Source organism: Actinacidiphila sp. bgisy145 (assembly GCF_057708125.1).
Genome location: NZ_JBYIRL010000045.1, coordinates 1 through 54803, shown reverse-complemented (window position 1 = coordinate 54803; position 54803 = coordinate 1). Strand labels below are relative to the sequence as shown.

Here is a 54803-nt window from a genome sequence, read left to right as displayed (position 1 = left end):
GGTCTTCGCCAGGAGGATCGCACCGGCCCGCTTCAGGCGGGCCACGCTGGTGGCGTCCCGGTCCGGGACGCGGCCCGCGAAGATCGGGGAACCGCGCTGGGTCAGCACTCCGGCGGTGTCGAACGAGTCCTTGGCCGTGAACGGCACACCGTGCAGCGGCCCGACCGCCACGCCGGCCGCCACCGCCGCGTCCGCGGCCTTCGCCGCCTCCAGAGCCCCGTCGGCGAGCGTGACGATGGCGTTGACCTTGGGATCGGCCGCCTCGATGCGGTCGAGGTGCGCCCGCACCACCTCGACGGAGGAGACCTTCCGGTCGCGGATCAGCTCGGCGAGTCCGCTCGCGTCGCGGTGGATGAGCTCGGTGGTCATGGTGACCTCGTTTCTACTAGACCGGTCTACTAGTCCGGCGTACGGGGGGCGGGGAAGGCCCGTCGAAGGGCTCGTCAGATGTGGAGGACTTGGCGGGTGACGGCCATGGCACGGTCCAGCGGGCGCGCACTGCGGTGGATCTTCGCCATCATGCTCGCTCCGATCCACAGGTCGTAGAGCGCCTCGGCCGCCATGCGGGGGCTCTCCTCGACGGACACGGAGCCGTCCGCGACGCCGTCGGCGATCATCCGCTCCAGGCGGTCGACGATCGCGGTGGTCCCGGTCTTCGTCGCCGCCCTCATCGCCTCGGAGAGGTCGGCGACCTCCGCGCCGAGCTTGACGACCAGGCATCCGCCCTGGCAGTCGTCCGCCGCCTGCGTGTCGTGGAACCTCTGCCAGTAGGCCATCAGGCGCTCGGCGGGGCTCCTGCGGCGGTCGGCGGCGATGCCGTCCATGACGGCCAGGTAGTCGTCGAAGTAGCTCTTCATCATCGCCTCGCCGAAGGCGTCCTTCGAAGCGAAGTAGTGGTAGAAGGACCCCTTCGGGACGCCGGCCGCGGCCAGGACCTCATTGATGCCGACCGCGGCGTAGCCCTTCGTGGCCACGATCCGCCGCGCGGTCTCCAGAAGGCTCTGCCCCGTGTCCACCTTGGTACCTGCCATACGGGCACGCTAGCAGCAGATTAGACCAGTCGTCTAGAAATCCGCTCCGCGCAAGGGCAGCGGGCGTGCAGGCATGCAGAAAATCTATCGCAGCGCCTCCTTCTATCGATGGACGGACGGGAAGCACGGCCCCCGCCCCGCCTGTTGGACACCCACGAGGAGCGGCGCGCCGGGCCTGATCCGGCGGAGCCGGACCTGTCGAGGACCACCCGACGCAGAGCCCAGCGCAAGAGCCCGACGCAAGAGCCCGACGCAAGAGCCCGACGCAGAGAAGGAGCGCTCACCATGAGCAGCATCAGCATCATCGGCCTGGGGCAGATGGCCCGGGTGCTCGCCAACCGGGCGCTCGACGGCGCCCACGCCGTCGAGGTCGTCGGCCGGGACGCCGCCAAGGCCGCGGACGTGGCCGCCGCACTGGGCCGCGGCGCCACCGCGGGCACCATGGACGCGGCCCCGGCCGGGGACATCGTCATCCTCGCCGTGCCCGCCGGCAGCGCCGTGCCGGTCGTCAGCCGGTACGGGGACGCGCTGGCCGGCAAGGTCGTCGTCGACATCTCGAACCCCTTCAACTCCGCCGCCACCGGGGTCGTCACGCCCGAGGGCACCTCCGTCGCACAGGAGATCGCGAAGGCCGCTCCGGCGAGCACTCACGTCGTCAAGGCGTTCAACACCGTCTTCGGCGGCGTCCTCGCCCAGGGGCGCCCGGTGGACGTGTTCCTCGCCGGCGACGACGCGCGGGCCAAGGCGCGCACGTCGGCGTTCGTCGAGAGCATCGGGCTGCGCCCGTGGGACACCGGCGACCTGGCGATGGCGCGGTGGCTGGAGGGCGCCGGGGTGCTGATGATGGGCCTGGGGCGCCATGGCGTGGGGGCGTACGACTTCTCCCTGGGCGTCACCACCGCCGGCTGAGCGCGTGGGCGGGCGCGGGCGTCAGCGCGGGTCGGGGGCCGTGGGCGGCAGGGAGGGCTGCGCCAGGCCGGCGAGCAGCAGGTCGATCATGCGGCGGGCCTGGTAGTCGGGGAAGGTGTCGACCCCGATGCACAGGTTGCCGACGGCGAGCATCAGGTCGAAGGCGCGGACGTCCGCGCGGGTGGCGCCGGCGGCGGCGGACGCTCGCAGCAGCTGGTCGAGCACGGGCAGCAGGCGTTCGACGAACTCGTTGTGCAGGTAGTCGAACCCGGTCGGGTCCGAGCGCATGGCCTCGGCCAGGCCGTGTTTGGTGACGAGGAAGTCGGCGAACCGGTGAACCCACAGCCGCAGGGCCTCGTACGGCCCGACCTCCGCGGACGGCGCGTGCGCGTCGGTGGCGAGCGCGTCGACCTGGTGCTTGAAGACCGCGACCACCAGCTCCGAGCGGGTCGGGAAGTGGCGGTAGATCGTGCCCATGCCGAGCCCCGACTCCGCGGCGATCTCCCGCACGGGAGCGTGGACGCCCGCCCGGGCGAACACGGCCGCCGCGGCGTCCAGCAGGGTCTGCTCGTTCCGGCGGACGTCGGACCGCTTGCGGCCGCCCGGGGGCGAGGTGCTGGGCGTGGGCATCGGAGGCATCCTTTCACTTCACTTGCAAAGCGGAGCGACGTTCCATATCGTGATTCGGAGCGGGGCTCCGCATTTCCATCCTGCCAGACGCCTCGCCGCACGGGCACCGCCGTGCCTGCCGAACCTCCGAAAGGCGTCCGCCCCGTGATCGACACCGCGTCCTCCCGCGACACCGGGTTCCCTCTCGCGCCGCCCCGCCGGACCAGCTTCGGCATCATGACCGCTCCCACCCACGTCGCCTACGACGACATCCTGCGGGTGTGGCAGGAAGCGGACGGCATCCCGCAGATCGAGCACGCCTGGCTCTTCGACCACCTCATGCCGATCGGCGGCGACCCGGACGGCCCGGCCCTCGAGGGCTGGACGCTGCTGTCGGCCCTCGCGGCCCGCACCGAGCGGCTGCGGCTCGGGGTGATGGTCACCAGCAACAGGTTCCGGCCGCCGGCCGTGCTGGCCAAGATCGCCGCCACCGTCGACATCGTCTCCGGCGGCCGGCTCGAGTTCGGCATCGGCGCCGGCTCCCGGCCCGACGTGCCCACCGCCCGGCGGGAGTACGCGGCGCACGGCCTCCCCTTCCACGACGCCGCGCACGCCGTCGAAAGCCTCGCCGAGGCGTGCACGGTCATCCGCAGGCTCTGGACCGCGACCGAACCGTTCGACTTCCAGGGCCGCCACCACCGGCTGACCGGCGCGTTCGCCAGTCCCAAACCCGTCCAGCGCCCCCACCCGCCGATCCTGATCGGCGGGAAGGCGACTCGCACCCTGCGCGTGGTGGCCGAGCACGCCGACCTGTGGAACGCGCCCGCCGACAGCATCGAGCAGGCGATCGCCCGCAGCGCCGTACTCGACCGGCTGTGCGCCGAGATCGGCCGCGACCCGGCCGAGATCACCCGGTCCATCGTGCTGCCGGTCTCCTACGACCGGCCCCAGGACACCCGCGCCACCATCCGCGCGGCGGTCGACGGCGGGTTCGGCCACATCGTGCTCGCGCTGTCCGCGCCCTACCCGGCCGGGGTCGCGCGCTGGATCGCCGACACCGTCATCGACCCGCTCGAAGCCGCCTACGCCGTAAGCCCTCCCGGCCGCACGCGCTGACGGCCCGTTGACGCACCCCGCCCCGATCCCCGACACCACCCCCGCAACCGAGGAACCGCCGATGACGACGAACCACCCGCCCCTCGACCCGGAACTCGGCGCCGTCCTGGCGCTGGTCCACCAGCAGCTCTCCCCGACCGTCACCGCCCAGGACATCGGCGCCCTGCGGGCCGGGCTCTTCGCCGCCCCGGGCGAGGACCTGACCCGCGGCGGCACCGTCGAGGTGCGAGACCTCGCCGTCCCCGGCCCCGACGGCGCCCCCGAGGTCCCGCTGCTCGTCCTGCGGCCCGCCGGTCTGGCGGCGGGAGCACCCGTCATCTACTACCTGCACGGCGGCGGCATGATCATCGGCGACCAGCGCACCGGGGTCGGCACCGTCCTCGACTGGGCCGTCGCCAACGGCGCCGTGGTGGTGTCCGCCGGCTACCGCCTCGCACCGGAACACCCGGACCCCGCACCCGTCGAGGACTGCTACGCGGGGCTGCTGTGGGTGCACGAACACGCCGGGCGGATAGGCGGCGACCGGGACCGTGTCGTGCTCGCCGGAACGAGCGCCGGCGGCGGACTCGCGGCCGGCGTCGCACTCCTGGCCCGCGACCGGGGCGGCCCCCGGCCGCTCGCCCAGGTGCTGATGTGCCCGATGCTCGACGACCGCTTCGTCACACCGAGCAGCCGGGAACTCGACGGCGAGGGCATCTGGGACCGCACCAGCAACACGACCGGGTGGCACGCCCTGCTCGGCGAACGCCGGGGCACCGACGACGTCAGCATCTACGCGGCACCGGCCCGGGCCACCGACCTTGCCGGCCTGCCCACCGCCTTCATCGACGTCGGCTCGGTGGAGACCTTCCGCGACGAGGCCATCGACTACGCCGCCCGGCTGCTCCAGGCCGGCGTCCAGTGCGAACTGCACGTCTGGCCGGGCGGCTTCCACGGCTTCGACGCCATGGCCCCGCACGCCGCGCTCTCGCGCACCGCTTCGACGACCCGGGCCGCCTGGGTCCAGCGGCTGCTGGCCGCGGGCTGACACCAGAAGTTTCCGGCCCGGCGGTCCGCTTGACCTCGATCCTTTCGCCGGCGCCCGGCCCTGACAAAAAAGTAAGCTCTTACGTCCGATCGGGAAAAGGCATAGCTTTGCGGAAGTCGGCGATTCCGCCGCACCGATGTGCACCTTTACGCGAATACCCGCGTCCGTGCACGTCCCCACCCGCGCCTTTCCCGAATGATCGGAATTCCGTGATGCCGAGCCCCGAATCCGACGCCCTCCGCGCCGCACTCCAGTCGATGGCCGACCGTATGCGCGACCGGCCCGACATGGATCTGCCGACGCTGCGCGACATGATGGACGAACTACAGGCGCAGTCCGCGGAGCCCACCGGCGTGACGTACGAGGAGGTCGAGGCCGGGGGGCGGCCGGCGCTGTGGTGCACACCGCTCGGCTCGGCGACCGACCGCGTCATCCTCTTCCTCCACGGCGGCGCTTTCGTCGCGAACTCGAAAGACACCCATCGCAAATTCGCCGCCCATCTCGCGAAAGCGACCGGTTGCCGTGCCCTGGTGATCGATTACCGGCTGGCGCCGGAGCATCCCTTTCCGGCCCAACTCGAGGACGCGGTGGCGGTCTACCGCGATCTCCTGCGCACCGGCGTCGAACCCGGCCGTATCGCCGTCGCGGGCGATTCCGGCGGCGGCGGGCTAGCGACCTCGACCGTCCTGAAACTGCGCGACGACCACGACCCGCTGCCCGCGGGGATCGTGGCGGTCTCCCCCTGGTACGACATGGAAGCCACCGGTGAGACCTTCGACACCAACGCCGCGCACGACGTCTTCGCCAGCCGGCCGACCACGCTCGCGCTCGCCGCGATGTTCCTCGGCGAGCACGGCTCCCCCACCGACCCGCTGGCCAATCCCCTGTACGCGGACGCCACCGGACTGCCACCCGTCTATCTGACCTGCGGCGGGTACGAGACGATGCGGGCCGACGCCGAACGCTTCGCGCGCCTGGCCACGCACGCGGGCGTCGACGTCACCCTCGAAGTGGGCGAAGGGATGCAGCACATCTACCCGTTGATGGCGGGCCGGGCCCCCGAGGCCGACCGGACCGTCGCGAACATCGCGCGCTGGCTGCGTCCCAAGCTGGGGCTTTCCCGTCAGGGCGCTTCCGCGTCGTAACGCTCCCGCGCCTGCACCATGGGGCCGATGTGGTCGTCGACCCAGCGCACCAGGGTGTGCAGCCGCACAGTCAGGTCCGCGCCGAGCGCGGTCAGGCTGTATGTGACCTGGGGCGGCACGGTCGGCGCCACGGAGCGTTCGACCAGTCCGGCGCGCACCAGGACCTTGAGGTTCTGCGACAGCATCTTCTCGCTGATACCGGCGACCTCGGCGGTCAGTTCGGAGAACCGGCGCGGCCCGTCGAACAGGGCGTCGAAGATCAGCACCGCCCACCGGTTGGTGACCCGGTCGAACACCGCTCGCGGACACTGCTGGTCCAGCACGCCGACCGCGAGCGGCGTCCCCGCGGCTCGCACCTGGGACACACCTTCCACCGGTTCCATACCCGCACAACCCGCGGTCGGCCCCGGCCTATTCCGGACGGACGGCGGAGGCGAGCCGGGTCTCGGCGATCCGCCGGGCGGCCTGCTGCGGGGTCACGCCGGTCGAACGGGCCAGGTCCAGCACGTGGCTGACGGTGTCGCCGATGCGCTCCACCCGCTGCTGGGCGGCTTCGTGGCCGTAGTGCTCCGATTCCCGGCTCAGCGCGTAGACGATGCCCCCGGCGCCGGCCACGTAGTCCGGGACCCAGACCACGCCGTGCGCGGCGAGGGCGTCGGCGACGGACTCCTCGGTGAGCTGGTTGTTGGCCGGGCCGACGACCAGGGGTGCGGTCAGCCTGGGCACGGTCGCCGCACTGAGGACGCCGCCGACGGCCGCGGGGACGAAGATGTCGGCGGGCGCGGACAGCGCCTCATCGGGCTCGACCCATCCGTACCCGTACGCCAGGGCGGTGTCCTTGCGGGACCGGTCCACGTCCGACACCAGGACGCGGGCGCCCTCGGCGGCCAGGCCCGCCGCGATGCCGCCGCCGACCGACCCGAACCCGCTGATGACCACCGTCCGGCCGGCGCTGGAGGCGCTGCCGAACACGTGCCGGGCGCCCGCGCGGAGGGCGGCCAGGACGCCGGTGGCGGTGGGACCGCCGGAATCGCCGGTGCCGCCGTGTTCGCCTGGCGCGCAGTAGGCGTACGGCGAGAAGCGCTTCAGGACCACCATGTCGTCCGGGCCGGTGCCGATGTCGGGGCCGGTCCGGTACGACCCCTCCATGGCGGCGATCAGCTCGCCCAGGTCCTCGAGCGCGGCCTCGCGCAGCCGCTCGGTGAGTTCGGTGTCCCGGCCGAGGGCGATCACGCTCTTGCCGCCGCCGAAGTCCAGACCGGCCACCGCGGCCTTGTACGTCATGGCCTCCGACAGGCGCAGCGCGTCGGCCAGCCCGTCCTGCCACGTGTCGTAGCGGCGCAGCCGGCACCCGCCGACCGCCGGGCCCAGCGCCCGGGAGTGGACAGCGACGACCAGCGGCAGCCCCGAGCGGCTGCCACGACGGACAAGGACCTCTTCATGTGCGAACGCGTGGCTCATGCGCCTGAAGCTAGAGTGACGCTCGGACGAACTGGCGCTATGCCGAACGAAATTCGGACGGCGGCCGTGGAGGGTGGTCATGGACGACATTGATTCGGCGATCGTGCGCCATCTACAGGTGGACGGTCGGCTCTCCAACCGCGCGCTCGCGGAGAAGCTCGGCATCGCACCGTCCACCTGCCTGGAGCGCACCCGGCTGCTGCACAAGCGCGGCGTCATCGAGGGGTACCGGGCCCAGGTCTCCCTGCGCGCGCTCAACCGCCCGGTCCAGGCCATGGTGTCCACGCAGGTCCGGCCGCTGCGCCGGGACGTGGTCGCCGCCTTCGAGCAGTCGGTGACCCGGTTGCCGGAGGTCGTCTCGGTCTACACGATGGCCGGCAGCGACGACTTCCTCGTCCATGTCACGGCCCAGGACATCGACCACCTGCACGCCTTCCTGCTGGACCAGTTCACCAACCGCCGCGAGATCGTCGGCTTCCGCACCTCGATCATCTACCAGCACCTCACCAACCCGGTGCTCGAGCCGCTGCCCCCCGCACCGGAACAACGCGCCTGAACATCCCGCCTGACACATCCCGCCTGAACATCGGGCACGCAGGTCAGTAGCCGAGACGTTTCTGCCGCTTCTTCTCCGCCCGGTCCCGGGCCCGCTGCTCCTCCCGGGCCCGCCACTCCGCCTCGACCTCGCGCCGGGTGTCCTCGCTGTCGCGCACCAGCTCCGCGACGCTGAACCGGCACAGGACGTGCCAGTCGGTGGCGTACTCGCTGGGCACGTCGCTGCCGACCAGCAGGAAGCCGTCGGCCGAGCGGAACAGCCGGGTGCGGGGCGGATGCCGCAGCTGGCGCGGCTGGAAGGTGGTGGCGTGGCCCTCCAGCCGGGCGAGGGCCTCCTCGCGGGTGCCGGTGAACACCTCCAGCACGGTGTTGTGCACGAAGCCGTAGCGCCCGCCCTTGGCCTCCTCGACGATCAGACCCCACCGTGTCGCCATCGACGTCGACTCCCCCCCGGAATCCGGAACGCGGCACCCGACGGGTACCGCGTTCCGCTGTCGTCCGCCGCTCCGCTGCCGGAGCCGCTGCCGGTCCGGCCTCAGCCGGTTCCCTCACGACGGTGCTTGCCGTGCGGCGCCGCCGCTTCGCCGTCCTCCGCCGAGGCCTCGCCCCGGTGCCGGCCGGCCACGTCCTCGTCCGCTCCCTGGTGCGCGTGGTCGCGCGCCTGATCGGCCCTGGTCGTGTTCGCCATCTTTCTGCTCTCCCCCTGTACCCACCTGACTACATGCTCACGCGCGGGCGTTCACCCTCGGTGACGCGGGCGAGTCTACCGAGGATCATGCCGCCGCCGGGGCAGGGGGCCTGCTGTGTCAGCGGCGCGTTCTGGAGCGGGAGCACCGCGAGCGTGCGGCGCGCCGGGGGCAGCGCGCGGGCCCGCACCACCCGCGGCGCGGGCAGTGCGCGCGGCGCCGGGGCGACCTGCGGCGGCGGGTCGTACGGGTGCAGGGCGGCGGGCGTCGGCAGGTGCAGCGGGGAGCGCGGCAGCCAGCGGGCGGCCGGGCCGAGCCAGTCCGCGGGCGCACGGCGCCAGTGCAGCCGGCGCTCGCCCGGCCGCCACAGCGCGAGCGAGGACCGCCCGCCGGGCACCGCCGAACGGAAGGCGACCACGCACGCCTCCGGGGCGAGGCTCTGCCCGGGCTGCGCGGCGACGGGCGAGAGCAGCGCACCGGCCACCCGCAGGGTGTCGGGGAAGCGCACCGGGTGGCGGCTGCCGAGCACGCCCCAGCCGAGCCGGGGCTCGCCGGTGGCGTCGCTGCGGACGATCAGCAGCCCGCTGTCCGGCTCGGCGAGCAGCAGCCGGTCGTCGCTGTCCTCGGTGAGCTGGAGCAGCGGGTTGACCTGGCCGGCGAACAGGTCGACCGCCACGGTCTTGGTCCGCCCGTCCAGTTCGCGGTCCAGGGCGAGCAGCCGCCCGGTGCGGTCCAACCAGGCGCCGCCGGTGCAGCGGCCGGGCAGCGTCAGCAGGTGCACCGGGCCGCCCCCGCTGCCGCCGCCCGCGTCGCACAGCTGCCACAGCGAGGTGACGCCGCCGCCGGCGTCGTAGCAGGTGGCGAAGGCGCCGAACGGGGCCGGCGGGAGCAGCCGCACGTCGGTGCCGGTGAGCGCGCCGATCTCCTGGCTGCCGGTGCCGGTGCCGGACGGGTAGAGCAGGGACAGGTCGTGGCGGGTCCCGGTGGGGGCGGCGTCGGCGGCGGTGCCGGCCGCCGTACCGCGCCGTACGAGCACGCGGCCGTCGGGGAGGGGGAGCACCTGTGTGCCTGGCTCCTCCGGGCGCGGACCGGGCAGCGCCACCGCGTAGGGCTCGGGTCCGTCCAGCGACCAGCGCTCGACGTACCAGCCGCCGCCCCCCTCGCCCTCCTCGCTCGGCACGGTCGCCGCCGCGAGGCAGGCCGCGTAGGCCCCGTCGGCGCTGATCGTGAAGCCGCTACGGTGCCGGGCCGCCGGTTCCGCGGCGGGCGCCCGCTCCGGCGGGGTCGGGTCCGAAAGCTGGCGGGTACCGGTCGTGTCGAGGGTCATGTGGGTTCTCCACCTCCAGCTCAGGACGGTAGTTTTCGTACTTCACGACGATCAACGCGAGCCGGGACAGTTCACACGTAAGGGTGTCGCCCCGTGCGAACCGACGCTGTCACCCGAGCCGTTGTGCTGCGTCGGCCGCTCGCATCCCGGCCGGCCGGCGCGGCGGGTAACCTTCGTAACGTGCCCGCACCCTCTCTTGCCGACGTGCTCGCCGCTCTGGACGCCCTCTGGCCGCCGGAGCTGGCCGAGTCCTGGGACGCCGTCGGCCTCGTCTGCGGCGACCCGTCCGCGACGGTCGGCCGGGTGCTGTTCGCCGTCGACCCGGTCCAGGAGGTCGTCGACGAGGCGGTCCGGCTCGGCGCGGACCTGCTCGTCACCCACCACCCGCTCTACCTGCGCGGCACCACCACCGTCGCGCCGGTCGGCCCGGCCGGCTTCAAGGGCCGGGTGGTGCACGACCTGATCCGCGGCGGCGTGGCCCTGCTGGTGGCGCACACCAACGCCGACCGGGCCGACCCCGGGGTCTCCGACGCGCTCGCCGCGGCCGTGGACCTGCGCGTCACCGGCCCGCTCGTGCCCGACCCGGCCGACCCCGCCGGCCGCCGGGGCCTGGGCCGGCTGTGCGCGCTCGACGTGCCGATGCGGCTGGCTGACTTCGCGGCGCGGGCCGCGCGCGGCCTGCCGGACACCGCCACCGGGCTGCGGGTCGCCGGCGACCCGGACACCCTGGTCCGCACGGTCGCGGTCTGCGGCGGCTCCGGCGACAGCCTCTTCGCCGAGGTCCGCGCGGCCGGGGTGGACGCCTTCCTCACCGCCGACCTGCGGCACCACCCCGCCTCCGAGGCCCGGCAGGCCGGGCCGCCCGCCCTGGTGGACGCCGCGCACTGGGCCACCGAGTGGCCGTGGTGCGAGCAGGCCGCCGGCCAGCTCGACGAGATCTCCGACCGGCACGGCTGGAATCTGCGGACCCATGTCTCGCGGGCGGTCACCGACCCCTGGACGCTCCACGCGCCTTCCACCACGCCGGACTCCGCCGCCATGACGGACCCGTCCGCCGCGCCGGACCCCTCGGACGTGACCGGGCCGCCCGGCCCGACCAGCTCGTCGCCGAACCCGAATTCCCCTTCCAGCAGCACAGGAGCCCCCCGCTGAACGCCGCGCCCGCCGACCAGATCCGACTTCTCGAAGTCCAGGCCCTCGATGCGCGTATCGCGCAGCTCGACCACAAGCGCCGCAACCTCCCCGAGCACGCCGAGCTGGAGCGGCTGGGCGCCGACCTCGCCCAGCTGCGCGACCTGCTCGTCGCCGCCCGGACCGAGGAGAGCGACACCGCCCGCGAGCAGACCAAGGCGGAGCAGGACGTCGACCAGGTGCGGCAGCGCGCGGTCCGCGACCAGCAGCGGCTGGACTCCGGGGCGGTCACCTCCCCGAAGGACCTGGAGAACCTCCAGCGCGAGATCGCCTCGCTCGCCAAGCGCCAGTCCGACCTGGAGGACGTCGTCCTGGAGGTGATGGAGCGCCGCGAGAACGCGCAGGAGCGCGGCGCCGAACTCGCCGACCGGGTCGCGGCCTTGGAGGCCAAGGTGGCCGAGGCCGAGCAGCGCAAGAACGCCGAGCTGGAGGGCATCGACGCCGAGGGCTTCACCGTCGCCAAGGAGCGCGAGGTGCTCGCCGACGCCGTCCCCGGCGACCTGCTGGGGCTCTACGACAAGCTGCGCGCCCAGCAGGGCGGCATCGGCGCCGCCCGGCTCTACCAGAAGCGCTGCGAGGGCTGCCGGCTGGAGCTGAACATCACCGAGCTGAACGAAGTGCGGGCCGCTCCGGCCGACACCGTGGTGCGCTGCGAGAACTGCCGCCGGATTCTGGTGCGTACGGCCGACTCCGGGCTGTAGGGCGGTGGCCGCGACGGGGCAGGGGGCGCCCGATCTGGGCACCCCGACCACGTTCGTGCTGCTGCGGCACGGGGAGACACCGCTCACCGGGCAGCAGCGGTTCTCCGGCAGCGGCGGGACCGATCCGGGCCTGTCGGCGCGGGGACGGGCCCAGGCGGAGCTGGCCGCACGGGAGTTGGGCACGCAGGTCCTGGCCGCGAAGGAGCCGGGCGCTCAGGAGCCGGGCGGCCCTGGCGCCGTGCACGCCGTGGTCAGCTCGCCGCTCGCCCGCTGCCGGCAGACCTCCGCCGCGGTCGCGGACCGGCTCGGCCTGGACGTCACCGTCGAGGAGGGCCTGCGCGAGACGGACTTCGGCGCTTGGGACGGCCTGACGTTCGCCGAGGCGCGGCAGCGCGACCCGGAGACGATGACCGCGTGGCTCGGCGATCCGGCCGCCGCCCCGCCCGGCGGGGAGAGCTTCGCCCGGGTCGCGGAGCGGGTGGCGGCCGCCCGGGAGGCGCTGCTCGCCGCGCACCGCGGCCGGACGGTCCTGCTGGTCAGCCATGTCACGCCGATCAAGACGCTGATCCGGCTGGCCCTCGGCGCCCCGCCCGAGGCGCTCTTCCGGATGCGGCTGGACCCGGCCGCCCTGAGCGCGGTGGACCACTACGCCGACGGCAACACGTCCGTGCGGTACGTCAACGCGACCGCGCACCTGCGGGAGCTGCCCGGCCGCGGGTGAGGCGCGGGCGGTTCACCCGGCCAGCGCGGCCGCGGAACGGGCCAGTTGTGTGACGCGGTGCCACGCCTTTGCCCGCAGGGCCTCCTGCGGCAGCATCCATGTGCCGCCCACGCAGGCGACGTTGGGCAACTCCAGGTAGGCGGCGGCGCGTTCGGCGTCGATGCCGCCGGTCGGGCAGAAGCGGGCGCGCGGCAGCGGAGAGTGCAGCGACTTCAGGTACGGGGCGCCCCCGGCCGCTTCCGCGGGGAAGAACTTCATGTCGGTCACGCCGAGTTCCAGCAGCCGCAGGACCTCCGAGGCCGTCGAGACCCCGGGCAGGCTCGGCAGGCCCGAGGCCCGCATCGCCGCCAGCAGGTCCTCCGTCCAGCCCGGGCTCACCAGGAACCGCGCGCCCGCCGCCTTCGCCGTCTCCACCTCGGCCGGGCCCAGGACCGTACCCGCGCCCACCACGGCGTCCGGGACCTCCGCGGCGATCGCGCGGATCGCCTCCGGCGCGGCCGGGGTGCGCAGCGTCACCTCGATCGCCCGCAGTCCCCCTGCCACCAGCGCGCGCGCCAGCGGTACGGCGTCCTCGACCTGCTCCAACACGACCACGGGGACCACGGGGGCCAGGTCCAGCACACTCTCCATGCGGCTCATCCTCACCCGCCCCCACCACCCCCCGCAACGCCCGTTGCAGAGCGCGCAACGTCCTCGGAGGAGCCGCACCACGAAGGGGCGCGGGGGACTGCGCGACGAGCCACAGCGCACGGTCAGGTGGGCCCGGCCGCCAGGGGCAGGACCTCAGTCGCCGGGCCCCCGCAGGAGCACGTCGAGTTGGGGCGAACCCGGGGGGTGCTCGACCTCGTAGCCGAGGTCGCGCAGCGCGGTGGCGAGGGCGGGAACCGTCTTGGGCGCGGCGCCGGCCGTGAGGAGCGCGCGCAGCAGCTCCCCCTTGGTCGCCTTGTTGAAGTGGCTGACCACGGACCGCTTCTCGACCCCGCCCACGACCCGCACCTGGAGCACCCGGACCGTCGCCGTACGCCCCGCGAGGGCCCCTTGCGGCTTCCACGCGGCCGCGTACGCGGCGGACCGCAGGTCCAGGACGAGCCCGCCGCCGGCGACCTCGGGCAGCACCGCGTCCAGGTGCGGCCGCCAGTAGGAGGCGAGCCCCCCGGTGCCGGGCAGCCGTACGCCCATCGAGCAGCGGTAGGACGGCACCCGGTCGGCGAGCCGCAGCACGCCCCACAGCCCGGAGAAGACGAGGACGGAGCGCCGGGCCCGCCGCAGCGCGGACGCGTCGAGGGTGGCCAGGCCGAGCGCGTCGTAGAGCACACCGGTGTAGAGCTCGGCGGCGGGCAGGGTGGGCGCGGTGCGCAGCGCCGCGTTCTTCGCGAGTTCGCCGCGCAGCCCCGGGGTGAGCCCGAGCACCTCGGCGGCCTTGTCCGCGTCGCCCTCGCACAGCCGCACCAGCTCGTCGAGGACCGCCCCGCGCGCGGCGGTCAGCTCGGGCAGCGACAGGCCGTCCAGCGCGAGCGGCCGCCCCCGTACGGCGGTGGCCTTCCCCTCGGACGGCGGCAGCAGGACGAGCACGGGTTCTCCCTCGGGTTCCGAAGACGGCGTACGGGCCGGCCGCCGTGCCTTCGCACCTCGGCCGGCCCCGTAGCAGCCTACGGCCGTACACACCCGGCTCCCGCCCCGGTCAGGGGGCGGGAGCCGGGTCGGGCCGGGTCCCGAAGAGGCCGGACGGGACCCGGCGGCCTGCGCGCCGCGCGGCGGGGCTCAGCCGCGGGCGAAGGCGAGCAGGTCGGCGTTGATCACGTCGGCCTGGGTGGTGATCATGCCGTGCGGGAACCCTTCGTACGTCTTGAGCGTGCCGTTCGGCAGCAGCTCCGCCGACCGCGGTCCGGCGTTGGCGTACGGCACGACCTGGTCGTCGTCGCCGTGCATGACCAGCACCGGGAGCGTCACCTTCTTCAGGTCCTCGGTGAAGTCGGTCTGGCTGAACGCGACGACGCCGTCGTAGTGCGCCTTCGCGCTGCCGGTCATGCCCTGCCGCCACCAGTTCTGGATCACGGCCTCGTCCGGGGTCGCGCCCTCCCGGTTGAACCCGTAGAACGGGCCGGCGGCGACCTCCCGGAAGAACGACGAGCGGCGGTGCGCGGTCTGCGTCTGGAAGTCGTCGAAGACGCTCTTGGGCACGCCGCCCGGATTGCTGTCGGTGCGCACCATCAGCGGTGGCACCGCGCTGATCAGCACCGCCTTGGCCGCCCGGTCCTGCCCGTGGCGCGCCAGGAAGTGGATGACCTCCCCGCCGCCGGTGGAGTGGCCGACGTGGATCGCGTCGCGCAGGTCGAGGTGGGTGACCACGGAGGCCAGGTCGTCGGCGTAGTGGTCCATGTCATGGCCGTCGGGGACCTGGGCGGAGCGCCCGTGGCCGCGCCGGTCGTGCGCGACCACGCGGAACCCGTGGTCGAGGAAGTACATCAGCTGGGGGTCCCAGTCGTCGGACGACAGCGGCCAGCCGTGGCTGAACACGATGGGCTGGCCGTGCCCCCAGTCCTTGTAGAAGATCTCCGTGCCGTCCCGTGTCGTCACGAAACCCATGGCTCTCCCGGTCGTATATGGGGCGATTCCCCCCAACGGGACTGTATCGCCGGGCCCGGCGCACCGCAGTCCAGCAGCGTTGCCCCTTTTCCGTTCCCGCAAACACGGTTCCGCCGCGGAATTCCCGCTGCCCCGAATTCCCGCCGCCCCCGCGTTTCCTTTTCCGGCCTAGGACCCGATCCCGTCGAACTGGCGGACCCAGTACGGGGCCTGGCCCACGGTGCCGTTCCACTGGGACACGATGAGGGTGAGCGCGTCCGCCGAGGCGCTGCCCGGGTGGATGTAGCCGCCGTAGAGGTTCGGCACGGTCAGCGAGGTGATCCGCGGGATCGGCGTACTCCACACCGCGTCCGGGCGGGACGCGCGGCGGGTGCAGATCGCCCCGAGGACCACGTCGAAGTAGCTCATGCAGTACGTGCCGCCGATCCGCTTCACCGAGAACTCGCCGGTGTTGTTGCCGGACAGGATGACCGACGGCGGCGCTGCCGTGGTCCACTGCCACGCGCCGTTCAGGTACGCCCAGTTCTGCTGCGCGCCGAAGTTGCCGTCGTGGAAGTCGCCGGGCTGGATGCGGAAGAGCTGGATCGCGCCGCCGTCCGCGGTGTTGATGTGGGTGCCGTTCCAGCGCTTGGAGAAGATGTACAGCCAGCCGTCGGGGTCGATGCCCGCGAACGACCACATGCCGTACATCGACTGGTTGACGCCCCGCACGTCGCCGTCCCAGTGGTACGGGAAGTCGGTCCAGGTCGCGCCGTAGTCGTCGGAGTACGCGACGCCGGACATCAGCGAGCCGTCGTACCCGGCGGGCGGCCCCCAGGTCGCCACGGACGTGTACTGGAGGTAGGTGCGGCCGCCGAACTCGATGCAGTCGTTCGGGATGCGGCTGACCTCGGTGCCGAACCCGTTGTTCGCGTTGTGCGTGTAGTTGAGCAACTGGCGGGCCGTGCCGTTGGGTTCGGCCCAGGTGAAGGAGATCGGGGTCGCCCCGGACGCGTCGAAGCCGGCCTGGTTGAGCATGACGGGCGAGCCGATGTACGTACCGTCCGCCTGCTGCATGCCGGCCCAGGAGTCGCCGAAGACGTAGCCCCAGGTGCCGTCGTGCTCGCGGTAGTAGGGGATGCCGAGGTCGCCCGAGCCGAGGCCGACCGCGCTCGCGGAGTCGCCGGCCTGGTCGCACAGCGGGGTGCCGTTCTGGGCGGCGGCGGCCGGGGCGGCGCCGGCGAGCCCGGCGCCCAGGACGCCGGTGGCGGTGGCGGCCAGACCCATTCCGGCCTTGAGAACGGAGCGGCGGTTCGGCCGTCCAGCGTGGGACATGGGGCGGTCCTCCAACGGTGTCGGTTCTTCCGGTGCGTTGCGGTGCCTTGCGGCGCGCTTGCGGCGGCCCCGACCACGCGACGGGCGCGGGCGGGGCCGTGGACGGGGGCGCCTGCGCTGCGAGTCGCGCGGGGGGCGCGGTCCCGGTGCGGCTCCTACCCCCGCCGCACCGGCGACCGTCCCCCGTTCGCCCCCGTTCCGGTGCGCGGCCGGCATCGCGCACCCGGTCGAGCACCGCGGACAGAACGCTAGGAGCGGCCGATGAAATCACGGTGAAACGGCCTGCGGCGCCCGGCCGTTGTTGCCTCGCCGGTGCCGGCCGACCGCCCCGCCGCTGCCGGCCGACCGCCTCGTCCGCCGTGTGTTCGCGCAGGTCAGCGCGGTGTACGCGGATCGGTCGGATATGGCCAGTCCGGTGACCTGTCCTCCCGGGCGCCCCCGTACCCACACTCGGCGGCACCGGCCAGAGATTGGAGTCGCACCGTGCTGTCGACCGTGTCCCCCCTCACCCAGCAGGAGCGCCAGATGCTGCACGCGGTCGGCTGCGGCCTGCGGGACCCCGAGATCGCCGCGTGCCTGGGGCTGCCCGAGCCCGCGGTGCGCGGGATGCTCGGGCACCTGCTGGCGAAGCTGGGGCTGCCGGACCGCTCGGCCGCGATCGTGTACGCGTTCGACAGCGGTGTGGTCGTGCCCGGGCGCGGGCCGCGCCGGCCGGGCGTGCACGCGGGGTGCGTACCCGTAGCCGCTGCCGTGCCCGTACCCGTACCCGTGTCCGCCGTGCCTGCTCCCGTACCCGTATCCACCCCCGTACGCGATCCGCAGGAGGAGGCGCTCCGGATCTGCCTGCTCGGGCCGCTCCAGGCGTGGCGGGACGGCCGGCCGGTGGACCTCGGGCCGGCCCGGCAGCAGTCGGTGCTCGCCGCGCTGGCGCTGAGCCCCGGCCGTGCGCTCGGCCCGCAGGAACTGCTCGACGGCGTCTGGGGCATGGAGGCACCCATGGCCAACGTCGTACCCGTCTACGTCTACCGGCTGCGCAAGATCCTCGCCGCCGCCGCGGCCGGGCAGCCCCCGGTGATCAGCCGCGACCGCTGCGGCTACCGGCTGGCCGGCGCCGTGTCCGTCGACGCCGCCCGCGTGGAACGCCACGCCACCGCCGCCGCGGCCGCCGCCCGCACCGGCGACCTCGCCGAGGCCGTACGCCTCACCGCCCGCGCCCTCGACCTCTTCCGCGGCGAGCCCCTCGCCGGCCTGCCCGGGCCCCTCGCCGAACTGGAGCGGATGCGCCTGACCGAGCGCCGCAACCTCCTGGTCCGGCGCAAGGTCGACGGCCAACTGCGGCTGGGCCGCCACACCGAGGCGATCGACGAGCTGTCCGCGCTGTCCGTCACCCAGCCCCTCGACGAGTCCGTGGCGGCCATGCTCATGTGCGCCCTCCAGAAGGGCGGCCGCCCGGCCGCCGCCCTCGAGGTCTTCGACCGCACCAGCCGCCACCTCGCCGCCGAGCTGGCGACCGCCCCCAGCGACCTGCTGCGCCGCGCCCGCCGCGCCGTCCTGCGCGGCGACACCGTCCTCCTCGACCCCGCCCAGGCGTGGCCCGCGGCCGCCGCGGGCTAGGATGGGGGTACGGCAGACGAGCCGGGCGGACGGTCGCGTCGGATCACCTGTGATCCGCCGAGGAACGTCCGGGCTCCACAGGGCAGGGTGGTGGCTAACGGCCACCCGGGGTGACCCGCGGGACAGTGCCACAGAAAGCAGACCGCCGGGGACCTCGGTCCTCGGTAAGGGTGAAACGGTGGTGTAAGAGACCACCAGTGCCCAGGGTGACCTGGGCAGCTAGGTAAACCCCACCCGGAGCAAGGTCAAAAGGAGCGCCCTCACCGGCGCTCTGCGCGGACGTTCGAGGGCTGCCCGCCCGAGTCCGCGGGTAGACCGCACGAGGTCGGCGGCAACGCCGGCCCTAGATGGATGGCCGTCTCCCCGGCCGCCGCGAGGCGCCCGGGCGACAGAACCCGGCGTACAGCCCGACTCGTCTGCCCCACACCTTCCCCCGGGCCCGTATCGGGCAGCCCCGATAGCCCCCGACGTCCTAGGCTGAGGCTCGGGCGGTGTCGTCGTCTTGGCGGAAGTGCACTACGGGGGGGTTCAGTGCAGATCGCAAGCGGAGTTCTGTCGGTCGTGTTCGTCGTGGGAGGAATTCTCCATCTCCTCGGGAGGACCACGGCGATCAGCCCCGCCGCTCGCGGTCGTCCCGGCGCCTGGGCCCAGATCCTGGTCGGCGTCTCGCTGGCCCTCTTCGCTCTCTCGCGCCTTCCCGCTCGCCACCGTCTCGTCCGGGATGCGCTGCTCCTTCCGCCGAGCCTCCTCTGCCTCGTCGTCTCTGCGTGGCTTCTCTGGCGCGGTTCCCGCCGCCCTGCGTGACCATGCACCCGGCAGTCGGCTGCCTGGTCCGCTTCGGCGCCGCGACTCCGGCGTCGCACCGTCGCAGCGGAGGTGGGCCGCAGGGCGGTTGTTGCGGCCCGCGATCCCGCACGGTGCGTGTTCGCCGCGCGCCGGCGCGCCCTCGGGGGCGTGACTTGGGATGCATTGCGTGTGCAGGGGGCGGCGACGCGCCGCTCGACAGCCCGTGGGCGGGGACGGCCGCCTTCCCCGCCCACGGCGTGGGCGCGTGTCAGCTGGTGCCGTGGTCTGCCTGCTCGACCAGGTCCGCGACCGCCCCGGGGTGGCTGACCATGGCGGCGTGCGAGGAGTTGACCTCGACGGTGTGTGCTCCGATGCGCTGGGCCATCCAGCGTTCGAGGTCCGGGCTGATCGCCTTGTCCTGCTTGGCGACCAGGTACCACGAGGGAATGGTCCGCCACGCGGCCGCTGTGGCGGCCTGGTTGAGGGCCGCCAGGTCGATCGGCTCCTGCGTGTCCGCCATGTCGGTCGCCTCGGCGGGACCGACGTCAGCGGCGAACACCTTACGGAACTGGGCCGGGTCGATGTAGGAGTCAGTGCCCTGGGTTCCGTCCGGCTTGGTGTACTCCTGCTCCTGCAACGGCAGGGCCGTCGCGGGATGGTCGACCGGGTGGGCCGTCAGGTCGGCCAGCGACTCGCCGACGTCCGGCACCGAGGCCGCCACGTAGACGAGGGCCTTGACGTCCGGATCGCCCGCGGCCGCGTTGGTGATGACCTCGCCGCCGTACGAATGACCGACCAGGATGATCGGTCCCTTGATGCCGTTGAGGAAGTCCCGAACGTAGGCGGAGTCCCCGGGCAGGCCGCGCAGCGGGTTGTTCGCGGCCCGGACCGGATAGCCGTCCTTGCGCAGGCGGTCCATCGCGCCGTACCACCCGGAGGAGTCCGCGAAGGCTCCGTGCACGAAGACGACAGTCGGCTTGGGCGTGGACGTGGTCGCGTGGTGGCCGGCGGCGGCGCCGGCGGTCGGGATGGAGATGGCCGCTGCGGCGGCGAGAGCGGCGGCGACGAGCGCGGAGCGCCGGATGACAGGCGTGATCACAGGAACCTCTTGCGAGTAGAAAGAACGGTCTATCTTCTTACTGGATGAGCGTGGCACGCATCCGGCCGGATGGCAAGGGAGAACGTTCCTTCTCCGTAAGAGAACGCCACTTCAGGGTGGGGCGGACCGGGTCGGCCCGCAGCCCGGATCGCGCCGGGCGGCGCTGTTAGCGTGGGCTCGGTGGACATCATCGGCACCGTCGTCAGCAGTCTGCGAGCGGGGCGCGCGTACGGGCGGCGCATCAGCAAGCACGGGGCCTGGAGCATGCACTTCCCACGCTTCGCCGGCACGGGCTTCCACGTGGTGCTCGCGGGTGAGGGCCGGTTGACAGCCGCCGGCATGGAGCCGGTCACCGTTCATCCCGGCGATGTCGTGCTCGTACCCCACGGAGCCGAGCACGCCCTCGGCCATGTGTCCGCGACGACCGGCTTCGAGTTCTTCTGCGGGGTCTACCGGCTCGGTCAGGTTCCGCTGCATCCCTATCTCGGTCAGATGCCGGCCGTCGTGGTGCACCCGCGCGGTGAAGGCGACGTCGACCTGCGGGACCTGGCCGACTTCGTCGACCGTGACGTGACCCGGCCGGCGCCGGGGGAACAGGTGATGCGGGCGGCCCTCGTCGATCTGGTGGTGGTGCATCTTCTGCGCCGGACATCGGAAGAGCGGCGGACGGACGCCTGGCCGGCCGCGGCCGACTCCTCCATCGCCCCGGCGCTGCGCGCCCTGCACGACGCGCCGCACGAGCAGTGGACCCTGGAGCGGCTCAGCACGGCCTGCGCCATGTCACGTGGCGCGTTCAGCCGCCGGTTCGCGTCGGTCGTCGGCACGCCGCCGATGAAGTACCTGGCACAGCTGCGCCTCGCCGGCGGCGCACGGCTGCTGCGGGAGACCGGGGAACCGCTGGACGCGATCGCCCGGAAAGTCGGCTACTCCACCGGTTTCGCCTTCGCGCACGCGTTTCGCCGTGAGTACGGGCTCGCGCCCGGCCGCTACCGGTCCGAGCGCGGTGCGCAGATGTCACACCCGCGCATGGAACCGTCATCTTCGATCATGGTGCCGCCGCCCGCCGAATGATGCGGTGGCCTCATGACGATTGTTGTTTTCGGCGCCACCGAGCTCGGGGACGCGGCGGCCGAGGTGCTGGTGGGTGAGGGCCACGCCGGCGCCGTGTACGAGCTCGGCGGCGCGCGCTCGTACACGATGGACGACGTGGCCTCGGCCATCGCCCGGTGGTCCGGCCGGCACGTCGAGTACCGCGACGTGCCGGCCGGCGACTACCGGGCCATGCTGGTGAAGCAGGGCATGCCCGAGAAGGTGGCCGAGATCTTCGCCGACACCCAACTCGGCATTGCCCGCGACGAGTTCTACGTGAGTTCCGGCGACCTGACGCGGCTCATCGGCCGGCCGTCCCGGACCCTCGAAGAGGCACTGTCGAGGACGGCTACCAGCGGTTCCAGTGGCTGAAGTTCCTGTCATCGGCGCGCGGGGCCGGCTTGAAGTCGGTGCCGATCGTGTAGGCGATCGGGGTCAGCGCGACCTGGACGGTTTTGTCGAACGGGAGGCCGAGCAGGTCGGCCATCTCGCGCTCGAACGTGAGGTGGGCGACGGTCCATGCCGTTCCCAGTCCGCGTTCCCGCGCGGCGAGCATGAAACTCCAGGTCGCCGGAACCACCGAGCCCCAGTTGTGCGCCTGCCCCCGGATCGAGAGGAGTTCCTCGCGACGAGCGACCCGCACCACCGGGATCATCAGCACCGGCACCTCGTGCAGATGCTGGACCAGATGGCCGAGGCTGCCCCGAATCCGTCCCCACTGCGACGAGGCGAAGCTCATCCGGGTCGGGAGCGGGGTGGGGTCGTGCTCGTCGGGAGCACCGGCCATGAGCCCGGCGCGCCAGATGTCGGCCGCTTTCGCCTTCGTCGCCGGATCGTCGATGAAGACGAAGTCCCACTGCTGCTGGTTGCGGCCGGTCGGTGCCTGGGTGGCGACCTTCACCGCCTCCTGGATCAGCTCCCGCGGAACGGGCCGGGTCAGGTCGAGGCGCCTGCGCACCGCGCGCGTGGTGGTGAGGACCTCGTCTGCGGTGAGCCCGAGGGCCTGGTGCGTCGGACCGCTGGTGTTCACTGGGCCGCTCCTGGTTCGTGGCAAAGGACAAACGGACAAACGGGCAAAGGGACAAGGAGACAGGGAGGCGGAGGGAGCAAGGGGTTCCGCGGTGGCTACGGCGCCGTCCGGGTGGCGGGCAGCGCCGCGTCGAGCAGGGCGGCCGCCGCATCGCGCGTGGCGTGCACCACCGCGGGGTCGCGGTCCATCTGAAGGGACTGCGCGGCCCCGTCCCACAGGGCGTGCAGTTGCATCGCCACCGCCGAGGGGTCGGCCGCGCCCGCCTCTGCCGCGAGGTCGGTGAACGTCGTGCGGAGCCACTCGCGGTACTCCGAGGCGACGGTGTCCACGCCGGCGGCGTGCGACTCGGCGGTGGCGCGGGCGAAGGCGCATCCGCGGTAGGTGCTGTCGGCGGCGAATTCCAGCTGGATGTCGAACGGCGCGAGCGCCCTCTCCCGTGGGTCGTGGCGGCTCGCGAGCGCGCGTTGGAAGCGCGCCTTCATGCCGTCGTGCCGGTCGCGGAGGTAGGCGGCGACCAACTCGTCCTTGGACTTGAAGGCGTCGTACAAGCTGGCCTTCGCCACCCCCGCGTGTTCGAGGAGCCGGCCGATGCCGACGCTTCGGATGCCCTCCTGGTAGAACAGCTCCGCGGCGGCCGAGAGGAGCCGTGCGCGAGGTGTACCGCGCGTGTCAGTCTGCATCCGACTCACCTTTTCCTGTGGTGGGAACAACCGTCGTCAACGCGGCGGCGCCGAGGGCCGCCAGTACCAGGGCCAGTCCCGCCGCGATCCGGGTGAGCGGTATCCCCGCACTCGTCAGGGCGCCCGGCACGATCGCGGCGGCGCCGAGACCGAGGTAGGCGACGACGAAGACGGCGGCCATCAACGCCGGTCTGTCGCGGTCCGACACGCCGGCGGTCACCATGCGGATGGGGCCCTGGAAGCCCGGACCGAACCCCGTGCCCGATCGAGCTCGCGAGGACCAGCGCGCCGGGCCCGCCCGGTCCGCCCGGTCCGTCCTGAGCGTCCCGAGCGGACGCGAGGACCTCCAGCGGCGCTGCCCCGTACATACGGCGGGATGCCAACGGTCCCCTCCTCCGGACAGACCGGTCTGTCCGGAGGAACCTAACAACAGACAGGCCGGTCTGTCCACCGCAGTCCCGACGTCGACGTGACCGCCGAACTTGTCGCGGGGGCCGGCCCGTTGGCCGCGCCGACGCCCGTCGGAGTGATCAGCGCAGGTCGAGCACCGCCTTCCCGACGATGCCGGCCTCGACGGCCTCGTGTGCGGCGGCCACGTCGTCGAGGCGGAAGGAGTGCACGGGCAGGGGCGTGAGCGCGTCCTTCCGCAGGGCCGCGGTGATCTCGGCGGCGGAGCGCAGCAGTGCGTCGCGCGGCTCGGTGAGGAACAGAGCGAACCGCAGCACCAGGTTGGACCACATCAGCCGGAAGACCGGCAGGGCCGGGTCGTCGGGGGACGCCGAGTAGGTCACGATGGTGGCCCCCGGACCGGCGACGGCGAGGTCCAGCTCGAGGTTGCCGGTCAGCGAGACCTCGATGACCCGGTCGACCGGCCCGACTCCGTCGAGGATCTGCCGCGCCGCGTCGGCGTCGCGGTAGTTCACCACGAGGTCGGCACCCGCGGCCCGAGCCAGCTCGGCCTTCTCCGGTCCGCTGACCGTCGTCGCGATCCGCGCGCCCGCGAGCCGGCCGAGTTCGATCGCGTAGTGCCCGACGGCGCCGGCACCGGCCGCGACCAGTACCGTGCGGTCGCGGGGCGAGCCGTCCGCGTGCAGGCACCAGTGCGCGGTCATCGCCGGTATGCCGAGGCACGCCCCGAGTTCGTCGGAGGTCCCGTCCGGCAGCACCACGGCCTGCTCGGACGGCACGACCGTCCACTCCGCCGCGGTCCCCCACAGGGCGCCCGACCCGGCCATCCAGATCCACACGTGTTCGCCGATCCGGCTCGCGTCGACTCCCGTGCCGACCGCGTCGATCCAGCCCGTCCCGTCCTGGTGCGGGATACGGCCGGTGCGCTCGCCGATGCGCTGGAAGTCCCGCGCGGTGGAGTTCAGCCGCATGAACATGTCGCCCGGGTTGATCGCGGACAGTGCGATGCGGACGCGGACCTGGCCGGGGCCGGGCTCGGGGCGGTCGACGTCCACCACCCGCAGCACGCTGCTCGCGGGGCCGGACGTGTCGTAGAACGCTGCCCTCATTGCTTCTCGCTTCTCCTCTTGCTCGTGGTGCTCTCGCGCTACGGACGGGCGGCGACGCGTCGCATCAGCGACTCCAGGTCGCGCTCGCCCGCCGGGGTCTGCGCACCCAGCTCCAGAGCGCCGGTCATGAGCCGGGCCGGCAGGTCGCCGCTCACCAGCTCGGCCCAGGCGCTGTTCTCCGCGCGCAGGCCGTCGGACAGGTCCGCCGGCGGGACCAGCTCCTTGGCGGCGGCGATCAGCTCCGGGGAGAGCGCGGCGATCCGCTCCGCCACCTGGTCCACGAACCCGTCCAGTTCGGACGCGGGCACCGCGCGGTTGATCCACCCGTAGGCGGCCGCGGTATCCGCGTCCACCAGGTCACCGGTGAGCAGCAGCTCCAGCGCGCGGTTGCGCCCGACCCGCTCGCGCAGGTACTGCGTTCCCCCGCCGCCGGGCACGATGCCCATCAGCACCTCGCTCTGGCCGATGCCCGCCGTCTCCCGCGCGGCGAAGGCCATGTCGGCGGCCGCGACGAACTCGGCACCTCCGGCCCGGGCCTTGCCCGCCAGTTTGACGATCGTCACCTGGGGCTGGTGGCGCAGCAGTTCGCCGACCCCCTGGAAGAGGTTGGCGTCCGGGTTGCGGTCCGCGATCTCCGCAAGCCCCGCCATCTCGTCGAGAATGTGGATGTCGACGTGGGCGATGAAGAACTCGGGGTTGGCGCTGGAGAACACGATGACGCGGACCGAGCGGTCGTCCCGCAGCACCCCGAGAACGTCGTGCAGTTCGCGGATCAGGGTCCCGCTGAGCACGTTGACCGGCGGAGTGTCCAAGGTGATCCGCGCGACTCCGGCATCGATGCCGACACGGAGCGTTGTGTACTGGTCCGGGTCCATGAATGTCCCTAGGTTTGCGATGGGCTAGTAGGTTTGCAATGCATACCAACCCTGGGCCCGGCCCTGTGAACGGTCAATAACGCACTTGTCGACAACCAAGGATCACGATGGATACCGACCTTTCGCCCCAACCGCCCCGTGGTGCTCCGCGGTTCAGCGCCGAGTGCCCGAGCCGGCCGATCCTCGACCAGATCGCGGACAAGTGGTCGATGATGGCCATGGCGGTCCTGGAGCGACCGACGCGGTTCAACGAGATCAAGCGGCAGTTGGAGGGCGTCACCCAGCGGGTCCTGACGCAGACGCTGCGCCGGCTCGAACGCAACGGCATGGTCCGGCGCCGGGTGCTGGAGACCTCTCCGCTCGGGGTGGAGTACTCCCTCACCCCCCTCGGCGAGTCGTTCCGCGGCCCTTTCACCCGCCTCCACGAATGGACGGTCGAGCACAGCGACCAGGTCCAGTCGGCCCAGCGCGCATACGACGAGCGGTCGTCGGGGCGCTAGCAGGTTCGCGCGTGCGGGGCGGGGACACGTCGCTGTTCGAGCGGGCTGCTGCGCTCAGTCCGTTCTGACGTCGGCGGATCGTGCCGCGGCCTGCGCTCGATACCGCCCCGGTGTGGTGCCGAACTCCCGTTGGAAGGCGTGTGAGAGCGCGTACGGGCTGCCGTAGCCGACTTGGTCGGCGATGGCGGCCAGGGTGTCCGGGGTGTCGCGGAGCAGGGTGGCGGCGCGGATCACGCGCCACCAGGCGAGATACGCCATCGGAGGACGGCCGACCAGGGCGGTGAACCGGCGCGCCAGGGTGGGGCGGGAGACGCCCGCCTCCGCCGCCAGCCGGTCGTTGCTCCATGGCTCGGCCGGGTTCGAATGCAGCGCCCGCAGCGCGGCGGCCGTCACCGGGTCGCCCAGTACGCGGGGCCAGGCTCCGCCGGGGGCCTCGGTCATCCACGCGCGGATCATGTAGATGAGAAGGAGGTCGAGCAGGCTCGGGAGCGCCACGCAGGAGCCGGGCCGCGTCTCGTCCAGTTCACCGGCGAGCAGCTCGATGGCGGCACGCAGTTCGAGGTGGCTGCTGACCCGGCTGGGCAGGTGGACGACCTCAGGCAGCTCTGCCATCAGCGGGTGCATGCGGCTGCAGTCGAGCCAGTACCTGCCGCAGAGCATCTCTGTCTCGTAGCGACCGGGCCGGGTCCGCGGCTGTGCCTCCGCAAGCCCTGGCCCGAACGGGACCGCCTCCTTCTTCGCGACCGCCGTATCGACCGGGGAGTCGGCGAGCACATGGCCGGTGCCATGGGGCAGCAGCACCGCGTCGCCCACGCCGAGGGGTGTGGGGGCACCGCCGTCCGTCAGCAGCCAGCAGTGGCCCTTGAGGACGACGTAGAAGCCCGCACCGTCGTACGGGTCCAGGCGCGCGCTCCAGGTCCCGCTGGTCCGCAGCCGGTGGGACCAGGGGTGCCCGAGGTGCACGGCGGAGATCGCATCGCTCACCACATCCACCGCTCCAGGGTATCTGTCGTATGACGGGTGAGAGGGATGCGTATTTTCCTGAGCACAATGCGCATTGAGACGGTCGTTCGACCTTTCCTAAGGTCGGTCACGTGACGAACGAGAACGAGCGGGCGCAGAGCATGGTGCTGGGAGACGTCGAGGTCATCCGGGTCGTCGAGTGGCACGAACCCTTCCTGCCCGCCTCCGGCATGTTCCCGGGAGCTGCCGCCGAGGTGTGGAAGGAGAACGAGGGCCGGCTGGCACCGGACCACTGGGAGCCGGACAGCGACGTGGTGGTGCTTGCGCTCCAGAGCTGGGTGCTGCGCAGCGCGGGCCGGACCGTCCTGGTCGACACCGGGGCGGGCCACGGGCGCGAGCGACCGGGCATGGGGCCCTTCCACCACGCCCGGAGCGATCTCCTCGGCCTCCTGGCGAGGGCCGGTGTCCGACCGCAGGATGTCGATGTCGTCGTCAACACCCACCTCCACGTCGACCACGTCGGCTGGAACACCGTCGACGTGGACGGGCAGTGGGCACCGGCGTTCCCCAACGCCCAGTACTTCATCCCGGCCGCAGACGACTTCCACTACGGTCCGGGCAACGCGTACGGGAACGGCACGCAGGAGGTCGACCGCCTGGTCTACGAAGACAGCATCGCGCCCATCCACCAAGCCGGACAGGCCGTACTGTGGGACGGCGTCCATCGCGTCGACGAACACCTCACCCTGGAATCCGCGCCCGGTCACACGCCCGGCTCGTCCGTGCTGCGACTCGCGTCCGGCAGCGACCGGGCGGTCTTCGTCGGAGATCTGCTGCACAGCCCGGTGCAGATCCTGCACCCCTGCTGCAACAGCAGCTCCTGCCTGGCCCCGGAACAGGCGGTGGCCAGCCGCCGCCGGATTCTCGGACGGGCGGCCGACGAACGGGAACTGCTCGTTCCCGCGCACTTCGGCGGCGCGGGGGCCCTCGAAGTACGACGGGACGGCGACAGGTTCGCCCTCGGCCCATGGGCGGCGGCGGCCGGCCGGGAGAAGCGCGCGTCCGCCGTCGAGTGAGCCGTGGCCTCGTCCGCGCACCGCCCCGGCACCTGCTTGGGTACGGTGTGGGGCGGTGCTCGTCGGCGGGGCGGCCGTCGGAGCACCGCGCCGCACACGGCCGTCGCGGCGCGGCACCGGACGGGGGACGGGGATGGCGGGGGACGCGGGACAGGCGTCCGGCGCGGCGGACGGCGCCGCACCGGACCGCGCGGGCGGACCGAAGGGGTGCGCCGGACCGCGCAGGAAGCTGTGGTGGTACCGCTCCGAGCCGTTCGAGGAGGAGATCGAGCGGCTCAGGAAACCCGACGGCAACGCCCTGATCCCGTGGCTGCTGATGGTGCTCGGCCCGCTGGTCGACCTGCTCAAGGGCCGGGTGGGCCAGCCGTGGCCGGCCGCCGCGGGCCTGGCGGTCTTCTGCACGCTCTACGTGCTGACCGTGCGCTCCGCCTTCAGCGCCCGCCGGCGCTCCGGGCCGGTGCCGCTGCGGCTGCTGGGCGGCCTGGGCGCGACCGCGCTCGCGCTGGCGATCGGCTACGGCGGCAACTTCCTGCTGCTGTTCGTGCTGGTGTCGCTGTGCGTGGGCAGTGTGGCGGGCAGCCGCCGCTCGCTCGGGCTGCTGCTCATCCCGACCAGCGCGGCGGCCGGGACCGTCTCGGGGCTGCGGCACGAGGGCATCTGGTCCACGATCAGCCTGGCGTACGGCTCGTTCCTGTCCGGGCTGGTGGTCTCGGTGATCATCACGCTCTTCCACGCGGTGGACCAGCTCAGGTCGACCCGGCAGGAGCTGGCCCGCTCCGCGGTCGCGCAGGAGCGGCTGCGGTTCTCCCGGGACCTGCACGACCTGCTCGGGCACACCCTGTCGGTGGTCGTGGTGAAGTCCGAGGCGGCCCGCCGGCTCGCGCCGCGCGACCTGGACGCGGCGCTCGCCCAGGTCGCGGACATCGAGTCGGTGGGCCGGCAGGCGCTCACCGAGATCCGTGAGGCGGTCACCGGCTACCGCGAGGGCAGCCTGGCCACCGAGTTGGAGCGGGCCCGTTCGGCGCTGGCCGCCTCCGACATCGAGGTGGCGGTGCGCGAGTCCGGCCCGCCGCTGCCGCCGCAGACCGAGGCGCTGCTCGGCTGGGTGGTCCGCGAGGGCGTCACCAACGTCGTACGGCACAGCCGCGCCTCGAAGGCCACGATCGAGCTGCGCGCCGACGGGGAACAGGTCCGCCTGACCATCACGGACGACGGGGCCGGGCCGTCGGCCGGGCCCGGCCCGGGCCCCGGGGTCCGCACCGGCACGGGTCTGCGCGGGCTGACCGAGCGGCTCGCCGCGGCGGGCGGCTCGCTGGCGTCCGGTCCGGCCCCGGCGGGCGGTTTCCGCGTCGCCGCGGTCCTGCCGGTCGAGGAGCAGCCGGAAGGGTTCAGGCGCGGTTGACCCGGCGGGCGACCAGATGGGCCACCGCGAGGTAGACCGCGGCGGGCAGGCCGTAGTTGACCACGGTGCGCCACTTCGCGTTGTCGATGGTGAACATGTCCCTCGACCAGGTCGCGAGCCAGTTCGCCGCGTGGTGGACCGCGTCGACGAGGTCGTTGCCGCGGTTCGCGTCGAAGACGAAGAAGAAGATCCAGAGGATCAGGATGAGTGCAGCGATGTCTGCGGCGAGCAGGATGATCGCCGCGGCGGGGTTGCCGCCATACCGTCTGGCCATGGCGGTCGTGTTGCCCGGGCGCGGTGGGCGAAACCTGCCTCGGGGCCGTCTTGTTGAAGTGGACCTGCCACCAACTGCCGGTGCGGGCCGACCCCGGGCCGGGTCCCGGCACGACGACGGCCGGCCGCCTCCCCCGTCATGAGGGAGGCGGCCGGCCGTGGTGCGGCGCCCGGTCGTACGGCCGTGCCCGCCCGGCGAACCGGCCCGACGCGGTCGGGCGCCGCGGATCAGCCGCGCTGGATGCCGCTGCTGTCCTGGAGGACGCCGCGGCGCCCGTCCTGGGTCTGCGCGATGAGTGCCTGGCCGCGCTGGTCCACCGCGAGGTACCAGGTGCCCGGGGCCAGTTCGGCGATCTGCCCGCCGCTGCCGTCCTCGGCGAACAGCGGCCGCGGGACCGGCACCGCGAACCAGAACGCGGTGAAGTCCGCGGACGGCGACGGGGCGGCCGTGGTCGGCTGCGAGTGCACACCGGCCGCGGGCGAACCGCCGTACGGCGGCTGCGGGGCCGGGGCGCCGGCGTAGGCGGGGTCCACCGACTGCGCGCCGCCCGGGTAGCCGTAGCCGGCCTGCTGCGGGGCCGCACCGTAGGGCTGCGGGCCGCCGACACCGTACGGCTGCGGCTGCTGCGGGCGCGGGGCGCCGGCCAGCGGGGCCTTCAGCGCGGGCAGCCGGCTGTTGAGCACCGCGGCCACCGCGATGACGACACCGAAGATCAGGGTCAGCCAGGCGCCGACCTTCTTGTCGACGTTGTCCTGGTTGTTGAAGAGCGTCGACCACACCGCGGTCCAGCCGACGAACAGCGACAGCGCGATCGTCCACTGGTCGAGGGCCAGCCCGAGCACCTGCCGACCCGCGAACTGCCCCGACCGGGAGACCAGCAGCGCCGCGGCGGCGATGATCGCGGCCAGCGTGACCGACGGCAGGATCGGGAACGTGGCCGAGTGCCAGAGGTTCTGCGAGCTGTGCGAGACGCCACCGCTCATGGAATAGCCGCTGGGGTAACTGTAGAACGGCAGGAAGGAGGCGATCAGCAGCAGCGCCGCTGAGCCGATCACCAGGCCGTCTCCTCGGGTCAGGGAGCGGATGTTCACGTCGGGTCCTGTCCTTTGCGATGCGGAATGCTGGATTCGGTTCGTCGGGGCGGGAAGCGGTGCCCCATCGTACGGGTGTGACCTTTGGCCGGGTGTCAGGTATGCGTCTTGGTGCACGATCCATACCGGACTGCTACAGCCCTGTCACCTCTTCCCATCGGCAGGCCCCGCGGGGGAACCCTGCAGAAAGGCGGTGAGGCCGTCGGCGATGCCCTGGGCGGCGCGCTGCCGCCAGCCGGCACTCGTCAACGACGCGGCGTCCTGCGCGTTGCGCATGTTGCCGCACTCGATGAACACCTTCGGAACGGTGGAGAGGTTGAGCCCGCCCAGGTCGTCGCGGACCATCAACCCCTTGCCCCCGCCGAGGTAGTCGGCGAAGGGCTCACCGGTCGCCGCCTTGAAGTGCGCCCGCAGCGTGGTGGCGAGCAGCAGCGACGGAGCGGCGATCTTCCGGGTGTCGGCGCCGCCCGCGTGCAGCGACTTCGGCGCGATCACATGGAAGCCGCGCGCACCGGCGGGCGCGCCGTCGGCGTGGATGGACAGCGCGGCGTCCGCGTGGGCGGCGTTGCCGATCCGGGCCCGCTCGTCGACACAGGGGCCGTACGGGCGGTCGCCGTCCTGGGTCAGCACCACCTTCGCGCCGCGGGCGACCAGGATCGCCCGCGTCCGCCGGGAGACGTCCAGGGTGTAGGTCGCCTCCGGATAGCCGGAGTCGGTCTCGGTCCCCGTGGTGTCGCATTCCTTGCGGTTCGTACCGATATCGACCAGCCGGTTGATCTGCGCGGTGTGCTGGTAGTTGGTCGGATTGTGCCCCGGGTCGAGCACGACGACCTTCCCGGCCAGGGGAAGCGTTTCAGCAGACGGCGTCGCGGACGGGGTAGTGCTGCCGGGCGCGGCGCTGCCGCCGCCGGCGTTCTTCCCGTCGGCGCTCGACGCGCTGCCGGTGCTGCGTGTGCCGCCGGTATCGGAGCCCGAGTCCGCCGCTGTTCCGCAGCCACTCACAAGCACCGCCGCCGCCACCACGGCCGCTGCGGCGAGTCCGCCGCCACGACCGCCCCCGTGTGACCCGTTGCTGAACACGCCCGCGACTCTATCGGCCCGAGCTGTCACCTTGCACCCGGCGTCACTTTCCGCGGTCGGCCGCGTCAGCGCCGGGGGCGCCCGCCCGCCCGGCATCCGGCCGCCCGGTGTCCAGGTGCCCGGCGCCGCGCCGCAGCACCCGCAGCGACCCGGTCGCCGACACCTCGGTGAACGCCCCGGACGCCAGCGCCCGCCGGTAGATCCGGTACGGCGCCCGGCCGCCGTCGGCCGGGTCGGGGAAGACGTCGTGGATCACCAGCAGGCCGCCCTCGGCCAGCAGCGGCGCCCACCCCTCGTAGTCCGCGCCCGCGTGCTCGTCGGTGTGGCCGCCGTCGACGAAGACCAGGCCCAGCGGCTGCCGCCACACCTTCGCGACCTGCGGGGAGCGGCCGACCACCGCGATCACGTGCTCCTCCAGCCCGGCGGCGTACAGGGTGCGGCGGAATTGCGGGAGGGTGTCCATCCGCCCGGTGACCGGGTCCACCAGCTCCGGGTCGTGGTACTCCCAGCCGGGCTGCTGCTCCTCGCTGCCGCGGTGGTGGTCCACCGTCACCACGACGGTGCCGGCCGCCGCGGCGGCCTCGGCGAGCAGCAGCGTGGAGCGCCCGCAGTACGTGCCGACCTCCAGCAGCGGCAGCCCGAGGCCGGCCGCGGCCTCCTTCGCGGCGGCGTGCAGGGCCAGGCCCTCGTCGAGCGGCATGAAGCCCTTGGCGGCCTCGAAGGCGGTACGTACGTCCTTGTCCATGCCGCCAGCGTAGGCGGCCGGTCGCCTCCCGCCCGCCGCGCCGCTCCCGGGTCCCGGCGACAGGCGGCCAACTCGTATGGCCGGAACGCCTGTTCGTGCCTACGCTGGCCGGGTACGTACGTATGCGCAGGTTCCGCCGGTCCTATCCGCCCGAGGAGTCCCATGCCCGTACCCGGTCAGGCCCACGACATCCTGTCGCCGCAGTTCGCCGAGGACCCGTACGCCAGCTACCGGGTGATGCGGCAGGAGACGCCCCTCGTCTGGCACGAGGGCATGCGCAGCTACATCGTCTCGCGCTACGAGGACGTCGAACGCGCCTTCAAGGACAGCACGTTCACCACCGACAACTACGCGTGGCAGCTCGAACCCGTGCACGGCCGGACCATCCTCCAGATGAGCGGCCGCGAGCACGCGGTGCGCCGCGCCCTGGTCGCGCCCGCCTTCCGCGGCCGAGAGCTCCAGGAGAAGTTCCTGCCCGTGATCGAGCGCAACTCCCGCCGGCTGATCGACGCCTTCCGGCGGACCGGCTCGGCCGAGCTCGTCGGGCAGTACGCCACCCGCTTCCCGGTCAACGTGATCGCCGACATGCTCGGCCTGGACCCGGCCGACCACGACCGCTTCCACGGCTGGTACACCTCCGTGATCGCGTTCCTCGGCAACCTCGCCCAGGACCCGGAGGTCACCGCGGCCGGGCAGCGCACCCGGGTGGAGTTCGCCGCGTACATGCTCCCGATCATCCGGGACCGCCGCGCCCACCCCGGCGACGACCTGCTCTCCGCGCTGTGCCGGGCCGAGGTGGACGGCACCGCGATGGACGACGAGGACATCAAGGCGTTCTGCAGCCTGCTGCTGGCCGCGGGCGGCGAGACCACCGACAAGGCGATCGCGAGCGTCTTCGCCAACCTGCTGCGCCACCCCGACCAGCTCGCGGCGGTCCGCGCGGACCGCGCCCTGGTGCCGCGCGCGTTCGCCGAGACGCTGCGCTACACCCCGCCGGTGCACATGATCATGCGGCAGGCCGCCACCGACGTGCCGGTCAGCGGCGGCACCATCCGCAAGGGCAGCACCGTCACCTGCCTGATCGGCGCCGCCAACCGCGACGAGGAGCGGTACGCCGACCCGGACGTGTTCGACATCTTCCGCTCCGACCTGAACAGCACCAACGCGTTCTCCGCGGCCGCCGACCATCTGGCGTTCGCCCTGGGCCGGCACTTCTGTGTCGGAGCGCTGCTGGCGAAGACGGAGGTGGAGGTCGGGGTGAACCAACTGCTCGACGCCCTGCCGGGGGTGCGGCTGGCGGCCGGCGAACTCCCCGTCGAGCGCGGTGTGTTCACCCGCGGCCCGGCCTCGGTACGGGTGGAGTTCGACCCGGTGTGAGCCCGCCGGCCCGCTTCAGCCGACGTACGCGGAGGTGAAGTGGACCGGCAGCCGCTCCAGGCCGCGCATCCAGATCGACGGCCGCCAGGCCAGCTCGTGCGGCTCCACCGACAACTCCACGTCCGGCAGCCGGTCGAGCAGCACCTCGACCGCGGTCCCGGCGATCGCCTCGGCCAACTCCGGCGCCGGGTACGGGCAGCGGTGCTCGCCGTGGCTGAAGGAGACGTGCGCGCTGTTGCCGGCGGCCCCGGCCGGCCCGTCGGGCCGCACCTCCGGGTCGGTGTTGGCCGCGGCCAGGCCGAGCAGCACGCAGTCGCCCTGCCGGATCTGGCGGCCGCCGAGCTGCGTGTCGCGGGTGGCCCACCGGCCGATGAAGTTCTGCGTCGGGGTGTCCTCCCACAGCACCTCGTTGAGCGCCTGGCCCGCGCTGCCCCGGCCGCCGGACAGGGTGACGGCGAACCGGTCGTCGGTGAGCATCAGCCGCAGCGCGTTGCCGATCCAGTTCGCGGTCGGCTGCTGCGCGGCGGCGATCACCGTGACCAGGTCCTGGACGATCTCCATGTCCGCCAGCCCCGCGCGGTGGGCGAGCATCCGGGAGGCGACGTCCGGGCCGGGCAGCATCCGCTTGTGGTCCAGCAGCGCCTGGACCCGCTGCTGGACCCGCAGGTAGGCCGCGACCGGGTCCTCGCCCTCGGCGGCGTCCAGCGACGTGGTCAGGTCGCGGACCATGTCGGCGGTCTGCGCCTCCGGCAGCCCGCACATCCAGACCGCCGCCAGCAGCGGCAGCCGGTGCGCGTAGTCGGCCATCAGGTCCGCGCGGCCGCGCCCGGCGAACGCGTTGATCAGCCGGTCGGCGACCTCCTCGCAGTGCCGTTTCAGCTCGAACTGGTCGACCTCGGCGAGCGCGTCGCTGATCACCCCGGCCCGCCGCTGGTGCTCGGCGCCCTCCGCGAAGAGCACCGACGGCTGATAGCCGACGTACGGCAGCAGCGGCCAGTCCGCGGGGATCGCCTCCCACTGGTTCCAGCGGCGCGAGTCGCGGGCGAACAACTCGTCGTTGGAGGTGACGTAGTGCAGTTCGCGGTAGCCGAGCACCAGCCAGGCGGGCACACCGCCGTCGAGCAGCACCGGCGCCACCGGGCCGTGGGCGCGGCGCAGTTCCTGGTAGAGCCGGGCCGGGGTCTGCTGGAACTCCAGGCCGCCGAGGGCCACGGCGCCGAAGGGGGCCGGGCAGTGCGCGGGCGGTGCGGACAGCGCGGCACCCGCGGGGGCGTGGTCGGTCACTGGGCCATCTCCTGGGCACGGGACAGGGCGTAGAGGTGGTCGACGAGCGTGATCAGGACGGTCTTGCCGGACTCCCGGTCGCGCGCGTCGCAGTCGATGAGCGGAACGGCATCGTCGAGGGTGAGGGCGTCCCGTATCTGCTCCAGGGTGTGCACCGGCGGCCCGAAGCTGTTGCGGGCCACCACGAACGGCAGGCCGTGGTGCTCCAGCCGGTCGATGGCGTACCAGGAGTCGGCGACCCGGCGCGGGTCGACCAGCACCACCGCGCCGAGGGTGCCGGCGAAGAGCCGGTCCCACAGGAACCAGAAGCGCTGCTGGCCGGGTGCCCCGAACAGGTAGAGCACCATGCGCGCGTTGAGGCTGATCCGGCCGAAGTCGAAGGCGACGGTGGTGGTGGCCTTGCCGTCGACGCCGGCGGCCTCGTCGATGCCGACGCCCGCCTGGGTCATCGTCTCCTCGGTGTTCAGCGGGCGGATCTCGCTGACCGAGCGGACCATGGTGGTCTTGCCGACCCCGAACCCGCCGACGATCACGATCTTCAGTCCCTCGTCGGCGGTGTCGGCCAGCGGCCTGCGCGCGGGCGGTTCACAGTTTGCGGAGTCCAACGAGCACCTGCTTCAGAAGGTCGGAGTCGGGCAGCCGGGCGCCCGCACGGGTACGGGGGTGGCGGGCGGTGATCATGCCGGTGTCCAGCAGGTCGGCCAGCAGGATGCGCACCACGCTCACCGGCAGCCGCAGGTCCGCGGACAGCTCCACCACCGCGGTGGGGCGCCGGCAGGTCCGCAGGATCGCGGCGTGCTCGGACTGCATCCCGGCGGTGGGCTGCGACTCGCTGACGATCAGGGCGACCAGGTCCAGCCGGTCGTCGTCGGCGCGGCTGCGGCCGCCGGTGACGGTGTAGAGCCGGTCGGGGTCCTCACCGCCGACGCTCGCGCGGGTCACGCGGGCTCCTCGGCGGGGCTGCGCGGTGGCGCGGTCAGGTAGTCGCTCAACTGCTCCACCAGTTCGCTGGTGTTGTGGCCGATCATGCCGGCGTCGGCGTCCTGCGCGGCCACGACCGCGAGGTGCGCGCCCTCGCCGGCCTCCACGATCACCAGCAGGCCGCCGTGGAACTCGGTCATCGACTGCCGCACCCCGCCGCTGCCGTCCCCGAACTCCACGGACGCGCCGTGCGACAGGCTCTGGATGCCCGACGCGATGGCGGCGAGCTGGTCGGCCTGGTCGACGTTCAAGCTCGTGGACCAGCTCATCTTGAGGCCGTCGCGGGAGAGCACGAGCGCGTGCCGGCTGCCCGGGGTGCGGTCGAGGAGGCTGTCCAGCAGCCAGTCGAGGTTGCGGTCGGTGGTCTGCATCGCGGTCGAGGTCCACCCGGCGGTGCGGGTCGCGGGCCCCTTCCTCCAATCTGTTGTCCTGACGCTGACGGGTGGGGGGGTGCCTGGGGGCGCAGGTCCTACGGCGAGGGGGTGCCGTCCTGCGGGGTGTCGTGGGGCGCGCCGTGCGGCATGTCGTACGGGTCGTCCTGCGGTTTGGCGTGCTGGGGTTCGGCGTGCTGCTGGGGCTCGGCGTGCTGGAGTGCGGCGGGCTGCGGTCCCGCGGGCTGCTGGGGCTCGGCGGCGCGGGTGCGGGCGGTCTGTTCGCGCCGGCGTTTGCCCGCGGCGACGAACGCGCCGAAGCGGGCGCCCATGTTGCCGGTGGCCGGCTGCGGGACGGGCTCGTCGCGGCCGGGCCGGCCCTGGCCGGGCAGGGCGTGCTCGGCGGCGGCGAGGGTGTGGCCGCGGACCCGCTTGGGCAGGGCGAACAGGTCGTCGTCCGCCGCGGGGGGCGCGGCGGGTTCGGGTACGGTCCCGCTCTGCGGTACGGGCTCGGGCGCGTGGGGAAACGTCCCGGCGGTGCTGGTTTCGGTTTCGGTGCCGCTATCGGGTCCGGCCGGCGGATGGCTGGACCAGGCGGTGCCCTCGGCGGGCGCGGCGGGCGCGGGCACCGGCAGGGGCGCGGTGGGGGCGGTGTGACCGGGCTGCCGCATCGGCAGTCCGCTCGGGCCGATCACCGGTTCGCCGGAGGCGGCCGGACCGGTCGCCGCGGGCACCGCCGTACGCGGTGCGCCGCGGTCCCGGTCCCGGTCCCGTTCGCGCTCCGCGGGCTCCTGCGGTGTACCGTGCGCGGGTGTCTCCTCCCGCGGCCGCGTGATCAGGTGCTGCGGGATGAGCAGCAGTACCCCGGTGCCGCCGCGTGAGGAGGGCCGGAAGTTGACGGTCAGCCCGTACTTCCCGGCGACGCCGCCGACGACGGCCAGGCCGAGCCGGGTGCCCGACAAGGTGCCCAGCCGCAGCGGGTCGTGCGAGACCGCGTGCTGGGCGCGGCGCAGCGCCGGGGGGCTCATCACCAGGCCCGCGTCCTCGACGGTGATCACCACGCCGGTGGTCAGCTCCTCGACGTAGAGGTGCACCGTCTCGGTGGGCGGCGAGAACCGGGTGGCGTTGTCGACGAGTTCGGCGAGCGCGTGCATGACGCCCTCTGCGGCGTGGCCGACGACCGCGGCGGTGGACGTGGAGTGCAGCCGGACCCGCTGGTAGGCGCTGATCCGGCCGATCGCGCCGCGCAGGATGCTCTCCATCACGATCGGCTTGGTCCACCGCCGCCCGGACCGGCCGCCGGTGAGCACCGCGATGCTGTCCGCCAGCCGTCCGGCCTGCGCGGTGGCGTGGTCCAGCTTGAGCAGGTCGCCGAGAACGTCCTCGTCGTAACGGTTCTCCATCTCGCGCAGGTCGGCCATCATCGTGGTGGTCAGCGCCTGGACCCGGCCCGCGGCGTTGGCGCACGCGGCGAGGGTGGCCGCGCGCAGCCGGGCGGCGCCGGCGAGTTCGGCGGTGAAGACCTCCAGCACCCGGCGGTGCCGCGGGTCGGCGAGCGCGGGGGCGGCGGCCAGCGCGGTGGCCGCGGAGGCGCCGGAGCCGAGCATCTCGACCGTGCGCGGGATCGCGGTGTCGGCCAGGACACCCGCGTCGGCGGCCGCCGCTTCCAGGCGGACCCGCAACTGCTCGGTCTCGGCGCGCGCGGCGGCCAGTTCGGCGGCGACGGCGTCCGCGTCGGCGGCCATCCGTGCCAGCTGCCGCTGGTGGCCGTCGGCGAACGCCTCGGCCTGGGTGGCCTTGCGGCGCAGGTCGGCGTTCCTGCTGTCGGCGGCGGCGAGCCGGTCGGCCGTGCGGTGCCGGCGGTGCGAGGCGCTGCCGGCCCAGATCACGGCCGCCACCAGCAGCACGCCGTAGCCGATCGAGACCGTCTGCACCCAGCCGCGCGCCTCCCGTGGTGCGCCGAGGGTGAGCACGGCCCAGGCCAGGGCGCAGACCGCCGCCGCCCCGAGGGCGAGGGCCGGGGTGCCGGGGAGCGGGTGCGGTCCGGCCGGGCGGCCGGCGGGTGAACGATCTGGCATCTGGCGGTCCTTCGTCGGTCCTCGTGATCGGTCGGAGGTATGGCGACGAGCCTGCGGGCGGCGGGCGCGTGCGGTTCGGGGACGGTCCGTGCCCGTGCCATGCCCGTGCCATGCCCGTGCCATGCCCGTGCTGATCCGTGGTCGGCGCCGCGCCGGATCGGGCCGAACTGCGGTGCGGGCCAGCGTTCATGATGGTCCGCGGCGGCCGGTCGTCAGGCGTCCCGCTCGGCAAGTCCCCCGTTCGGGCGACGTTTTCGAGGAATGCTCGGCTGCTGTCGTCACCGTGCGATAGGTCCAGCGGGTGGGTTCGCGGCTTCTGGCGCCGGCGCGTGCGCGGGTTGGGGGTGGCGCGGGGCGTAGGTCGGGGGTAGGTCGGGCGTAGGTCGCGGGTAGGTCGAAATCCCGATGCCGTGGGGCGGGGCAGCCGGGAGGATGGTCGTATGAGCGAACTCCTGGGGCGGCGGGCGCCCACCTCCCGTACCGGCGGCCGTGCGGCAGCTCCCGCGTGGGCGGTGCTCGCGATGGTGTGTGCGGGCCAATTCCTGGTCGTACTCGACGTGTCGGTGGTCAACGTGGCGCTGCCGTCGATGCGTTCGGCGCTGTCCCTGGGCGACGGCGGGCAGCAGTGGGTGGTCAACGCCTACGCGCTGACCTTCGCCGGGTTCCTGCTGCTGGGCGGGCGGGCCGCGGACCTCTTCGGCCGCAAGCGCACCTTCCTGGTGGGCCTCGGCCTGTTCACCGCGGCGAGCCTGGCCGGCGGGCTGGCGCAGGACGCCTGGATGCTGGTCGGTGCCCGCGCGGTGCAGGGCCTGGGCGCGGCGGTGCTCGCGCCGACCACGCTGTCCATCCTCACCACGTCCTTCCCCGAGGGCTCCGAGCGCACCCGGGCGATCGGCACGTGGACGGCGGTCGGCGCCGGCGGCGGCGCGGCCGGCGGCCTGGTCGGCGGGCTGCTCACCGACTACCTGTCCTGGCGGTGGGTGCTGCTGGTCAATGTGCCCGTCGGCGCCCTGGTGCTGGTGGGTGCGGCGCTCTGCCTGACCGAGAGCCGCGCGGAGCGGGCCCGCCGGCTGGACGTGCCGGGCGCGGTGCTGGTCACCGCGGGCGTGGCCGGGCTGGCGTACGGCATCGCGCAGAGCGAGTCCTACGGCTGGGCCTCGGTGCGCTCGCTGCTGCCGCTGGCCGCGGGCGCGCTGCTGCTCGCGGCCTTCGCCCTGGTCGAGGCGCGTACGGTGGCGCCGCTGATGCCGCTGCGGCTGCTGCGGGTGCGGTCGGTGTCGGCGGCGAACACGGTGCTGCTCGGGTGCGGCGCGGCGACCTTCTCCACCTGGTACTTCCTCTCCCTCTACATGCAGAACGTGCTCGGTTGGAGCCCGGTGCGCGCCGGGGTGTCGTTCCTGCCGCACACCGTGGCGATCATCGTCGGCTCCAAGCTCGCGCCGCGCCTGATGAGCCGGACGGACGCCCGGCTGGTGGGCGCGGCCGGCGGGGTGCTGTCGGCGGCCGGGCTGGTGTGGCAGAGCACGCTCACCGTGCACGGCAGCTTCACCGGGACGATCCTCGGGCCGGGCATCCTCACGATGTTCGGCGCGGGCCTGCTGATGACGCCGATCGCCGCGGCCGCGACCTCCGGGGTGGCCATGGGCGAGCAGGGCGTCGTCTCAGGACTGCTCAACACCTCACGGCAACTCGGCGGCGCCCTCGGGCTGACCATCCTCGCGACGGCCGCCGCGGACCGCTTCACCACCCGCCGCACCCACGGCGCCGACCCCGCCCACGCCCTCACCTCGGGCTACGGCCTCGCCTTCCTGATCGCCGCGGCCTTCGTCGCCACCGCCACCTGCCTGATCACCCTCCTCCCCAACCCCACCCCGAAACGCGCCTAGCCGCACCAGTCCGGCGCCGCGGTGTCCCTCGCTACTCGGCGGTGCCAGGAGCGTCACCGGGGAGGCGGGCGTACCGGGCGAGGGTGGCCTTGTTCGTCGACGGGTCCTCGAAGGTCAGTTCCCATGGCCCGGTGTTCATGTCCATCTCCTTGCCGAAGCCGACCCATTTGCCCGCCATACGGCGCCCGGTCGGTTCGACCAGCATCTGGATGGCGCCGTGGTAGCGGGCACCGCGGTAGTAGCTGTCACCGGCCGTCTGCTCCACCCACGTTCCGGTGACGACGCTCCCGTCGATGGTGAGGTCCACGGTGAGGGTCGAGTCCGACGAGCCGGGGATGCTGCGGACCGTCAGCCGGTTGCCGTGCTGGAGCACGACGACGTGGTGGAGCCCGGTGAACGTCTTCCCGCGGCTGCTGGAGTAGTACTCGTAGCGGCTCAGCCACACCCCGCTGTAGTTGCCCGTCGGCGCGGGTTGCGGGGCGCGCCCGCGGCCGGGCGTCGTGGCGTGAGCGGTGCCGCCGGGCCGCGCGGGTTCGACGTCGTGGCCGCCGTCGCCGTCCTCCACCACGCGCGCCTGAGGGATCGCCGGCGCGAAGCCGAGAGACTCGATCGGCAGGCCGGTGATGGACTCCAACGCGCGGGCGTAGACAGGACGGGGAGCCGCGGTGGTACCTGCCTCCCAGCGCTGGACCAGCCGCTTGCTCGCGTCGTTGGGCTGCCCGGCGCGCTCCCCCGCTGCCCGCAACGCGCGGGCGAACTCGTCCTGGCTCATGAGCAGTCCCATGCGGACGGCCCGGAGCGTGCTGTTCGGAGTCGCTGTCGTCATGCCGGTCACGGTAGTCCGCCGCGGGTCGGAATGACACCCGAATGACGCCCTTGATGACGCCGGAATGACACCCCAAGTGTCGTCGCTTTGAGCGTGGGATCAACGACATTCTGTGACCTCCCCTTCAACGGCGCACTCGGCGTCCACGAGCAGCAGGAGGTCCGCGATGAGCCGTGCAGGCGGCCACCGCGCTGGACAAGGTGTACGGCACCGGGGACCTGCTGGTGCGGCTGTGGCACCTGGCCAAACGGGAGACGAAGGACCAGCCGTTCATCGGGCTCGGGCCGTTGGAGGCCGGGGCGGCCGGAATCCAGGAGTACGCGCTCAGCGCGGTGCCGGACCTTCTCCAGACCCGCGCGTACGCGGAGGAGCAGGTACGGGCCGCACGCACGGGAAGCCCCCAGCAGGCCGACGCGCGAGTGGCCGGGCGGCTGGCGCGGCAGGAACGGCTGACCGACGAGGACCCGGTCCACTACCGGGCCCTCATCGACGAAGCCGTGCTGCGCCGGAAGGCACGCGACCCGCAGACCTGGACCCGGCAGCTGGAACACCTCATCGAGATGGCCCAACTCCCGGGCGTCTCCCTGCACGTGGTGCCGTTCGACACCGGGCCGCATCCGCTGCACGGCTCCCTGGAGCTGGTCTACCTCCCGCAGGGGCGCACCGTCGCGTACGCGCCGAGCAGCTGCGGCAGCCACGTCCTGGAGGAGCCGGAAGAGGTCGAACCGCTGCGACTGGCCTACGACCTGCTCCGCGACACCGCACTGACCCCGACCGAGTCGCTCACCTTCCTGCGCACCCTCCTGACCGAGCACACCGCAGCCGGAACCACGGAGAACCCCGCGTCATGAGCCCCCGACCCGCCACCGCCGTCGCGGAAGGCGCGGCTAGAGCCAGCCGTGCTGGCGGGCGGAGCGGAGGGCTTCGATGCGGTTGCGGGTGCCGGTCTTGCCGATGGCCGCGGAGAGGTAGTTGCGCACGGTGGACTCGGAGAGGAAGACGCGCCGGGCGATGTCCGCGACGGTCGCCCCGTCGGCCGCGGCGTTGAGGACGTCCCGCTCGCGGGCGGTCAGCGGGCTGGGCCCGGCGCTGAGCGCTGCCGCCGCCAGGGCCGGGTCGATCACCCGTTCCCCGCGCAGCACTTGGCGGATCGCACCGGCCAACTCCTCCACCGGGCCGTCCTTGACGAGGAACCCGGCCGCGCCCGCCTCCATCGCCCGCCGCAGATAGCCGGGGCGGCCGAACGTCGTGAGGATCAGCACCTTGCAGGACGGCAGTTGCCCGCGCAGGTCGGCGGCCGCGTCGAGCCCGCTGCGCCCGGGCAGTTCGATGTCCAGCAGCGCGACGTCCGGCCGCGCCGCCAGCGCCTCGGCCACGATCCGGTCCCCCGCCCCGACCTGCGCGACGACCTCCATGTCGTCCTCCAGGTCCAGCAGCAGCGCCAGCGCCCCCCGCATCATGCCCTGGTCCTCGGCGAGGAGCACCCGGACGGCCCGCGCCCCATTCCCGTCGCTCATCCCCCAAGGGTAGGGCGTGGCGGCGGGCCAGGCCGGGCCGAGGAGCGGTCAGCAGCAGGGGGACGGGAGGGCGGTGGGGAGGGCGTCGGCGGCGAAGACCGCGGTGGTGGCCGGTTCGCCGCCCAGCGCGGCGACCGCGAGGAGGAGGGCGGCCGCGGTCCAGGTGGTGCGTTCGACCGGCCACACCGCGCGGTCGGCGAAGACGTAGCCGGTCCAGTAGAGGCCGTCCTCGGCGCGCAGGTGCTGGATGTCGGCGAGGACCCGGACGGCGTCGTCGGTGCGGCCGACCGCCCAGAGGGCGAGGGCGAGTTCCGCGGACTCGCCGCCGGTGACCCAGGGGTTGGGGTCCACGCAGCGCACCCCGAGCCCGGGGACCACGAAGCGGGACCAGCCGGCGTCGATCCGGGTGAGGGCGGCCGGCCCGCGCAGGGTGCCGGTGAGCACCGGGTAGTACCAGTCCATGGAGTAGCGGGACTTGTCGAGGAACCGCTCGGGGTGGCGGCGCACAGCGTGGCCGAGCAGCCCGGCCGACAACTCCCAGTCCGGCTGCGGCTCCCGGCGGTGCTCGGCGAGGGCCAGCGCGCAGCGCAGCGCCTGGTGGATCGACGAACTGCCGGTGAGCAGCGCGTCGTTGACGGCGGTGCCGTCCGCCTCGCGCTTCCAGCCGATCTGCCCGCCGGGCTGCTGGAGCGCCAGGACGTACTCGACGGCGGCGTGCACGGTCGGCCAGATCCGCTCGGCGAACGCCTCGTCGCCGGTGGCGAGGTAGTGGTGCCAGGCGCCGACGGCGACGTAGGCGCAGAAGTTGGACTCGCGGCCGAGGTCGGTGGGCTGGTCGGCACTGCCGTCGTGGTAGGCGGCGTACCAGGAGCCGTCGGGGTTCTGGTGCCGGGCCAGCCAGTCGTACGCGGCCGCCGCGCGGTCGTGCTCGCCGGCCGCGTCCAGGGCCATCGCGGTCTCGGTGTGGTCCCACGGGTCGAGGTGGTGGCCGCGGAACCACGGGATCGCGCCGTCGCTGCGCTGCGCGGCGGCCATCGCGGCGACCGTCCGCCGGGCCTGCTCCGCGGTGAGGACGCCGGGCAGTTCCAGCCGCTCGGTGCGGCGGCCCTGCCCGCGGCTCGGCGAGGTCACTTCGCGCGGTCCGCGCCGACAGCGGCCCCGGCGCCGGCGGCGGACCCGGCGCCGGCGGCGGACCCGGCGCCGGCAGCGGACCCGGCGCCCGTCGTCGCTTCCGCGGCAGCCGCCCGCTCGGGCAGCCGCGGCTTCGTCGCGTACGCCACGAAGCTCTTGCCGACCACCGGGTTGAGCACCTGCTCGGCGAGCCGCGTGGCCAGCGGTTTCTTCATGATGTCCCAGACCAGCAGCTTGTGGTACAGCTTCACCGGCAGCGCCTGGTCGTTGTCCACGCCGACCGCGCACTTGATCCACCAGTACGGCGCGTGCAGGCCGTGCGCGTGGTGGGTGCCGTACGGCTTCAGGCCCGCCTCGCGCATCCGGTCCAGGAGCTGGTCGCCCTTGTAGATGCGGATGTGGCCGCCCTCGACCTCGTGATAGGCGTCGGACAGCGCCCAGCAGATCTTCTCCGGGCCGTAGCGCGGCACGGTCACCGCGATCCGGCCGCCGGGCCGCAGCACCCGGACCATCTCGGCGAGCACCGCCTTGTCCTCGGGGATGTGCTCCATCACCTCGGAGATGATCACGACGTCGAAGCTCTCGTCGGGGAACGGGAGTTGGAGCGCGTCGCCCTCCATCGCCAGCGCGGACGCGCCCGCCGGGGCCTCCCCCGCCTCGCGCATCGCCGCGAACCACTTGGCGACCTCGCGGATCTCCTCGCCGTTGCGGTCCAGCGCGACGACCTGCGCGCCGCGCCGGTAGCACTCGAAGGCGTGCCGCCCGGCCCCGCACCCGAGGTCCAGGACGCGGTCGCCGGCGGCGAGCGGGAAACGGGTGAAGTCGACGGTCAGCATCAGCGGTTGCTCCCCACGGGGTCTGAGGGATGTGCGGTGTCCCGGTCGTCGCCGTCCCGGCCGTCCGCCGCCGCACCGGGCGGGGCGGCCGTGTCCGGTACGGAAGTTGCGGCCGGGTCGGCGCCGGGCGGGGCGGCCGCACCCGGTACGGGAGTTGCCGCCGGGTCGGCGCCGGCAGGGGTACTCCTGCCCGCGTCCGCGGCGCTATGCGTACGGCCCGCGGCGGGCAGCGGCGCCCGAACCGGCCCCGGGTGCGCGGCGATCGCCGCCCGGTACAGCTCGGCGGTCGCCTCGGCCGCACGCGTCCAGGTGAAGCGCTCCAGCACCCGGGCCCGCCCGGCGGCGCCCAGCCGCGCCCGCAACTCCGGTGCGGCCAGCAGCCGTTCGAGCGCGGTGGCGAGCGCGCCCGCGTCACCGGGCGGCACCGCGAGGCAGGTCTCGTTGTCCGGCCCGGCCACCTCCGGTATGGCGCCCCCGGTGGTGGCCACCAGCGGGGTGCCAGTGGCCATCGCCTCGGCCGCCGGCAGCGAGAACCCCTCGTACAGCGACGGCACGCACGCCACCTCGGCGCTGCGGATCAGGTCGACCAGCTCGGCGTCGCTGATGCCCTTGACGAACTCGACCGCGTCGGCCAGCCCGAAGGCGGCGACGGCGTCGGCCACCGGCCCCCGCTCCGGCCGCTTGCCGACGACCACCAGGTGCGCGTCGGGCCGCTGGGTACGGACCTTCGCCAGCGCCTCGACGAGGAAGACCAGGCCCTTGAGCGGCACGTCCGCGCTGGAGGTGGTGACGATCCGCCCGGGCACCTCGGCCACCGACGGGTCGGGCGCGAACAGCCGGGCGTCCGCGCCGATCGGCACCGTGTGCACCCGCTCGGGCCGCACCCCGAGGTCCGCGACGATCTCCTGCCGCGACGACCCGGAGACGGTCAGCACCGACGGCAGCCGCCGGGCCACCCGCTTCTGCATGCGCGTGAAGCCGTACCAGCGGCGGACCGACATCCGCTTGCGGAGGTCGGGGGCGGCGGCCAGCTCCAGGCGGCGGTCCACGGTGATGGGGTGGTGGATCGTGGTGACCAGCGGCAGGCCGAGGCCGAGCAGGCCGTATCCGAGGGTCTGGTTGTCGTGCACCACGTCGAAGTCCGCGCGGCGGGCGGCGAGGTGGCGGCGCGCGCGCAGGCTGAAGGTCAGCGGCTCGGGGAAGCCGCCGGTCCACATGGTGCCGACCTCCAGCGCGTCGACCCAGTCGCGGTACTCCGCCAGGCGCGGGGTGCGGAACGGGTCGGGCTGCCGGTACAGGTCCAGGCTGGGCAGCTCCGTGAGGGTCACGCCCTCGCCGAGCGCGTCCAGTACGGGATAGGGCTGCGCGCCGATCACCTCGACGCGGTGGCCGAGTGCGGCCAGTTCGCGGGCCAGGTGCCGGACGTACACACCCTGGCCGCCGCAGAACGGATTGCCCTTGTAGCTCAGCAGCGCGATCCGCAGTGGCCCGGACGGAGAGGTCACTCCGGCTCCCTTCTCGCTGCGATTGGGCCGGAGCGTAACCGGTCGCGCTAATCTAGAACAAGTTTCAGATAGATCGTACAGGGGTGGGGCACGCCCTCCCGCACCCGGCTGCCATCATGCACACACCCCCGACCCGGGCGCGCGGCGTCGGCACCGGCCACGGCGCGGCGGGCCCCGGCCCCGACCCCGGCCGGACTCGGCACCGCACGGCTAAGGACAGGACGGATGAGCGCACACCCCAGGCCACCGGCCCCGGCACTGACCGCGCGGCAGGCGGCCCGGCGCGACCGCATCCTGGCCGCCAGCACCGAACTGGCCTGCGGCGGCGGCTTCGACGCCGTGCAGATGCGCGAGGTCGCCGAGCTGTCCGACGTCGCCCTGGGCACCCTCTACCGCTACTTCCCGTCCAAGATCCACCTGCTGGTGGCGGTCATGGAGGACCAGCTCGGGCAGTTGCAGAGCGCGCTGCGCACCCGGCCGCCGACCGCCCCCGACCCGGGTACCCGCGTCGCCGACACCCTGCTGCGCGCCTTCCGTGCGCTCCAGCGCGAACCGCTGCTCGCCGACGCGATGTTCCGGGCGATGATCTTCGCCGACCGCTCGGTCCGCGCCCAGGTGGACACCGCCTCGCGGCTGACCACCTCGATCATCGTGGAGGCGATGGGCCGACCGGGGGCGGCGGAGGCCGAGGCCGCCGGAAGCGTCGCCGCCGCCGAGCCGCCGGAAGCGCTGCTCTCGGCCGTCCGGGTGATCGGGCACACCTGGCACGCGGCGCTGGTCGGCTGGATCTCGGGGCGCACCTCGGTCGCCGAGGTGACGGAGGACATCCGCACGGTCTGCGGCCTGCTCGACACGGCGGCGGCGTAGCGGCACCCTCGCCCGGCCCGGCCGCGCACCTCACGCGCACCCCTATCACACGACCACGTTCGGTATCGGCGCAACTACCGTCGATTACCTCGAAGGGAGGGCGCGCGTCGGCGCAGAGTGCGCTCCTGGCGCCTCCTGCCACTCCTGTTCTGCCCCCGGCTGGGACGGAAGTTCACCCGCACGGGGTGATCCGCCGGGTATGAATGGGTTCGCGTTCGTCCCGGGGGTCGCGGACATCACCCGCAGGGGGATCAGGGCGGCGCACCGATGCGACCACGCGAGGGGGATGACCCGGTGATACGTGTACTGGTGGCCCATGACACCTGCCTGCTGCGCTCCGCGCTGGCGGCGCTGCTGGGCCGGGAGGCGGACTTCGAGGTGACGGACACGGCCTGGCCGTTGCTGGCGGAGGCCGCGCGGGCCTTACGGCCGGACGTCTGCGTGGTGGACGCGGACTGTACGGGCTGGCGGCAGCACGTCGGCGCGGGCGGCGGCCCGCTCGACGGTCCGGCCAGACCGGTGCGGGACCCGGCCGGCGCGGGAGCAGGTACGAGCCCGGGCGCCGCACGGGGCGGGAGCGGGACGCGCGGCCGCGGCGGGTCCCGCACGGTGAGCGGCGGCCGGGCGGCGAACGGGAGCACCGCGTCGCGGGGAGCCGCCGGCACCGGCCCGCTGCACCCCACCACGCACGGGCTCGCCACCGCGGGGGCCCTGGGCGGGCTGACCCGGGCCCGGTGCGCGCTGGTGGTGCTGACCGGCGCGGGCAAGCCCGGCGATCTGCGGCGGGCCCACGAGGCGCACGCGCTGGGGTTCGTGAACAAGGACCGGTCGGCCGACCGGCTCCCGACGGCCGTACGGCAGGCCGCGCAGGGGAAACGGTTCGTCGACGAGTCGCTCGCCGTGGAGTTTCTGCACGCCGCCGAAATGCCGTTGACCAGGCGGGAGTTGAGCGTGCTGTCGCTGAGCGCGGAGGGTGCCCCGGTCACCGAGATCGCGCACCGGCTGCATCTGTCGCACGGCACCGTGCGCAACTACCTCGCCTCGATCACCCGGAAGACCGGGGCCCGCAACCGGGTGGACGCGATCCGGATCTCCCAGGTCGCCGGATGGGTGTGACGGCGGCCGTCGGCGTACGGGCGGGCGGGCGCCGGGCACGGCGGTCGGATACGGCACCGCGCCGTACGCGTCACGCCGTACCCGTAGCCGTAGCCGTACCTGTAGCCGCGCCCGTACCCGCCACTGCCTCGGCGGACCAGCCGCCCACCAGGTCGCGGTAGAGCGCCGAACGGGTCGGCAGGTCCTCGTGCGTGCCGCACACCGCGTGTGTGCCGTCCAGCACGAGGACCCGGCCGGCCCGCCGCGCCGAGCTGATCCGGTGCGCGATCACCACGAGCGTTCCGCCGGGACGCCGGGCGAACGCCTCCTCGGCGACGGCCTCGGCGGCCGGGTCGAGGTGGCAGGTCGCCTCGTCGAGCACGACGAGTCCCGCCGGGGACAGGTAGGTCCGGGCCAGCGCGAGCAGCTGCCGCTCCCCCGCGGACAACCGGGCCGGGTCGACCTCGGCGTCCGGCCCGCCGAGCGCCTCCACCAGGGGGCCGGCGCCCACCGCGCCTGCCGCGGCGAGCAGTTCGGCGTCGGGCACCGGGTCCTCCCGCAGGTAGGCCAGGTTCTCCCGTACGGTGCCGGTCAGCACGTATGCCTCCTGCGGGACGAGCGCGGGGCGGCCCGCGGTCCGTACGTCGCCGCGGTCGGGACGCAGCAGGCCAGCGGTGAGCGCGGCAAGCGTGGACTTGCCGATGCCGCTCGGGCCGACCACGGCCAGGTGTTCACCCGCGTGGAGCGCCAACTCCAGGTCGTGCAGGACCGGTTCGGCTCCGGGACCGTAGGCGAAGGTCACGTGCCGCAGATGCAGGACGCACCCGGGCGGGTCCGGATGCCCCATCTCCGCTTCCCGCGGACCGAGTTGGGCCGGCACACCGTCGCCGGAATCGCTGCCCCCGCCGGCGCCGTCGTCCCCCCCGATCCGCCGCAGCACGACCCCGAGCCGGGTGCCGGCCGCGCCCAGCGTGTGCACCAGGTTCTGTAGCGCCGGTTGCAGGGACTGGGTGAGGTAGGTGAGCGCGCCGAGCAGGTCGCCCGGGGTGAGGCGGTGGGTGCGGATCAGCCAGGGCGCGGCCACCAGCAGGAGCACCACGGGGAGTTGGCCGCCGACGGCGAGGGCGGCGGCACGCAGCACCCCCCAGCGGGCGAGCGCGCGGGCGGTGTCGAGCGCGGCGCCGGTCCGGGCGTCGGCGCGCGCGGCCATCAGGGGTTCCGCGCCGCACGCGGTGATGTCGCGCAGTCCGCCGGCGAGGGCGCCGCACTCCGCGGCGAGCGCCTCGTCGGCGGCGAGGTAGGCGTGCTGGCGGCGGGCGAGCGGGCCGAGCCCGGCCGCGAACAGCGCCACTCCCGCGGCCAGCGGCGGCAGCACGATCAGCAGCAGCACCGGCGCGAGCGCGCACATCCCGGTGAGCGCGCCGATCGCGGTGAACGCGAACGAGCGCACCACCAGCACCAGTCCGCCGAAGGCGTCCCGCGCGATCTCCACCTGGTGGGTCAGCCGCGACACCACGGCGCCCTCGCCGCTGCCCCGCCCGCGCACCGCCGCCCGCAGCCCGTCGCGCACCACCCGCGTCACCAGGCCGTCCCGCAGCGGCTCCACCAGCCCGGCCAGCCCCCGGTAGACCCGCGCGGTCCCGTACGCGCCGACCGGCACCGCCACCGCCGCCAGCGCCAGCCACCACAGGCCGGCCGCGTCGCGCCCGCGCAGGAAGCCCTCGTCCAGTGCCTTCGCGACGGCGTAGCCGACCACGAACGTCTGCGCCGACTCCACCACCGACCACCCGGCCAGCACCGCCAACGCCCCGAGCCTGCCCCGCAGATACCCCCGCATCCCGTTCACTTCTCCCCCTCCCCCGCCACCGCGGCCAGCGGCTCCCCTGGCGCGCTGCCTTCGGCCGCAGCGGTGGCGAACAGCGCGCGGTAGGCGGGCTGTTGCCACAGCTCCCGGTGGGGGGCCAGGGCGCGCAGCCGGCCGGAGTCGAGCCAGGCGACGAGGTCGGCGCGGGCGGCGGTGGCGGCGCGGTGGGTGGTGAGCAGGCGCGTGCGGCCGCGCGGGTCGTGCAGAAGGGCGCGGGCGACGTGCCGTTCGGTGACGGTGTCCAGGCTGGAGGTCGCGTCGTCGAGCACGAGCAACCGGTCGCCGTGCGCGAACGCCCGGGCCAGGCCGATGCGTTGGGCCTCGCCGCCGGACAGGGGGGCGTCGGCGCGCGGGGTGGCGTAGCCGGCGGGCAGGCGCCGTACGAAGCCGTCGGCGCCGGCCGCGCGGGCGGCGCGGGTGACGGCGCCGGGGTCCAACTCGCCCGGTCCGAAGGCGATCGCGTCGCCGAGGGTGTCGCCGAGCAGCACCGGGCGTTCGAAGGCGTAGCCGACGGCGTCGCGCAGTTCGGCGCGGCTGAGCGCGGCCAGCGGGCGGCCGTCGAGCAGCACGGTGCCCTCGTCGGGGTCGGTGAGCCGCCCGGCGAGTTCGGCCAGTACGGACTTGCCGGCGCCGGACGGCCCCACGACGGCCACGCAGCTGCCGCCGGGCACGGTCAGGTCGAGGCGGTCCAGGACGGTCGTGCCGCCGCGGGTGACGGTGACGCCCCGCAGTTCGAGGGTGCCGGGGCCGCAGCGGGGCAGCAGGTCGGTGCCGTGGGCGGGTGCGGGCACGGCGAGCACGCCCGCGATCCGGCGGGCGGCGGCCCGGCCGCGGACGAGGGCGCCCAACTGCCCGACCACGGTGCCGATTCCGGAGGCGAGCAGCGCGTAGCGGGAGGCGGCGAGGAGCCCGCCGACGGTCAGGTCGCCCTGGGCCAGCCGCAGTCCGCCGACGGCGAGGACGAGGATCTGGAGCAGCGGCACCAGGACGGCGGCCTGTGCGGTGGCCCGGCCCTGGACGTGCCACATCCGGTGTCCCTGGGTGCTGAGTTCGGGCAGCGGCGCCAGTACCCGCGCGGCCTCGCGCTCCTCGGTGCGGGCGGCGGCGATGGTGCGGGCGCCGCCGATCGCCTCGACCAGGCGGGCGGCGATCCGGCCCTGGGCGTCCTGGTAGCGGGCGACGCTGTCGGCGGAGGCGCGGGCGAAGCGCCGCACGAGCAGGGCGAGCGGCGGGGCGCCGAGCAGGAAGGCGGCCGCCAGCCAGGGGTCGGTGAGGAAGAGGGCGACGATTCCGCCGAGCGGGGCGCCGACGGCGGCCGGCAGGGTCGCTGCGGCGGCCGGTACGGCGCCCGCGTCGGCGGCGTTGCCGACCAGCCGGGTGACCAGGTCGCCGCCGCCCGCCACCCGCGCGGCGAGCACATGGCGTACGGCCCGGCGCCGTACCGAGGCGGTGACGCGGGCGCCGGAGACGGCCGCGAGCACATCGCTGGTGGTGCCGACCAGCACCTGCCCGGCCACGACCGCCGCGCACGTCCAGACCCAACTCCCGCCGGGCCAGGGCGCGTCGGAGTCTCCGCGCAGCACCTGGTCGACGGCGTGGCCGAGCACCGTGGGCAGCAGCAGGCCCAGGCCCACTGAGAGCCCGGCCAGCACCGCGACGGCGGCGACGGCGGTGCGGCTGCCGCGTACGGCGGGCCGCAGCACGGGGGGCGGCGGGGCGTGGTCGGCCATGCGGTCCTCCTCCGGCGGGGCGGGGGTGTGCGGGGGCGCGGCGGCGGGCATGCCGGGGCCCCGCCCCCGGGTGCTGGGGGCGGGGCTTGGCCCTGTCGGACAGGGCCTCGGGTCACCGGTCGTACCGCCGTGGAGCCACGGGCGGTCGCGTCACAGACAGATCAGGAAGCTCACCGAGCTGACGCAGCTCAGCAGGCTGAGCGAGCTGGCGTTGTCGGCGCCGTGTCCGTGCTCGGCGGGCTCCATGTCCTGAAGGTCGAGAAGGGCCATGTCAGGTGTTCCTTTCCATCGGTGTCGCCGAGGGGTTCGGCGGCTGGTCGCCAGGTTCTGGCGCGGTCCGGGCCGCTGCCCGGACCGGTTCGTGGGGCCCGCGGGTCAACGCGCGGGCGGTGGGGGGAGGAAGGGCAGCCGGGGTGCGGGGTGCCGGCCGGCGTGCGCGGCGCCGAGGGCGAGCAGGCAGCCCGCCGTACCGGTGCCGAGGTCCATGGACAGCCGCATCATCTGGTGCCCGGGGAAGGCGAGCGCGCCGCGGTGCGCCATGCCGTACCAGCCGAGCGCGTCGACCTGTGCGGCCAGAGCGCCGTCGGGGACGCCGGGTGCGGTGGTGCGGGCGAGGTGCAGGATCATCCCGGCCCGGCCGGCCAGCAGTCCGGGCTGGGCGTACAGCCGCGCGGTGGCGGCCCGTACGATCCCGGCCCTGGCCTGCTCGAAGCGTGCGCGGACCGGCTCGTCGAGGCTGTCGGGGCCGGCCAGCGCGAGCAGGTCGTCGAGGACCAGCCCGATCCCGGCGCTGCCGTCGCCGACGTACGGCATGGTGCGCCAGCCCTCGTCCACTTCGAGGCTGCCGCTCGCGGTGGCCACGCAGGAGTCGAGGTCGAGGGTGAGCGCGCGGGCCGCGTGGCCGAGCAGCCCGGGCAGGCCGGTGCGCTCGTACAGCCGCAGGAAGAGCAGGGCGGCGCCGGTGGTGCCGCGCATCAGTCCGGCGCGGCGGGTGGGCCGGGCGTCCGGGTGCTGCCGGCGCCGCTCGGCTTCCGCTTCCGCCTCGGCCGCGACCCGGGCGGCGACGATCCCGGCGGCCTCCAACGCCCGTTCGTGCAGGTCGGCTTCGCCGGTGGTCAGTGCGAGGTGGTCCAGCACCAGGCCGATGCCGGCGAGGCCGCCGTGGAGGTCGGAGGCCAGCCGCTGCCAGTTCTCGGCGAGCAGGGTGCGCACCAGGGTGAGGGCGCGTTCGGTGTGGCCGAGCCGGTCCAGGACGTGGGCGATGCCTGCGACGCCGTCGTACAGGCCGAGCGGGATGCCGTTCGGCAGGTGTGCGGTGCGGGCGAGCAGCCACTGCTCGCCCTCGTCGTGGCGGGGCAGGCCGAGTTGGTCGAAGGCGTAGAGCACACCGGCGGCGCCGTGGGCGACGTTGAGGCCGCCGCCCGGGGTGAACTGGGCGATGTCGCCGGGGTAGAGCCGGTCGTCGCGGTCGGGGGTCGCGGAGCGGAGGATCGCGGCGGCCATGGAGTCGCGGGCGGCGGGCCAGTCGCCCGGCTCGGCGGGCAGGTAGTGGCGGCGCGGCGGTCCGGGGCGGGTGCCGGCGGGCAGGCCGGTGGCGTCGGCGCCGTGGCCGAAGGCGTGGTCCGCGGCGTGCCCGGGGGCCTGGTCGGGGGCGCGTTCCGACCAGCGGTCAGAGGCGCGGTCTTCTGCGGGAGCGGGGTCGCCGGTGTGCACGTGCAGATCGCGGGAGGGTGAACCCGCCCGCAGGTCCGTTCCGTTGACGCCGTACCCGCCGGCCGGGCCGTGGGCGGCGGCTGCGGCAGCGGCCCGTTCGCCACGGGATTCCTCGGCCTCCTCGGCCGTCCGCGTGATCTCGTCCACCGCCTCCGCCAGGTACCACTCCGGCACCGGGAACTCGCGGCCGATCACCTCCGCCAGGTGCGCGGCCTTGCCGCGGTCGATGGCGAAGAGGGTGGTGACGGGCAGGAAGAGGGCCAGCCGCAGGCAGGCCAGCGCGTAGTGGTCCACGGCGGCGCCGCGGCGGTCGGGCGGCGCGACGAACCCCGGGTGGGCGACGGCCTGGCGGCCGTTGTCGGTGGTGCGGGCGGCCGCCTCGAAGTCCAGCAGGGACACCGTCTCGTCGTCGGGCGCGACCATGATGTTGAACATGTGCAGGTCGTTGAAGACCAGTCCGCGCGAGTGGACCTTGGCGACGGCCGCCGCCACCCCGGCGTGGATGCGCAGCGCCCAGGCGGTGAAGTCGGCGACGCCGGCCGGGTCGGGGTCGGGCCGCAGCAGCGGGTGGCGGTGCGCGAAGTAGGAGTTGAGCGGCTTGCCCTCGACGAAGTCCATCACCAGGAAGCGGTGGTCGCCGACGGTGAACCAGTCGCGCAGTTCCGGGGCGACGCCGAGCCCGGACAGCCGCCGCAGCGCGTCGCGTTCGCGGCGCAGCCGGGTGACGGCGTCGGCGCCGTCGGAGGCGAGGCCCGCGTGCGGGCGGCCCTCCTTGAGGACGACCTTGGCGCCGGTGCGGGTGTCGGTGCCGGCGTAGACGCCGCCGCCGTTGGAGAAGTGCAGGGCCTGCTCGATGCGGTAGGGCAGGTCGGCGACGGTGGTGGCGTTGCGCGCGGCCAACTCCGGGGCCAGGAACGGCGGGAGGGTGACCCAGTCGGGCACGTGGAAGGCCGGTGAGCGGTCGTCGGGCACCAACTGCCCGCTGCCGTCCTCGACCGCGGGCACCAGGGTGCCGTGCCCGCCGACGCAGTAGCGCTTGGCGAAGGCGCCGTAGCGCACGTACAGCGGGCCCTGCCGCCAGCGCAGGTCGGTGAGGATGTACGGGCCCGGCTCGCCGTCCAGGAGCGCCCCGAGTTCGTCGAGGACGACCCGCAGGCCCTGCTCGTCGGGCGGGTAGATGGTGACGAACTTCCCCGAGGTGTCGCGCCCGGCGTACTTGGAGTTGCGCAGGTGCAGCAGCCGGGGGCCGGGCACGAACTTGAACGGGATGTTCCGCGGCACGCAGTAGTCCCAGACCTTCGCGGCGACCTTGTCGGCGCTCTCCAGGGTGGCGGAGGCGTGCACCTTCCAGCCCTGCGCGGGGTAGGCGCGCTCGCCGGCCGGCGGGTCCAGGTGCAGCCAGTCGCCCTCGCGCACGGTGCGCCAGCCGGCGGGTACCGGCCGCCGCGCGGTGTCGAAGAGCGGTACGGCGGCGCGGTCCGTGCTCCCGGCGGCCGCGGCCCCGGTCGCCGCCCCGGGGGAGGGGGATGGGGGGGCGGGCGC

Annotated in this window: 55 protein-coding genes, 1 other RNA gene and 1 pseudogene (1 of these 57 running past the window's edge); 20 read left to right on the top strand and 37 right to left on the bottom strand. The window is 73.9% G+C overall.

What is annotated here, in order from left to right:
* Both AC3ERT_RS31035 and AC3ERT_RS31030 read right to left on the bottom strand, forming a co-directional pair.
* Window positions 1-369, bottom strand: the 5' portion of a protein-coding gene (locus AC3ERT_RS31035; RefSeq protein WP_435126319.1) for an amidase. The gene continues 1038 nt to the left of window position 1, outside the view; only the first 369 of its 1407 coding nucleotides appear in the window; it begins with the start codon at window positions 367-369; its stop codon lies off the left edge, out of view.
* A gap of 74 nt (window positions 370-443) precedes the next feature.
* Entirely contained in the window at window positions 444-1031 is a 588-nt protein-coding gene (locus AC3ERT_RS31030; protein WP_335981170.1) for a TetR/AcrR family transcriptional regulator, read from the bottom strand.
* Between the two features lie 108 nt (window positions 1032-1139).
* On the opposite strand from AC3ERT_RS31030, the gene AC3ERT_RS31025 reads away from it, so the two are divergent.
* Window positions 1140-1940 carry an NADPH-dependent F420 reductase gene (locus AC3ERT_RS31025; protein ID WP_435178134.1) on the top strand — a complete coding sequence of 267 codons (801 nt, stop codon included), beginning with the start codon at window positions 1140-1142 and terminating at the stop codon, window positions 1938-1940.
* Window positions 1941-1961: 21 nt separating this feature from the next.
* On the opposite strand, the gene AC3ERT_RS31020 is transcribed toward AC3ERT_RS31025, so the two are convergent.
* Complete coding sequence (locus AC3ERT_RS31020; RefSeq protein ID WP_435126323.1) at window positions 1962-2570, bottom strand: TetR/AcrR family transcriptional regulator; 609 nt, start codon at window positions 2568-2570, stop codon at window positions 1962-1964.
* Window positions 2571-2786: 216 nt separating this feature from the next.
* Between AC3ERT_RS31020 and AC3ERT_RS31015 the strand changes: the two genes are divergently transcribed.
* The 3 genes from AC3ERT_RS31015 to AC3ERT_RS31005 all read left to right on the top strand — a co-directional run bounded on the left by AC3ERT_RS31015 (window position 2787) and on the right by AC3ERT_RS31005 (window position 5837).
* Window positions 2787-3665, top strand: a complete 879-nt coding sequence (locus AC3ERT_RS31015; protein WP_435126326.1) for an LLM class flavin-dependent oxidoreductase — start codon at window positions 2787-2789, stop codon at window positions 3663-3665.
* 61 nt (window positions 3666-3726) lie between these two features.
* A complete protein-coding gene (locus AC3ERT_RS31010) occupies window positions 3727-4692 on the top strand; it encodes an alpha/beta hydrolase (protein WP_335981167.1) in 966 nt (321 codons plus the stop codon).
* A gap of 257 nt (window positions 4693-4949) precedes the next feature.
* On the top strand, window positions 4950-5837 hold the full coding sequence (locus AC3ERT_RS31005) for an alpha/beta hydrolase (protein ID WP_435178132.1): 888 nt from the start codon (window positions 4950-4952) through the stop codon (window positions 5835-5837).
* Here AC3ERT_RS31005 and AC3ERT_RS31000 read toward each other — a convergent pair.
* Window positions 5816-6193 carry a winged helix-turn-helix transcriptional regulator gene (locus AC3ERT_RS31000; protein ID WP_335981165.1) on the bottom strand — a complete coding sequence of 126 codons (378 nt, stop codon included), beginning with the start codon at window positions 6191-6193 and terminating at the stop codon, window positions 5816-5818. The genes AC3ERT_RS31005 and AC3ERT_RS31000 overlap by 22 nt on opposite strands.
* Window positions 6194-6248: 55 nt before the next feature.
* The gene (locus AC3ERT_RS30995; protein ID WP_435126334.1) at window positions 6249-7298 is read right to left on the bottom strand and encodes a Glu/Leu/Phe/Val dehydrogenase dimerization domain-containing protein; all 1050 of its coding nucleotides are present in this window, start codon (window positions 7296-7298) and stop codon (window positions 6249-6251) included.
* Window positions 7299-7377: 79 nt separating this feature from the next.
* Between AC3ERT_RS30995 and AC3ERT_RS30990 the strand changes: the two genes are divergently transcribed.
* Window positions 7378-7854 carry an Lrp/AsnC family transcriptional regulator gene (locus AC3ERT_RS30990; RefSeq protein WP_335981163.1) on the top strand — a complete coding sequence of 159 codons (477 nt, stop codon included), beginning with the start codon at window positions 7378-7380 and terminating at the stop codon, window positions 7852-7854.
* A 43-nt stretch (window positions 7855-7897) separates the two neighbouring features.
* Here AC3ERT_RS30990 and AC3ERT_RS30985 read toward each other — a convergent pair whose 3' ends face one another.
* From AC3ERT_RS30985 to AC3ERT_RS30975, 3 genes are all read right to left on the bottom strand, one after another.
* On the bottom strand, window positions 7898-8287 hold the full coding sequence (locus AC3ERT_RS30985) for a hypothetical protein (protein WP_435126339.1): 390 nt from the start codon (window positions 8285-8287) through the stop codon (window positions 7898-7900).
* A 101-nt stretch (window positions 8288-8388) separates the two neighbouring features.
* On the bottom strand, window positions 8389-8541 hold the full coding sequence (locus AC3ERT_RS30980) for a hypothetical protein (RefSeq protein WP_335981161.1): 153 nt from the start codon (window positions 8539-8541) through the stop codon (window positions 8389-8391).
* A 29-nt stretch (window positions 8542-8570) separates the two neighbouring features.
* Window positions 8571-9866 carry a hypothetical protein gene (locus AC3ERT_RS30975; protein WP_435126343.1) on the bottom strand — a complete coding sequence of 432 codons (1296 nt, stop codon included), beginning with the start codon at window positions 9864-9866 and terminating at the stop codon, window positions 8571-8573.
* Window positions 9867-10046: 180 nt separating this feature from the next.
* Between AC3ERT_RS30975 and AC3ERT_RS30970 the strand changes: the two genes are divergently transcribed.
* The 3 genes and pseudogenes from AC3ERT_RS30970 to AC3ERT_RS30960 form a co-directional block, all read left to right on the top strand.
* Window positions 10047-11018, top strand: a complete 972-nt coding sequence (locus tag AC3ERT_RS30970; RefSeq protein ID WP_435126346.1) for a Nif3-like dinuclear metal center hexameric protein — start codon at window positions 10047-10049, stop codon at window positions 11016-11018.
* Window positions 11015-11758, top strand: coding sequence for a zinc ribbon domain-containing protein (locus AC3ERT_RS30965; protein WP_435178136.1), 744 nt, complete (start codon window positions 11015-11017; stop codon window positions 11756-11758). The genes AC3ERT_RS30970 and AC3ERT_RS30965 overlap by 4 nt, the downstream gene beginning before the upstream one ends.
* Window positions 11759-11774: 16 nt before the next feature.
* Window positions 11775-12479, top strand: a pseudogene (locus AC3ERT_RS30960) (histidine phosphatase family protein); the annotation flags it as partial.
* A 12-nt stretch (window positions 12480-12491) separates the two neighbouring features.
* On the opposite strand, the gene eda reads toward AC3ERT_RS30960, so the two are convergent.
* The 4 genes from eda to AC3ERT_RS30940 form a co-directional block, all read right to left on the bottom strand.
* Window positions 12492-13109 carry a bifunctional 4-hydroxy-2-oxoglutarate aldolase/2-dehydro-3-deoxy-phosphogluconate aldolase gene (gene eda, locus AC3ERT_RS30955; protein ID WP_435126349.1) on the bottom strand — a complete coding sequence of 206 codons (618 nt, stop codon included), beginning with the start codon at window positions 13107-13109 and terminating at the stop codon, window positions 12492-12494.
* Between the two features lie 153 nt (window positions 13110-13262).
* Window positions 13263-14051, bottom strand: a complete 789-nt coding sequence (gene yaaA / locus AC3ERT_RS30950) for a peroxide stress protein YaaA (protein ID WP_435126352.1) — start codon at window positions 14049-14051, stop codon at window positions 13263-13265.
* Between the two features lie 189 nt (window positions 14052-14240).
* Window positions 14241-15065, bottom strand: a complete 825-nt coding sequence (locus AC3ERT_RS30945) for an alpha/beta fold hydrolase (protein ID WP_435126355.1) — start codon at window positions 15063-15065, stop codon at window positions 14241-14243.
* Between the two features lie 168 nt (window positions 15066-15233).
* A complete protein-coding gene (locus tag AC3ERT_RS30940) occupies window positions 15234-16379 on the bottom strand; it encodes a glycoside hydrolase family 183 protein (protein ID WP_335981155.1) in 1146 nt (381 codons plus the stop codon).
* A 483-nt stretch (window positions 16380-16862) separates the two neighbouring features.
* Between AC3ERT_RS30940 and AC3ERT_RS30935 the strand changes: the two genes are divergently transcribed.
* Both AC3ERT_RS30935 and rnpB read left to right on the top strand, forming a co-directional pair.
* Window positions 16863-17993, top strand: a complete 1131-nt coding sequence (locus tag AC3ERT_RS30935; RefSeq protein ID WP_435126359.1) for an AfsR/SARP family transcriptional regulator — start codon at window positions 16863-16865, stop codon at window positions 17991-17993.
* Window positions 17994-18010: 17 nt separating this feature from the next.
* An RNA gene (gene rnpB, locus AC3ERT_RS30930) (RNase P RNA component class A) lies at window positions 18011-18412 on the top strand.
* A 635-nt stretch (window positions 18413-19047) separates the two neighbouring features.
* On the opposite strand, the gene AC3ERT_RS30925 is transcribed toward rnpB, so the two are convergent.
* Window positions 19048-19878: an alpha/beta fold hydrolase gene (locus AC3ERT_RS30925; RefSeq protein ID WP_435126362.1), complete on the bottom strand. Its 831-nt coding sequence runs from the start codon at window positions 19876-19878 to the stop codon at window positions 19048-19050.
* Between the two features lie 180 nt (window positions 19879-20058).
* On the opposite strand from AC3ERT_RS30925, the gene AC3ERT_RS30920 reads away from it, so the two are divergent.
* The gene (locus AC3ERT_RS30920; protein ID WP_335981152.1) at window positions 20059-20949 is read left to right on the top strand and encodes an AraC family transcriptional regulator; all 891 of its coding nucleotides are present in this window, start codon (window positions 20059-20061) and stop codon (window positions 20947-20949) included.
* Between the two features lie 12 nt (window positions 20950-20961).
* Complete coding sequence (locus tag AC3ERT_RS30915) at window positions 20962-21339, top strand: Rossmann-fold NAD(P)-binding domain-containing protein (protein ID WP_435178130.1); 378 nt, start codon at window positions 20962-20964, stop codon at window positions 21337-21339.
* Here AC3ERT_RS30915 and AC3ERT_RS30910 read toward each other — a convergent pair.
* From AC3ERT_RS30910 to AC3ERT_RS30890, 5 genes are all read right to left on the bottom strand, one after another.
* Window positions 21317-21997 carry a nitroreductase family protein gene (locus AC3ERT_RS30910; protein WP_435126371.1) on the bottom strand — a complete coding sequence of 227 codons (681 nt, stop codon included), beginning with the start codon at window positions 21995-21997 and terminating at the stop codon, window positions 21317-21319. The genes AC3ERT_RS30915 and AC3ERT_RS30910 overlap by 23 nt on opposite strands.
* A gap of 95 nt (window positions 21998-22092) precedes the next feature.
* Window positions 22093-22677: a TetR/AcrR family transcriptional regulator gene (locus tag AC3ERT_RS30905; protein WP_435178128.1), complete on the bottom strand. Its 585-nt coding sequence runs from the start codon at window positions 22675-22677 to the stop codon at window positions 22093-22095.
* Complete coding sequence (locus AC3ERT_RS30900) at window positions 22667-22885, bottom strand: hypothetical protein (RefSeq protein WP_435178126.1); 219 nt, start codon at window positions 22883-22885, stop codon at window positions 22667-22669. Before AC3ERT_RS30900 ends, AC3ERT_RS30905 begins: the two co-directional genes overlap by 11 nt.
* Before the next feature lie 322 nt (window positions 22886-23207).
* The gene (locus AC3ERT_RS30895) at window positions 23208-24194 is read right to left on the bottom strand and encodes an NADPH:quinone reductase (protein ID WP_435126377.1); all 987 of its coding nucleotides are present in this window, start codon (window positions 24192-24194) and stop codon (window positions 23208-23210) included.
* Between the two features lie 38 nt (window positions 24195-24232).
* Window positions 24233-25069 (bottom strand): enoyl-CoA hydratase/isomerase family protein, encoded by an 837-nt coding sequence (locus tag AC3ERT_RS30890; RefSeq protein WP_435178124.1) that lies wholly within the window; start codon window positions 25067-25069, stop codon window positions 24233-24235.
* Window positions 25070-25176: 107 nt separating this feature from the next.
* Here AC3ERT_RS30890 and AC3ERT_RS30885 point away from each other — a divergent pair, with 107 nt between their 5' ends.
* Entirely contained in the window at window positions 25177-25569 is a 393-nt protein-coding gene (locus AC3ERT_RS30885) for a winged helix-turn-helix transcriptional regulator (RefSeq protein WP_335981144.1), read from the top strand.
* Between the two features lie 54 nt (window positions 25570-25623).
* Here AC3ERT_RS30885 and AC3ERT_RS30880 read toward each other — a convergent pair whose 3' ends face one another.
* On the bottom strand, window positions 25624-26562 hold the full coding sequence (locus AC3ERT_RS30880) for an AraC family transcriptional regulator (RefSeq protein ID WP_435178122.1): 939 nt from the start codon (window positions 26560-26562) through the stop codon (window positions 25624-25626).
* A gap of 101 nt (window positions 26563-26663) precedes the next feature.
* On the opposite strand from AC3ERT_RS30880, the gene AC3ERT_RS30875 reads away from it, so the two are divergent.
* On the top strand, window positions 26664-27608 hold the full coding sequence (locus tag AC3ERT_RS30875; RefSeq protein ID WP_435178120.1) for an MBL fold metallo-hydrolase: 945 nt from the start codon (window positions 26664-26666) through the stop codon (window positions 27606-27608).
* Between the two features lie 133 nt (window positions 27609-27741).
* Entirely contained in the window at window positions 27742-29010 is a 1269-nt protein-coding gene (locus tag AC3ERT_RS30870; RefSeq protein WP_435178118.1) for a sensor histidine kinase, read from the top strand.
* Here the strand turns inward: AC3ERT_RS30870 and AC3ERT_RS30865 are convergent.
* The 4 genes from AC3ERT_RS30865 to AC3ERT_RS30850 form a co-directional block, all read right to left on the bottom strand.
* Entirely contained in the window at window positions 28997-29284 is a 288-nt protein-coding gene (locus AC3ERT_RS30865; protein ID WP_335981139.1) for a hypothetical protein, read from the bottom strand. The two genes, AC3ERT_RS30870 and AC3ERT_RS30865, sit on opposite strands and share 14 nt — an antisense overlap.
* A gap of 227 nt (window positions 29285-29511) precedes the next feature.
* Window positions 29512-30375: a hypothetical protein gene (locus tag AC3ERT_RS30860; RefSeq protein WP_435126396.1), complete on the bottom strand. Its 864-nt coding sequence runs from the start codon at window positions 30373-30375 to the stop codon at window positions 29512-29514.
* A gap of 144 nt (window positions 30376-30519) precedes the next feature.
* Window positions 30520-31455, bottom strand: coding sequence for an N-acetylmuramoyl-L-alanine amidase (locus tag AC3ERT_RS30855; RefSeq protein ID WP_435178116.1), 936 nt, complete (start codon window positions 31453-31455; stop codon window positions 30520-30522).
* 43 nt (window positions 31456-31498) lie between these two features.
* Window positions 31499-32200, bottom strand: a complete 702-nt coding sequence (locus AC3ERT_RS30850; protein ID WP_435178114.1) for a class I SAM-dependent methyltransferase — start codon at window positions 32198-32200, stop codon at window positions 31499-31501.
* A gap of 162 nt (window positions 32201-32362) precedes the next feature.
* Between AC3ERT_RS30850 and AC3ERT_RS30845 the strand changes: the two genes are divergently transcribed.
* Window positions 32363-33577, top strand: coding sequence for a cytochrome P450 (locus tag AC3ERT_RS30845; protein WP_435126405.1), 1215 nt, complete (start codon window positions 32363-32365; stop codon window positions 33575-33577).
* Window positions 33578-33592: 15 nt separating this feature from the next.
* Here AC3ERT_RS30845 and AC3ERT_RS30840 read toward each other — a convergent pair whose 3' ends face one another.
* From AC3ERT_RS30840 to AC3ERT_RS30820, 5 genes are all read right to left on the bottom strand, one after another.
* Complete coding sequence (locus AC3ERT_RS30840; protein WP_435178112.1) at window positions 33593-34861, bottom strand: cytochrome P450; 1269 nt, start codon at window positions 34859-34861, stop codon at window positions 33593-33595.
* Complete coding sequence (locus tag AC3ERT_RS30835) at window positions 34858-35466, bottom strand: GTP-binding protein (RefSeq protein ID WP_335981131.1); 609 nt, start codon at window positions 35464-35466, stop codon at window positions 34858-34860. Before AC3ERT_RS30835 ends, AC3ERT_RS30840 begins: the two co-directional genes overlap by 4 nt.
* Window positions 35447-35803, bottom strand: coding sequence for a DUF742 domain-containing protein (locus AC3ERT_RS30830; RefSeq protein WP_335981130.1), 357 nt, complete (start codon window positions 35801-35803; stop codon window positions 35447-35449). Before AC3ERT_RS30830 ends, AC3ERT_RS30835 begins: the two co-directional genes overlap by 20 nt.
* Window positions 35800-36213 carry a roadblock/LC7 domain-containing protein gene (locus tag AC3ERT_RS30825; protein ID WP_335981128.1) on the bottom strand — a complete coding sequence of 138 codons (414 nt, stop codon included), beginning with the start codon at window positions 36211-36213 and terminating at the stop codon, window positions 35800-35802. The genes AC3ERT_RS30830 and AC3ERT_RS30825 overlap by 4 nt, the downstream gene beginning before the upstream one ends.
* A gap of 98 nt (window positions 36214-36311) precedes the next feature.
* Window positions 36312-38291 (bottom strand): sensor histidine kinase, encoded by a 1980-nt coding sequence (locus AC3ERT_RS30820; RefSeq protein ID WP_435178110.1) that lies wholly within the window; start codon window positions 38289-38291, stop codon window positions 36312-36314.
* A 440-nt stretch (window positions 38292-38731) separates the two neighbouring features.
* On the opposite strand from AC3ERT_RS30820, the gene AC3ERT_RS30815 reads away from it, so the two are divergent.
* Window positions 38732-40177, top strand: coding sequence for an MFS transporter (locus AC3ERT_RS30815; RefSeq protein ID WP_435178108.1), 1446 nt, complete (start codon window positions 38732-38734; stop codon window positions 40175-40177).
* Between the two features lie 31 nt (window positions 40178-40208).
* Here AC3ERT_RS30815 and AC3ERT_RS30810 read toward each other — a convergent pair whose 3' ends face one another.
* The gene (locus AC3ERT_RS30810) at window positions 40209-41003 is read right to left on the bottom strand and encodes a helix-turn-helix domain-containing protein (RefSeq protein WP_435178106.1); all 795 of its coding nucleotides are present in this window, start codon (window positions 41001-41003) and stop codon (window positions 40209-40211) included.
* Window positions 41004-41176: 173 nt separating this feature from the next.
* Here AC3ERT_RS30810 and AC3ERT_RS30805 point away from each other — a divergent pair, with 173 nt between their 5' ends.
* Window positions 41177-41854, top strand: a complete 678-nt coding sequence (locus AC3ERT_RS30805) for a DUF5753 domain-containing protein (RefSeq protein ID WP_435178104.1) — start codon at window positions 41177-41179, stop codon at window positions 41852-41854.
* Window positions 41855-41890: 36 nt separating this feature from the next.
* On the opposite strand, the gene AC3ERT_RS30800 is transcribed toward AC3ERT_RS30805, so the two are convergent.
* From AC3ERT_RS30800 to AC3ERT_RS30785, 4 genes are read right to left on the bottom strand one after another with little or no spacing between them, the layout of a single operon-like run.
* Window positions 41891-42520 carry a response regulator gene (locus AC3ERT_RS30800; RefSeq protein WP_335981121.1) on the bottom strand — a complete coding sequence of 210 codons (630 nt, stop codon included), beginning with the start codon at window positions 42518-42520 and terminating at the stop codon, window positions 41891-41893.
* Window positions 42521-42568: 48 nt separating this feature from the next.
* Complete coding sequence (locus AC3ERT_RS30795; protein WP_435126423.1) at window positions 42569-43651, bottom strand: prenyltransferase/squalene oxidase repeat-containing protein; 1083 nt, start codon at window positions 43649-43651, stop codon at window positions 42569-42571.
* The gene (locus tag AC3ERT_RS30790; RefSeq protein ID WP_435178102.1) at window positions 43648-44487 is read right to left on the bottom strand and encodes a class I SAM-dependent methyltransferase; all 840 of its coding nucleotides are present in this window, start codon (window positions 44485-44487) and stop codon (window positions 43648-43650) included. The genes AC3ERT_RS30795 and AC3ERT_RS30790 overlap by 4 nt, the downstream gene beginning before the upstream one ends.
* Entirely contained in the window at window positions 44487-45992 is a 1506-nt protein-coding gene (locus tag AC3ERT_RS30785) for a glycosyltransferase family 4 protein (RefSeq protein WP_435178100.1), read from the bottom strand. The genes AC3ERT_RS30790 and AC3ERT_RS30785 overlap by 1 nt, the downstream gene beginning before the upstream one ends.
* Before the next feature lie 225 nt (window positions 45993-46217).
* Here AC3ERT_RS30785 and AC3ERT_RS30780 point away from each other — a divergent pair, with 225 nt between their 5' ends.
* A complete protein-coding gene (locus tag AC3ERT_RS30780; protein ID WP_435126431.1) occupies window positions 46218-46859 on the top strand; it encodes a TetR family transcriptional regulator in 642 nt (213 codons plus the stop codon).
* A 294-nt stretch (window positions 46860-47153) separates the two neighbouring features.
* On the top strand, window positions 47154-47975 hold the full coding sequence (locus tag AC3ERT_RS30775; RefSeq protein WP_435126433.1) for a response regulator transcription factor: 822 nt from the start codon (window positions 47154-47156) through the stop codon (window positions 47973-47975).
* Window positions 47976-48045: 70 nt separating this feature from the next.
* On the opposite strand, the gene AC3ERT_RS30770 is transcribed toward AC3ERT_RS30775, so the two are convergent.
* The 4 genes from AC3ERT_RS30770 to lanKC form a co-directional block, all read right to left on the bottom strand.
* Window positions 48046-49791: an ATP-binding cassette domain-containing protein gene (locus tag AC3ERT_RS30770; protein WP_435126796.1), complete on the bottom strand. Its 1746-nt coding sequence runs from the start codon at window positions 49789-49791 to the stop codon at window positions 48046-48048.
* Window positions 49792-49796: 5 nt separating this feature from the next.
* Window positions 49797-51548 carry an ABC transporter transmembrane domain-containing protein gene (locus AC3ERT_RS30765; protein WP_435126436.1) on the bottom strand — a complete coding sequence of 584 codons (1752 nt, stop codon included), beginning with the start codon at window positions 51546-51548 and terminating at the stop codon, window positions 49797-49799.
* A gap of 150 nt (window positions 51549-51698) precedes the next feature.
* Window positions 51699-51818, bottom strand: coding sequence for a SapB/AmfS family lanthipeptide (locus tag AC3ERT_RS30760; RefSeq protein WP_335981110.1), 120 nt, complete (start codon window positions 51816-51818; stop codon window positions 51699-51701).
* 105 nt (window positions 51819-51923) lie between these two features.
* A partial coding sequence (lanKC, locus tag AC3ERT_RS30755; protein WP_435178098.1) for a class III lanthionine synthetase LanKC occupies window positions 51924-54803 on the bottom strand: 2880 nt, incomplete at its 5' end.

Excerpts from the sequence above, each read along its gene's own strand:
- AC3ERT_RS31030 (WP_335981170.1), bottom strand. The coding sequence starts at position 1,031 with ATGGCAGGTACCAAGGTGGACACGGGGCAGAGCCTTCTGGAGACCGCG.
- AC3ERT_RS31025 (WP_435178134.1), top strand. The coding sequence starts at position 1,140 with ATGGACGGACGGGAAGCACGGCCCCCGCCCCGCCTGTTGGACACCCAC.
- AC3ERT_RS31020 (WP_435126323.1), bottom strand. The coding sequence starts at position 2,570 with ATGCCCACGCCCAGCACCTCGCCCCCGGGCGGCCGCAAGCGGTCCGAC.
- AC3ERT_RS31015 (WP_435126326.1), top strand. The coding sequence starts at position 2,787 with ATGACCGCTCCCACCCACGTCGCCTACGACGACATCCTGCGGGTGTGG.
- AC3ERT_RS31010 (WP_335981167.1), top strand. The coding sequence starts at position 3,727 with ATGACGACGAACCACCCGCCCCTCGACCCGGAACTCGGCGCCGTCCTG.
- AC3ERT_RS31005 (WP_435178132.1), top strand. The coding sequence starts at position 4,950 with ATGGCCGACCGTATGCGCGACCGGCCCGACATGGATCTGCCGACGCTG.
- AC3ERT_RS30995 (WP_435126334.1), bottom strand. The coding sequence starts at position 7,298 with ATGAGCCACGCGTTCGCACATGAAGAGGTCCTTGTCCGTCGTGGCAGC.
- AC3ERT_RS30990 (WP_335981163.1), top strand. The coding sequence starts at position 7,378 with ATGGACGACATTGATTCGGCGATCGTGCGCCATCTACAGGTGGACGGT.
- AC3ERT_RS30985 (WP_435126339.1), bottom strand. The coding sequence starts at position 8,287 with ATGGCGACACGGTGGGGTCTGATCGTCGAGGAGGCCAAGGGCGGGCGC.
- AC3ERT_RS30980 (WP_335981161.1), bottom strand. The coding sequence starts at position 8,541 with ATGGCGAACACGACCAGGGCCGATCAGGCGCGCGACCACGCGCACCAG.
- AC3ERT_RS30975 (WP_435126343.1), bottom strand. The coding sequence starts at position 9,866 with ATGACCCTCGACACGACCGGTACCCGCCAGCTTTCGGACCCGACCCCG.
- eda (WP_435126349.1), bottom strand. The coding sequence starts at position 13,109 with ATGGAGAGTGTGCTGGACCTGGCCCCCGTGGTCCCCGTGGTCGTGTTG.
- AC3ERT_RS30945 (WP_435126355.1), bottom strand. The coding sequence starts at position 15,065 with ATGGGTTTCGTGACGACACGGGACGGCACGGAGATCTTCTACAAGGAC.
- AC3ERT_RS30940 (WP_335981155.1), bottom strand. The coding sequence starts at position 16,379 with ATGTCCCACGCTGGACGGCCGAACCGCCGCTCCGTTCTCAAGGCCGGA.
- AC3ERT_RS30915 (WP_435178130.1), top strand. The coding sequence starts at position 20,962 with ATGACGATTGTTGTTTTCGGCGCCACCGAGCTCGGGGACGCGGCGGCC.
- AC3ERT_RS30905 (WP_435178128.1), bottom strand. The coding sequence starts at position 22,677 with ATGCAGACTGACACGCGCGGTACACCTCGCGCACGGCTCCTCTCGGCC.
- AC3ERT_RS30895 (WP_435126377.1), bottom strand. The coding sequence starts at position 24,194 with ATGAGGGCAGCGTTCTACGACACGTCCGGCCCCGCGAGCAGCGTGCTG.
- AC3ERT_RS30890 (WP_435178124.1), bottom strand. The coding sequence starts at position 25,069 with ATGGACCCGGACCAGTACACAACGCTCCGTGTCGGCATCGATGCCGGA.
- AC3ERT_RS30885 (WP_335981144.1), top strand. The coding sequence starts at position 25,177 with ATGGATACCGACCTTTCGCCCCAACCGCCCCGTGGTGCTCCGCGGTTC.
- AC3ERT_RS30870 (WP_435178118.1), top strand. The coding sequence starts at position 27,742 with ATGGCGGGGGACGCGGGACAGGCGTCCGGCGCGGCGGACGGCGCCGCA.
- AC3ERT_RS30865 (WP_335981139.1), bottom strand. The coding sequence starts at position 29,284 with ATGGCCAGACGGTATGGCGGCAACCCCGCCGCGGCGATCATCCTGCTC.
- AC3ERT_RS30850 (WP_435178114.1), bottom strand. The coding sequence starts at position 32,200 with ATGGACAAGGACGTACGTACCGCCTTCGAGGCCGCCAAGGGCTTCATG.
- AC3ERT_RS30845 (WP_435126405.1), top strand. The coding sequence starts at position 32,363 with ATGCCCGTACCCGGTCAGGCCCACGACATCCTGTCGCCGCAGTTCGCC.
- AC3ERT_RS30825 (WP_335981128.1), bottom strand. The coding sequence starts at position 36,213 with ATGCAGACCACCGACCGCAACCTCGACTGGCTGCTGGACAGCCTCCTC.
- AC3ERT_RS30820 (WP_435178110.1), bottom strand. The coding sequence starts at position 38,291 with ATGCCAGATCGTTCACCCGCCGGCCGCCCGGCCGGACCGCACCCGCTC.
- AC3ERT_RS30815 (WP_435178108.1), top strand. The coding sequence starts at position 38,732 with ATGAGCGAACTCCTGGGGCGGCGGGCGCCCACCTCCCGTACCGGCGGC.
- AC3ERT_RS30810 (WP_435178106.1), bottom strand. The coding sequence starts at position 41,003 with ATGACGACAGCGACTCCGAACAGCACGCTCCGGGCCGTCCGCATGGGA.
- AC3ERT_RS30800 (WP_335981121.1), bottom strand. The coding sequence starts at position 42,520 with ATGAGCGACGGGAATGGGGCGCGGGCCGTCCGGGTGCTCCTCGCCGAG.
- AC3ERT_RS30790 (WP_435178102.1), bottom strand. The coding sequence starts at position 44,487 with ATGCTGACCGTCGACTTCACCCGTTTCCCGCTCGCCGCCGGCGACCGC.
- AC3ERT_RS30780 (WP_435126431.1), top strand. The coding sequence starts at position 46,218 with ATGAGCGCACACCCCAGGCCACCGGCCCCGGCACTGACCGCGCGGCAG.
- AC3ERT_RS30770 (WP_435126796.1), bottom strand. The coding sequence starts at position 49,791 with ATGCGGGGGTATCTGCGGGGCAGGCTCGGGGCGTTGGCGGTGCTGGCC.
- AC3ERT_RS30765 (WP_435126436.1), bottom strand. The coding sequence starts at position 51,548 with ATGGCCGACCACGCCCCGCCGCCCCCCGTGCTGCGGCCCGCCGTACGC.
- AC3ERT_RS30760 (WP_335981110.1), bottom strand. The coding sequence starts at position 51,818 with ATGGCCCTTCTCGACCTTCAGGACATGGAGCCCGCCGAGCACGGACAC.